Source organism: Ramlibacter tataouinensis TTB310 (genome assembly GCF_000215705.1).
In the GTDB taxonomy this organism is placed as follows: Bacteria; Pseudomonadota; Gammaproteobacteria; order Burkholderiales; family Burkholderiaceae_C; genus Ramlibacter; species Ramlibacter tataouinensis.
Window position 1 is genome coordinate 3,796,610 of the sequence record NC_015677.1, and the last position, 53,884, is coordinate 3,850,493.

Annotated in this window: 59 protein-coding genes and 6 tRNA genes (1 of these 65 only partly in view); 14 read left to right on the top strand and 51 right to left on the bottom strand. The window is 68.4% G+C overall.

Annotated features, from left to right (window positions below; all coding sequences use genetic code 11):
- Positions 1-206 precede the first annotated feature (206 nt).
- Together RTA_RS18210 and RTA_RS18215 are read right to left on the bottom strand one after the other, a co-directional pair.
- Entirely contained in the window at positions 207-896 is a 690-nt protein-coding gene (locus RTA_RS18210; protein WP_013902906.1) for a hypothetical protein, read from the bottom strand.
- A 5-nt stretch (positions 897-901) separates the two neighbouring features.
- Positions 902-1,315 (bottom strand): histidine phosphatase family protein, encoded by a 414-nt coding sequence (locus tag RTA_RS18215; protein ID WP_143763005.1) that lies wholly within the window; start codon positions 1,313-1,315, stop codon positions 902-904.
- A gap of 376 nt (positions 1,316-1,691) precedes the next feature.
- Here RTA_RS18215 and RTA_RS20855 point away from each other — a divergent pair, with 376 nt between their 5' ends.
- Positions 1,692-2,447: a hypothetical protein gene (locus RTA_RS20855; protein ID WP_143763006.1), complete on the top strand. Its 756-nt coding sequence runs from the start codon at positions 1,692-1,694 to the stop codon at positions 2,445-2,447.
- Here RTA_RS20855 and RTA_RS21480 read toward each other — a convergent pair.
- The 20 genes from RTA_RS21480 to RTA_RS18310 all read right to left on the bottom strand — a co-directional run bounded on the left by RTA_RS21480 (position 2,425) and on the right by RTA_RS18310 (position 22,343).
- Positions 2,425-2,694, bottom strand: a complete 270-nt coding sequence (locus RTA_RS21480; protein WP_013902908.1) for a DUF6538 domain-containing protein — start codon at positions 2,692-2,694, stop codon at positions 2,425-2,427. The genes RTA_RS20855 and RTA_RS21480 overlap by 23 nt on opposite strands.
- Positions 2,695-2,717: 23 nt before the next feature.
- Positions 2,718-2,793, bottom strand: a tRNA-Phe gene (locus tag RTA_RS18220).
- A 17-nt stretch (positions 2,794-2,810) separates the two neighbouring features.
- Complete coding sequence (locus tag RTA_RS18225) at positions 2,811-3,533, bottom strand: response regulator (RefSeq protein WP_013902909.1); 723 nt, start codon at positions 3,531-3,533, stop codon at positions 2,811-2,813.
- Positions 3,534-3,568: 35 nt separating this feature from the next.
- Positions 3,569-5,866 (bottom strand): sensor histidine kinase, encoded by a 2,298-nt coding sequence (locus tag RTA_RS18230; protein WP_013902910.1) that lies wholly within the window; start codon positions 5,864-5,866, stop codon positions 3,569-3,571.
- Entirely contained in the window at positions 5,863-6,390 is a 528-nt protein-coding gene (locus RTA_RS18235; protein WP_013902911.1) for a DUF4390 domain-containing protein, read from the bottom strand. Before RTA_RS18235 ends, RTA_RS18230 begins: the two co-directional genes overlap by 4 nt.
- Positions 6,391-6,442: 52 nt before the next feature.
- Positions 6,443-7,792 (bottom strand): 16S rRNA (cytosine(967)-C(5))-methyltransferase RsmB, encoded by a 1,350-nt coding sequence (rsmB, locus tag RTA_RS18240; protein WP_013902912.1) that lies wholly within the window; start codon positions 7,790-7,792, stop codon positions 6,443-6,445.
- Complete coding sequence (locus RTA_RS18245) at positions 7,789-8,349, bottom strand: LemA family protein (RefSeq protein WP_013902913.1); 561 nt, start codon at positions 8,347-8,349, stop codon at positions 7,789-7,791. The genes rsmB and RTA_RS18245 overlap by 4 nt, the downstream gene beginning before the upstream one ends.
- Before the next feature lie 78 nt (positions 8,350-8,427).
- Entirely contained in the window at positions 8,428-12,654 is a 4,227-nt protein-coding gene (gene rpoC / locus RTA_RS18250; RefSeq protein WP_013902914.1) for a DNA-directed RNA polymerase subunit beta', read from the bottom strand.
- A gap of 19 nt (positions 12,655-12,673) precedes the next feature.
- The gene (gene rpoB / locus RTA_RS18255) at positions 12,674-16,786 is read right to left on the bottom strand and encodes a DNA-directed RNA polymerase subunit beta (protein ID WP_013902915.1); all 4,113 of its coding nucleotides are present in this window, start codon (positions 16,784-16,786) and stop codon (positions 12,674-12,676) included.
- Between the two features lie 283 nt (positions 16,787-17,069).
- Entirely contained in the window at positions 17,070-17,447 is a 378-nt protein-coding gene (rplL, locus tag RTA_RS18260) for a 50S ribosomal protein L7/L12 (protein WP_013902916.1), read from the bottom strand.
- A gap of 35 nt (positions 17,448-17,482) precedes the next feature.
- Positions 17,483-17,995 (bottom strand): 50S ribosomal protein L10, encoded by a 513-nt coding sequence (gene rplJ, locus RTA_RS18265; RefSeq protein WP_013902917.1) that lies wholly within the window; start codon positions 17,993-17,995, stop codon positions 17,483-17,485.
- 261 nt (positions 17,996-18,256) lie between these two features.
- The gene (gene rplA / locus RTA_RS18270; protein WP_013902918.1) at positions 18,257-18,958 is read right to left on the bottom strand and encodes a 50S ribosomal protein L1; all 702 of its coding nucleotides are present in this window, start codon (positions 18,956-18,958) and stop codon (positions 18,257-18,259) included.
- Positions 18,959-19,390: a 50S ribosomal protein L11 gene (gene rplK / locus RTA_RS18275; RefSeq protein ID WP_013902919.1), complete on the bottom strand. Its 432-nt coding sequence runs from the start codon at positions 19,388-19,390 to the stop codon at positions 18,959-18,961.
- 165 nt (positions 19,391-19,555) lie between these two features.
- Entirely contained in the window at positions 19,556-20,155 is a 600-nt protein-coding gene (gene nusG, locus RTA_RS18280; protein ID WP_013902920.1) for a transcription termination/antitermination protein NusG, read from the bottom strand.
- 2 nt (positions 20,156-20,157) lie between these two features.
- Positions 20,158-20,538, bottom strand: coding sequence for a preprotein translocase subunit SecE (gene secE / locus RTA_RS18285; RefSeq protein WP_013902921.1), 381 nt, complete (start codon positions 20,536-20,538; stop codon positions 20,158-20,160).
- A 110-nt stretch (positions 20,539-20,648) separates the two neighbouring features.
- A tRNA-Trp gene (locus tag RTA_RS18290) sits at positions 20,649-20,724 on the bottom strand.
- Positions 20,725-20,730: 6 nt separating this feature from the next.
- Entirely contained in the window at positions 20,731-21,921 is a 1,191-nt protein-coding gene (gene tuf, locus RTA_RS18295) for an elongation factor Tu (protein WP_013899627.1), read from the bottom strand.
- Between the two features lie 45 nt (positions 21,922-21,966).
- Positions 21,967-22,041: transfer RNA gene (locus RTA_RS18300), tRNA-Thr, on the bottom strand.
- 52 nt (positions 22,042-22,093) lie between these two features.
- A tRNA-Gly gene (locus RTA_RS18305) sits at positions 22,094-22,167 on the bottom strand.
- A 90-nt stretch (positions 22,168-22,257) separates the two neighbouring features.
- Positions 22,258-22,343 (bottom strand) — tRNA-Tyr (locus RTA_RS18310).
- A gap of 118 nt (positions 22,344-22,461) precedes the next feature.
- Between RTA_RS18310 and RTA_RS18315 the strand changes: the two genes are divergently transcribed.
- A complete protein-coding gene (locus RTA_RS18315; protein WP_226986090.1) occupies positions 22,462-23,598 on the top strand; it encodes a patatin-like phospholipase family protein in 1,137 nt (378 codons plus the stop codon).
- On the opposite strand, the gene RTA_RS18320 is transcribed toward RTA_RS18315, so the two are convergent.
- The 7 genes from RTA_RS18320 to RTA_RS18350 are packed head-to-tail and all read right to left on the bottom strand — an operon-like array spanning position 23,595 to position 30,033.
- A complete protein-coding gene (locus tag RTA_RS18320; RefSeq protein WP_041675744.1) occupies positions 23,595-24,305 on the bottom strand; it encodes a uracil-DNA glycosylase in 711 nt (236 codons plus the stop codon). The two genes, RTA_RS18315 and RTA_RS18320, sit on opposite strands and share 4 nt — an antisense overlap.
- A gap of 1 nt (position 24,306) precedes the next feature.
- Positions 24,307-25,098, bottom strand: a complete 792-nt coding sequence (trpC, locus tag RTA_RS18325) for an indole-3-glycerol phosphate synthase TrpC (protein ID WP_013902924.1) — start codon at positions 25,096-25,098, stop codon at positions 24,307-24,309.
- A gap of 2 nt (positions 25,099-25,100) precedes the next feature.
- A complete protein-coding gene (trpD, locus tag RTA_RS18330; RefSeq protein WP_013902925.1) occupies positions 25,101-26,132 on the bottom strand; it encodes an anthranilate phosphoribosyltransferase in 1,032 nt (343 codons plus the stop codon).
- Positions 26,133-26,155: 23 nt separating this feature from the next.
- The gene (locus tag RTA_RS18335) at positions 26,156-26,806 is read right to left on the bottom strand and encodes a LysE family translocator (protein ID WP_013902926.1); all 651 of its coding nucleotides are present in this window, start codon (positions 26,804-26,806) and stop codon (positions 26,156-26,158) included.
- Positions 26,807-26,816: 10 nt separating this feature from the next.
- Positions 26,817-27,938: a GntG family PLP-dependent aldolase gene (locus RTA_RS18340; protein WP_013902927.1), complete on the bottom strand. Its 1,122-nt coding sequence runs from the start codon at positions 27,936-27,938 to the stop codon at positions 26,817-26,819.
- Positions 27,935-28,507 (bottom strand): anthranilate synthase component II, encoded by a 573-nt coding sequence (locus tag RTA_RS18345; RefSeq protein ID WP_013902928.1) that lies wholly within the window; start codon positions 28,505-28,507, stop codon positions 27,935-27,937. The genes RTA_RS18340 and RTA_RS18345 overlap by 4 nt, the downstream gene beginning before the upstream one ends.
- Before the next feature lie 5 nt (positions 28,508-28,512).
- Positions 28,513-30,033, bottom strand: coding sequence for an anthranilate synthase component I family protein (locus RTA_RS18350; RefSeq protein WP_013902929.1), 1,521 nt, complete (start codon positions 30,031-30,033; stop codon positions 28,513-28,515).
- 291 nt (positions 30,034-30,324) lie between these two features.
- On the opposite strand from RTA_RS18350, the gene RTA_RS18355 reads away from it, so the two are divergent.
- The gene (locus RTA_RS18355) at positions 30,325-30,939 is read left to right on the top strand and encodes a chalcone isomerase family protein (protein WP_013902930.1); all 615 of its coding nucleotides are present in this window, start codon (positions 30,325-30,327) and stop codon (positions 30,937-30,939) included.
- Here RTA_RS18355 and gph read toward each other — a convergent pair.
- The 4 genes from gph to RTA_RS21385 form a co-directional block, all read right to left on the bottom strand.
- On the bottom strand, positions 30,878-31,573 hold the full coding sequence (gene gph, locus RTA_RS18360; RefSeq protein WP_041675745.1) for a phosphoglycolate phosphatase: 696 nt from the start codon (positions 31,571-31,573) through the stop codon (positions 30,878-30,880). The two genes, RTA_RS18355 and gph, sit on opposite strands and share 62 nt — an antisense overlap.
- A 63-nt stretch (positions 31,574-31,636) precedes the next feature.
- The gene (locus RTA_RS18365) at positions 31,637-31,960 is read right to left on the bottom strand and encodes a KGG domain-containing protein (protein WP_013902932.1); all 324 of its coding nucleotides are present in this window, start codon (positions 31,958-31,960) and stop codon (positions 31,637-31,639) included.
- Between the two features lie 141 nt (positions 31,961-32,101).
- Positions 32,102-34,258, bottom strand: coding sequence for a catalase (locus RTA_RS18370; protein WP_013902933.1), 2,157 nt, complete (start codon positions 34,256-34,258; stop codon positions 32,102-32,104).
- Between the two features lie 58 nt (positions 34,259-34,316).
- The gene (locus tag RTA_RS21385) at positions 34,317-34,439 is read right to left on the bottom strand and encodes a hypothetical protein (protein ID WP_013902934.1); all 123 of its coding nucleotides are present in this window, start codon (positions 34,437-34,439) and stop codon (positions 34,317-34,319) included.
- Between the two features lie 231 nt (positions 34,440-34,670).
- Between RTA_RS21385 and RTA_RS18375 the strand changes: the two genes are divergently transcribed.
- Positions 34,671-34,955: a hypothetical protein gene (locus tag RTA_RS18375; protein ID WP_013902935.1), complete on the top strand. Its 285-nt coding sequence runs from the start codon at positions 34,671-34,673 to the stop codon at positions 34,953-34,955.
- Between the two features lie 9 nt (positions 34,956-34,964).
- Here the strand turns inward: RTA_RS18375 and rpe are convergent, their stop codons facing one another.
- The gene (gene rpe, locus RTA_RS18380; protein WP_013902936.1) at positions 34,965-35,648 is read right to left on the bottom strand and encodes a ribulose-phosphate 3-epimerase; all 684 of its coding nucleotides are present in this window, start codon (positions 35,646-35,648) and stop codon (positions 34,965-34,967) included.
- A gap of 55 nt (positions 35,649-35,703) precedes the next feature.
- On the opposite strand from rpe, the gene apaG reads away from it, so the two are divergent.
- From apaG to RTA_RS18410, 6 genes are all read left to right on the top strand, one after another.
- Positions 35,704-36,084: a Co2+/Mg2+ efflux facilitator ApaG/CorD gene (gene apaG, locus RTA_RS18385; RefSeq protein ID WP_013902937.1), complete on the top strand. Its 381-nt coding sequence runs from the start codon at positions 35,704-35,706 to the stop codon at positions 36,082-36,084.
- A gap of 31 nt (positions 36,085-36,115) precedes the next feature.
- Positions 36,116-38,080, top strand: coding sequence for a transporter-like protein TlpB (gene tlpB / locus RTA_RS18390; RefSeq protein WP_013902938.1), 1,965 nt, complete (start codon positions 36,116-36,118; stop codon positions 38,078-38,080).
- Between the two features lie 126 nt (positions 38,081-38,206).
- Positions 38,207-39,508 carry a cation:proton antiporter gene (locus RTA_RS18395; protein WP_013902939.1) on the top strand — a complete coding sequence of 434 codons (1,302 nt, stop codon included), beginning with the start codon at positions 38,207-38,209 and terminating at the stop codon, positions 39,506-39,508.
- Positions 39,501-40,649: a YbdK family carboxylate-amine ligase gene (locus RTA_RS18400; RefSeq protein WP_013902940.1), complete on the top strand. Its 1,149-nt coding sequence runs from the start codon at positions 39,501-39,503 to the stop codon at positions 40,647-40,649. Before RTA_RS18395 ends, RTA_RS18400 begins: the two co-directional genes overlap by 8 nt.
- A gap of 144 nt (positions 40,650-40,793) precedes the next feature.
- The gene (locus tag RTA_RS18405) at positions 40,794-41,594 is read left to right on the top strand and encodes a DUF6502 family protein (RefSeq protein WP_041675746.1); all 801 of its coding nucleotides are present in this window, start codon (positions 40,794-40,796) and stop codon (positions 41,592-41,594) included.
- Positions 41,591-42,838, top strand: a complete 1,248-nt coding sequence (locus RTA_RS18410) for a DUF5666 domain-containing protein (RefSeq protein WP_013902942.1) — start codon at positions 41,591-41,593, stop codon at positions 42,836-42,838. The genes RTA_RS18405 and RTA_RS18410 overlap by 4 nt, the downstream gene beginning before the upstream one ends.
- On the opposite strand, the gene RTA_RS18415 is transcribed toward RTA_RS18410, so the two are convergent.
- Positions 42,779-43,219: a hypothetical protein gene (locus tag RTA_RS18415; protein ID WP_041675748.1), complete on the bottom strand. Its 441-nt coding sequence runs from the start codon at positions 43,217-43,219 to the stop codon at positions 42,779-42,781. The genes RTA_RS18410 and RTA_RS18415 overlap by 60 nt on opposite strands.
- A 131-nt stretch (positions 43,220-43,350) precedes the next feature.
- On the opposite strand from RTA_RS18415, the gene thiL reads away from it, so the two are divergent.
- The 4 genes from thiL to RTA_RS18435 all read left to right on the top strand — a co-directional run bounded on the left by thiL (position 43,351) and on the right by RTA_RS18435 (position 46,038).
- Positions 43,351-44,325, top strand: a complete 975-nt coding sequence (thiL, locus tag RTA_RS18420) for a thiamine-phosphate kinase (protein ID WP_013902943.1) — start codon at positions 43,351-43,353, stop codon at positions 44,323-44,325.
- A gap of 7 nt (positions 44,326-44,332) precedes the next feature.
- Entirely contained in the window at positions 44,333-44,854 is a 522-nt protein-coding gene (locus tag RTA_RS18425; protein WP_013902944.1) for a thermonuclease family protein, read from the top strand.
- Positions 44,855-44,980: 126 nt separating this feature from the next.
- Positions 44,981-45,520 carry a phosphatidylglycerophosphatase A family protein gene (locus RTA_RS18430; RefSeq protein WP_013902945.1) on the top strand — a complete coding sequence of 180 codons (540 nt, stop codon included), beginning with the start codon at positions 44,981-44,983 and terminating at the stop codon, positions 45,518-45,520.
- 83 nt (positions 45,521-45,603) lie between these two features.
- Positions 45,604-46,038 carry a CinA family protein gene (locus RTA_RS18435; protein WP_049871401.1) on the top strand — a complete coding sequence of 145 codons (435 nt, stop codon included), beginning with the start codon at positions 45,604-45,606 and terminating at the stop codon, positions 46,036-46,038.
- Positions 46,039-46,044: 6 nt separating this feature from the next.
- Here the strand turns inward: RTA_RS18435 and RTA_RS18440 are convergent, their stop codons facing one another.
- The 16 genes from RTA_RS18440 to rplF all read right to left on the bottom strand — a co-directional run.
- A complete protein-coding gene (locus tag RTA_RS18440; RefSeq protein WP_013902947.1) occupies positions 46,045-46,395 on the bottom strand; it encodes a hypothetical protein in 351 nt (116 codons plus the stop codon).
- A 33-nt stretch (positions 46,396-46,428) separates the two neighbouring features.
- A complete protein-coding gene (locus tag RTA_RS18445) occupies positions 46,429-46,893 on the bottom strand; it encodes a GNAT family N-acetyltransferase (protein WP_041675749.1) in 465 nt (154 codons plus the stop codon).
- Positions 46,894-46,937: 44 nt separating this feature from the next.
- Positions 46,938-47,014: transfer RNA gene (locus RTA_RS18450), tRNA-Met, on the bottom strand.
- 19 nt (positions 47,015-47,033) lie between these two features.
- Positions 47,034-47,438, bottom strand: coding sequence for a 50S ribosomal protein L17 (gene rplQ, locus RTA_RS18455; protein WP_013902949.1), 405 nt, complete (start codon positions 47,436-47,438; stop codon positions 47,034-47,036).
- A gap of 98 nt (positions 47,439-47,536) precedes the next feature.
- Complete coding sequence (locus tag RTA_RS18460) at positions 47,537-48,526, bottom strand: DNA-directed RNA polymerase subunit alpha (RefSeq protein WP_013902950.1); 990 nt, start codon at positions 48,524-48,526, stop codon at positions 47,537-47,539.
- Between the two features lie 135 nt (positions 48,527-48,661).
- A complete protein-coding gene (gene rpsD, locus RTA_RS18465; protein ID WP_013902951.1) occupies positions 48,662-49,285 on the bottom strand; it encodes a 30S ribosomal protein S4 in 624 nt (207 codons plus the stop codon).
- Between the two features lie 118 nt (positions 49,286-49,403).
- A complete protein-coding gene (gene rpsK / locus RTA_RS18470; RefSeq protein WP_013902952.1) occupies positions 49,404-49,808 on the bottom strand; it encodes a 30S ribosomal protein S11 in 405 nt (134 codons plus the stop codon).
- Positions 49,809-49,826: 18 nt separating this feature from the next.
- Positions 49,827-50,192 carry a 30S ribosomal protein S13 gene (gene rpsM, locus RTA_RS18475; protein WP_013902953.1) on the bottom strand — a complete coding sequence of 122 codons (366 nt, stop codon included), beginning with the start codon at positions 50,190-50,192 and terminating at the stop codon, positions 49,827-49,829.
- 30 nt (positions 50,193-50,222) lie between these two features.
- Positions 50,223-50,336: a 50S ribosomal protein L36 gene (gene rpmJ / locus RTA_RS18480; RefSeq protein ID WP_011481465.1), complete on the bottom strand. Its 114-nt coding sequence runs from the start codon at positions 50,334-50,336 to the stop codon at positions 50,223-50,225.
- A 28-nt stretch (positions 50,337-50,364) separates the two neighbouring features.
- Positions 50,365-50,583, bottom strand: coding sequence for a translation initiation factor IF-1 (gene infA, locus RTA_RS18485; RefSeq protein ID WP_012734373.1), 219 nt, complete (start codon positions 50,581-50,583; stop codon positions 50,365-50,367).
- A 7-nt stretch (positions 50,584-50,590) separates the two neighbouring features.
- Positions 50,591-51,910 (bottom strand): preprotein translocase subunit SecY, encoded by a 1,320-nt coding sequence (gene secY, locus RTA_RS18490; RefSeq protein ID WP_013902954.1) that lies wholly within the window; start codon positions 51,908-51,910, stop codon positions 50,591-50,593.
- A 25-nt stretch (positions 51,911-51,935) separates the two neighbouring features.
- Positions 51,936-52,367, bottom strand: coding sequence for a 50S ribosomal protein L15 (rplO, locus tag RTA_RS18495; protein WP_013902955.1), 432 nt, complete (start codon positions 52,365-52,367; stop codon positions 51,936-51,938).
- Between the two features lies 1 nt (position 52,368).
- Positions 52,369-52,551: a 50S ribosomal protein L30 gene (rpmD, locus tag RTA_RS18500; RefSeq protein ID WP_013902956.1), complete on the bottom strand. Its 183-nt coding sequence runs from the start codon at positions 52,549-52,551 to the stop codon at positions 52,369-52,371.
- A 14-nt stretch (positions 52,552-52,565) separates the two neighbouring features.
- Positions 52,566-53,087: a 30S ribosomal protein S5 gene (rpsE, locus tag RTA_RS18505; RefSeq protein ID WP_013902957.1), complete on the bottom strand. Its 522-nt coding sequence runs from the start codon at positions 53,085-53,087 to the stop codon at positions 52,566-52,568.
- An 18-nt stretch (positions 53,088-53,105) separates the two neighbouring features.
- A complete protein-coding gene (gene rplR, locus RTA_RS18510; RefSeq protein WP_041676592.1) occupies positions 53,106-53,471 on the bottom strand; it encodes a 50S ribosomal protein L18 in 366 nt (121 codons plus the stop codon).
- Positions 53,472-53,483: 12 nt separating this feature from the next.
- Positions 53,484-53,884 carry the 3' portion of a 50S ribosomal protein L6 gene (gene rplF / locus RTA_RS18515; protein ID WP_041675751.1) on the bottom strand. The gene runs 133 nt beyond the window's last position, so 401 of the gene's 534 nt are visible here — the last part of the coding sequence; the start codon falls outside the window, past its right edge — the gene reads right to left on this strand; its stop codon occupies positions 53,484-53,486.

Sequence of the window (53,884 nt, forward strand, 5' to 3'; positions counted from 1 at the left end):
GACGAGACCGCCTGAGCCGCCTTTTCAGGCTAGGTCCTTGATTTTCAAGGACCTTGAGCTTCAGTGGAACCGCTTGAGCAGGAAAGATGGTGGCCTGGGGCGGAATCGAACCACCGACACGCGCCAGACCCCCGCCAACCCTCTGTTCTCAAAGGGAAATTCCCTCTTGGTTCGCGGTCCAGCGTACCAATGTTGCGTACCTGCGCTCAGATGCCTGCCACGGATCGAAGGCGCTGAACCACGATTTGCACTCTCGCTTGGCTGGCGAGGTCTGCTTGGAAGTGGCCCGGTAGCTGCTCCAAGAACATTGGGTCAGCTAGCAGGCTCTCCACTTCGTCCTCGATGAAGCCTCTGACGAGTTGGTCGGACGCTTTCACTTCCGCAACGAGCTCGACTCGCCCGTCAATCACGTTGATGATGTCTTCCATGTCGTGGTGAAGGTAGTCCCCTTTGCCTCTGCTGCCGAACGATTCCAACTTGGTTGCGATGAACAGCGGGGCCGAGATGACGCGAATTTCCTGCTTCGTACTGAGAGTCACCGTGTTGGCCTGATGAATGACTTGCTCGTACCAGATGTTCGTGGAGTGCCCGAAGATGTCCTTGCTCGGTATGACATCGACGATGAGTTTGCCCTTTGCCCATCGGCAGATGTGGTCAGCGTCGGCGCACTCAGCGAATCCACGCTCCTTGAGTTTCGGGTGAAGCCCCGCGTAGTAGTCCCCTATCGATGCCACTTGCGCGACGAGGTCAACGTCTATCGTTTGGCGAACAGGAGGACGCGCTGCATCCGTGATCAGAAGCCCGACGGAACAGCCGCCGATCAGAACGAGCTCGGCGCACAACGGGCCGAGTGCTGCTGCGACCAATTCGACGGCTGCTAGGTTAGGGTCGTCCATTGCTCTCATCCAAACCTAAGTTCCAGTTCTCTTAGCGCGATCTCCCGCTCACGCGCAGCGCCAACACGCAACGCGTCAAGCAACGAGAGCGCGTCGTACAGGGGGTTGTCCTGTTCGATGGCGCTCAGCACGGCCGAATGAAGAGGCGGCACTGAGACACCCCAGTGCGTGCCCATTGGCGAGGGCCAAACAGGGGGCACCTCCACCTTCTCAAAGTGGCTGGCGAGCACTGGGGCGCCTATTGCCGTGGGCACGCCGCGCGTAGAGCTGCCAAGTTGGGCGGGGAAGGCGTATTTGGCTCCATGGATCACGAACTCCTTGACGGCAGGTCGCAGTGGCCGGATCGACCCGGAGGCTCTGCTTACGAGCTTTGCGAGTTCAGCTCTCTGTATGCACCCGTGAACGACAGAGAGCGGCATGCTCAATTCTCTCGATAGCTCAACCAAGAGGTAGTCGCGGGTGGGGTTCACTGCGAGCTTTAGTGCGACGAGCAGGTCCTGCGGTTTCAGGGTGGTTTGCCTGATAGTAATCATTAAGCACCAATATTAATGTGGAAACGGTTTCTCGTTTCATGAATGCCGAAAACAGTGTAATTCTGGCCGATTCTGCATTTGTTTCTTGTTTCATGAAACATGAAATGCGCTGTGATTTTTCAATATTTTTCTTAAAAATCAATGGTCTGCTGTCTCCACGGCAAAATTTCGTTTCAGAGAGACGTTAGACGTATAACGCATTCGCCTTGTCGGAGCGTATAACAACCCTTATGCTCCAAGGATTGCCGCTCAGGAGGCCCTTATGGCAGTTGAACAACCCCGCAAGAAAAGTCCACGCGCTCCTTCAATTGCCCTTGATGAGGCGCTTGATAGAGCCTTCCGGGTCTACGAGAAAGAGCGACTGCACCCAGCCCCGTCGGATGTCGTAGCCCAGCACATGGGATACAAGAATGCGAACAACGGGAACGCGCTGTCAGCACTCGCTTCGCTGAGGTACTACGGGCTGCTTGACCGGCCGAAGGAGGGCCTCTTCGCGGTTACGAAGGAGGTTGAAGCGTACAGATTCGCCCCCAACGAAGAGCTAAAACGCTCATTCTTGGTGCGATTTCTGGCCACCCCACCTCTTTTTGCCGAGCTACTCGATCGCTATCAGAGCGGACTTCCCTCGGATGGGAACATGCGTTATGAGCTCATTCAGCGCGGATTCCTGCCAGGGAGCGCGGAGAGCGTCGTTGGTGTCTTCAAGAGATCGGTCGCCTTTGCGGGCGTGTTTGACGCGCCCGCTGACGCCGCGCCTGCGCCTGTCGAGGACGAACCCGCAGAGGTCATCAGCGCCGGAACGCCTCCGATAGCCCCTCCTTCGCCAGTGACCCAAGCCGCGCCTAGCTCTCTGCCGCTGCATGTGCCCGCGGAGGATGCCGGTCACGATCGCATTCCGGTGCGCTTGACTGGCGGCAGGCGTGCGTGGCTAGTCATCCCTTCTGTTCTCTACGAGGCAGACAAGCAGCGGATGAAGGCTCAAATTGACCTAATCCTCACGCAAGAGGACGAGCTTTAGGCAGCGCGAAACCGACGGATTGGGCGCGTGCCCGAGCAAAGAGGGCCTCGCACTTGAGCCACTCCTCAGCGTGCAGGCGCGTGGCTTCGGCCGGATCACGGGTGCCAAGAGACTTCTTGTACTCGTACCCGAGGGCGGGCCGTAGCTCCCGAGGCACCCTGCGTCGGGTGTAGTAGACCCCCGACATGGGGTGCTGGAACCAGCGGATAAACGAAGTACGCCTTGAAGCAAAAAGCCCCTGATCCATTACAGATCAAGGGCTTGGCGTTCTGGTGGCCTGGGGCGGAATCGAACCACCGACACGCGGATTTTCAATCCGCTGCTCTACCAACTGAGCTACCGGGCCGTGAGCCGGAAATTATATCAGCCGGCAGCGGCAGCGCGCTTGCCCCGCGACAGGTCCACGCCCAGCTGCTTGAGCTTGCGGTACAGGTGGGTGCGCTCCAGCCCGGTCTTCTCGGCCACGCGGGTCATGGAGCCGCCTTCCTTGGCCAGGTGGAACTCGAAGTACGACTTCTCGAACTCGTCGCGCGCCTCGCGCAGCGGCTTGTCGAGCTCGAACAGCTGGCGCGCCTGCGGCCCCATCTCCACCACCGGCGGCAGGGTCTGGCCCCCCATCATCGCGGCCTCGACGGTGAGCTCGGCCGCCGGCGCCGCGGCGGCGACGGCCATGGACGTGGTGCCCACCGGACCCGGCTTGCGCAAGCCCACGGGCGCCGGCGGGGTGCGCGACAGGCCCTGCTCCACCGCCTTGAGCAGCTTCTGCATGGTGATGGGCTTTTCGAGGAAGGACTGCGCGCCGATCTTGGTGGCCTCGACGGCCGTCTCGATGGTGGCGTGGCCGCTCATCATGATGACCGGCATGGACAGCAGCCCGGTGGTGGACCACTCCTTGAGCAGCGTCACGCCGTCGGTGTCGGGCATCCAGATGTCCAGCAGCACCAGGTCGGGCCGTAGGCGCTGGCGCACGGCGCGGGCCTGGGCCGCGTTCTCGGCCAGCTCGACGTGGTGGCCCTCGTCGTTGAGGATTTCGGACAGCAGGTCCCGAATGCCCAGTTCATCGTCGACCACCAAGATGTTTGCCATGTTTGACTGCGAGCTCCCGCGCGTGAAGCTTGTTGTTACGCCGCAACTGCAAATGATAACGACACTTGGGCCCCCGCAGGAACCCCGTCCAGCACGCGGTTCTTCAGATCGATGCGCGCGCCGTGCTCGTCCGCGATCTTCTTCACGACCGCCAGGCCCAGCCCCGTGCCCTTGGACTTGGTCGTGACATAGGGCTCGAAGGCCCGCTTGAGGATGTTCTCCGGGAAGCCCGGCCCCGAATCCTGCACGATCAGGCGCACGCGCCGCGCCGCTTCGTTCCACTGCGTGCGGATGACGACTTCGCGCCGCGCGGCGCCCTCGGTCGCGTCCTGCGCGTTCTGCAGCAGGTTGTGGATCACCTGGCGCAGCTGCATGGCATCGCCCAGGACGCGCGGGGCCTGCGGGTCCAGCTGCATCTGCACCGGCACGTGGTGGGCCGCGCCGGATTCGCCGGCGGCGGCCTCGCGCCCGTACAGGTGCAGCACGTCGGCCACCAGCGCGTTCAGGTCCAGCGGCTTGAGTTCGGCCGCGGGCAGCCGGGCATAGTCGCGGAACTCGTTGACCAGCCGCTTCATCGCGTCGACCTGGTCGACGATGGTGTGCACCGCCTTGGCCAGCAGGGCGCGCTCGGGCTCGGCCACCTTGGACGACAGCTTCATCTCCAGCCGCTCGGCCGACAGCTGGATGGGCGTCAGCGGGTTCTTGATCTCGTGCGCCAGCCGGCGCGCCACCTCGCCCCAGGCCTGGGCGCGCTGGGCCGAGACGATCTCGGAGATGTCGTCGAACACCAGCAGGTGCGCCTGCCGGCCCGGCACGTCCGACGGCATCTCGGCGCCGCGCGCCACCAGGGTGATGGCGTTGCTGCTGGGGGTAGGCGAGCCGGGCTGCGGCGGGTTCAGCTCGAACGACTGCTGCCAGTGGTCCAGGCCGTGCTGCAGCCGCTCGTCCATGTACTCGTCGAAGCGCGCCATCACGGCCGCGCCGAAGGCCTCCAGCCCCTCGACCTCGGCCAGCGGCCGCCCCTGCTGGGCGGCCAGCGGCACGCGCAGGATGCGTGTCGCGCCTGGGTTGGCCGACTGGATGCGCCCCTGCGTGTCCAGCACGATGACGCCGGCGGTCAGGTTGTCCAGGATGGTCTGCAGGTGCAGCCGCGAGGCATTCACCTGGCCCATGCTCTTCTCGACGGCGCGGCGGGCGTCGGCCAGCTGCTGCGTCATGTCGGCGAAGGAGCGGGTCAGGCCTTCCAGCTCGTCGCGGCCCTGCAGCGCCGGCTTGGGCGAGAGGTCGCCCTCGGCCACCTCGCGCACGCCTTCGGCCAGCAGCAGCAGTGGCCGCGCCAGCGAGTTGCCCAGGATGACGGCCAGCAGGATGGCGCCGAACACCGCCAGGAACAGGCTGAGCGTGAGGGTGCCGATGTACATGCGGCGCAGGCCCTCGCGGCCCAGCGCGCGCTCCTGGTACTCGCGGTTGGCCTCCTGCACCGCCAGGGCGTTGGCCACCAGCGTGGGCGGCAGCACCTGGGTGGCCTGCAGCACCCGTGGCTCGCCCAGCAGCCCCAGGCCGGATGCCGACACCACCGCGATGGCCTTGATGCGGGCGTTGGGGGTGTTGGGCGTCGTCGTTTCGTCCAGCCCCTCGATCACGGCCAGGCTGCGCTGGCTGCGCACCGTGCGCAGCTGGTACGCGCTCGGCCGCTCGGGATTGAGCTGGAAGCGCGACTGGCCGGCGCTGGCGATGAGCTGGCCGGTGGCGCTCCACAGGATCACGTCGTTGGCCGACAGCTGCTCGCGCAGCCGCTCCAGCACCAGCGGCGCCGTGGCATTGGGCGTGTCCGCCAGCTGCGTGGCGGCGTTGCGCGTCTTGGCCGCGAAGTCGTTGGCCAGCACGTCCAGCGTCGAGCGGCCCAGGCTGAGGCCGGCGTCCAGCGCGCCCTCCACCTTGACGTCGAACCAGCTCTCGATGGAGCGCGAGACGAACTGGTAGGACACCACGTAGATCAGCAGGCCCGGCGCGAAGCCCACCAGGGTGAAGATGGCCGCCAGCTTGATCAGCAGCCGGCTGCCGAACTTGCCCTGGCGCAGGCGCGAGAGCAGCCGCACGAACACCCAGCCGATGACGCTGAGCAGCACGCCGGCCACCACCATGTTGATGACGAACAGCCGGCCGTAGTTGCGCTCGTACAGCTCGCGGTTGTTGGTGGACTGGGCCAGCAGGAACAGCACCACGATGGCGATGCCCACCATGGCGGCCACCCCCACCGCCAGCGCCCAGCGCACCGCGCGCGAGTTGCGCAGCAGGCCGCGCGGGCGCGCCGTGACCGAACCGGTGCTCATCGGCCGCCCCTGGCCGGCAGCTGCAGGCTGCGCGCCGCCGACAGGTTCCACTCGGGCTGGCCGGCGATGCCGATCTGGAACGGCCGCGGCAGCTGCGACACGTCCAGCCGGAAGCTGAAGTTGACGGTGTACGCCCGGTCGGGCTGGGCTTCGCCCGGTTCGGCGATCTTCCAGCCCGAGATGCGCTGCACCGCGGCCAGCGCCTCCTCGCGCGTGTCGAAGGTCTGGCCCAGCGCCAGGCCGGGGTTGCCGATCGGCCCGTTGGACGCCACCAGGCGCCAGCGCCGAGTCAGCGGCTGGTAGGACAGGCGCAGGTGCCGCTCGGCCGAGGCGATCTCCTGGTCGTACCAGTACCAGCGCTCGCGCAGCAGCACGGTGTCGGCGACGAAGAACAGCGGGATGCCCTTGGACAGGGCCTCATCGGCGGCCGGCGGCAGCTCCAGGCGCAGGCTGGCCGACAGCAGCAGCCCCTCTTCGGTGCGCGCCAGCTCGACCTGGTCGATCTCCAGGGGTTCGGCCCGCAACGCCGGCGGCCACCCCAGGCACAGGACGGCCAGGACGAGTTGGAGTACCCGCTCAGCCCAGGCGGCCGCCCGGCTGCCGTCTTTTCTCCAGCAGCGCGTAGAAAAACCCGTCATGGTCACCCGGAAGATTGTCCCGGAGGGGGTCCGGGTTTGCCCCGGTTTGGGGAATTAAATGCCCGGGCGCGGGCCGCAAAGCAGCGTCGGTGTTGTGCGCAACAAACGACTGGATTTGGGCTTCGCCCTCGGCGCGGAACACCGAGCAGGTGCAGTAGAGCAGCCGCCCGCCGGGCCGCAGCAGCGGCCACAGCGCGTCCAGCAGGCGCGCCTGCAGGGCGGCCAGGCGGGCGACGTCGGCTTCCCGGCGCAGCCAGCGCACGTCCGGGTGGCGCCGCACGATGCCCGAGGCGGTGCAGGGCGCATCCAGCAGGATGCCGTCGAAGGGCTGGCCGTCCCACCAGGCGGACGGCTCGGCCGCATCCGCCGCCACCACCTGCGCCGCCAGCCCCAGCCGGGCCAGGGTCTCGCGGATGCGTTCGCAGCGCGCCGGGTCCACGTCCAGCGCGATCAGTTCCGCCTCGTCGCCGGCCAGCTCCCGCAGATGGGCCGTCTTGCCACCCGGCGCGGCACAAGCGTCCAGCAAGCGCAGCGGCCGCATGCCATCGAGTTCGCGCAGCAGCAGCGGCGCGGCCAGCTGGGCCGCCGCGTCCTGCACCGAGACCTGGCCCTGGTCGAAGCCCGGGACCTCGTGCACCGGCCGCGGCCGGGTCAGCACCAGCCCGTGCTCGCCGACCGGCCGTGCCTCCACCTGCATCGCGGCCCAGGCCTGCAGCAGCAGCGCTGGCGTGGACTTCCTCGCGTTGACCCGCAGCGTCATCGGCGGCTGGGTATTGGCCGCCTGCAGGATGGCCTGCCAGTGGCGCGGATGGTCGTGACGAAGCCGCTCGATCCACCAGCGCGGGTGGTTCCAGTGCGCCACCGGCTCGCTGTCGGTCGCTGCCACCAGCGCCGGCTGCTCGCGCAGGAAGCGGCGCAGGCAGGCATTGATGAAGCCCGTCTGCCCCCGCGTGGCGGGATGGCGCTTGGCCGCCTCCACGGCCTGGTCCACCAGCGTGAAGGCCTCGTAGGGCGCATCCTCCGCCCGCCAGCACAGGGCCAGCGCGGTGCACAGCAGGGCATCGGCCGGCGGCGGCGGCGTGCGGGGGGCCAGGCGCCGGCGCAAGGCCTCGGCGCGGCCCAGCTGGCGCATGGTCTGGAAGGCCAGGGCCTGCACGCCGGCACGCAGCGCGGGCTCCACCGCGGCCAGGGCCGGGGTGGCCGAGGTGCCGGCACGCACCTGTTCGATCACGGAAGCGGTGGCCTGCAGCTGCCGCCACAGCGGCACCGCCGTGCCCGGGGTGTTCATAGGCCGCGCGCCGGCTTGAAACCGAACAGCCAGGCCAGCAGCAGCGCCGGGAACTGGCCGATGGCCGCGTTGTAGCGGGCCACGGCCTGGTTGAAGTGGTCGGCCGCGGCGGCGGACTGCGCCACCAGCTGGGCCCGGGTGGAGGTCAGCGTCTCGGGCAGGCTCGGGCCCGCCAGGTCGTGCGCGTCGTCGCGCTCGGCCCGTTCCCAGGCCGTGGCCAGCACGTCGCCGGCCGCCACCAGGGCGGCGATGCGGTCGGGATCCAGCGGGCGCTGGCGCGCGGCGGCCAACGAGGCCAGCAGCTGCCCGGCGGCGCCGCGCAGGCCGGCCCAGAACGAAGGCTGGTTCTCGCCCTCGAACAGCGAGGCCGGCTGGGTCTCGCCTTCGGGCAGGCAGGCCTCGACCAGCCGCACATGGCGCAGCAGCTCGTCGTCCAGCGTCGTGAAGGCCTGCTTGGCCTCGGAGCGCAGCCGCACCAGCCGGTTGTAAGCACCCACAGACCAGAACAGCAGCAGCGCCGCCGCGGCCCACCACAGCAGGGGGGAAGAAGAGGTCATCAGCGCCGATTATGAATAAAAAAGCGCCCTGGCCCGCTTGCGGCGGACACAGGGCGCTATGGATTCAGGAGCGTCCGATTACTCGGCGGCGGCACCCTCGCTGGCTTCGGAAGCACCGGCAGCCTCGCCCACCGCGGCCAGCTCGGCGGCCTCGGCATCGGCGATGGCGCGGCGCTCGGCCTCGTCCATCGCGTCCTTGGCCTTGCGGGCCTGGTGGTAGGCCATGCCGGTGCCCGCGGGGATCAGGCGGCCGACGATGACGTTCTCCTTCAGCCCGCGCAGCTCGTCGCGCTTGCCCATGATCGCCGCCTCGGTCAGCACGCGGGTGGTCTCCTGGAAGGAGGCCGCGGAGATGAACGAGTCGGTCGACAGCGAAGCCTTGGTGATGCCCAGCAGCAGGTTGCTGTAGGTCGCCGGGATCTTGTCCTCGGAGCGCAGCCGGTCGTTGGTGTCCAGCATCTCCGAGCGCTCGACCTGCTCGCCGGCGATGTAGCCCGACTCGCCCGGGTTCTCGACCACGACGCGGCGCAGCATCTGGCGCACGATCACCTCGATGTGCTTGTCGTTGATCTTCACGCCCTGCAGGCGGTAGACGTCCTGCACCTCGTCGACGATGTAGCGCGCCAGCTCCTCCATGCCCAGCAGGCGCAGGATGTCCTGCGGGTCCGCCGGGCCATCGACCACCGACTCGCCCTTGTTGACCACCTGGCCTTCGTGCACCAGGATGTTCTTCTCCTTGGGCACCAGCTCCTCGTGCACGCCGCCTTCCGGGTCGGTGATCTGCAGGCGGATCTTGCCCTTGGTCTCCTTGCCGAACGACACGGTGCCGGTCATCTCGGCCAGCACGCCCTTGTCCTTGGGCGAGCGGGCTTCGAACAGCTCGGCCACGCGCGGCAGGCCGCCCGTGATGTCGCGGGTCTTCTGGCCCTCGATCGGGATGCGGGCCAGCACCTCGCCGCCGCCCACGTCCTGGCCGTCGCGCACCTGGATCAGGGCGCCGACCTGGAAGCCGATGGTCACCGAGTGGTCGGTGCCGGGGATCTTCACCTCGTTGCCGGAGGCATCCACCAGCTTCACCTGCGGACGCACGACCTTGGCCGAGCCGCGGCGCTTGGGGTCGATCACCACCAGCGTGGACAGGCCGGTGACCTCGTCCACCTGCTTGGCGACCGTCAGGCCCTCCTCCACGTTCTCGAACTTCACCTTGCCGGCGAATTCCGTGATGATGGGTCGGGTCAGCGGGTCCCAGTTGGCCAGGATGGTGCCGGCCTTGACCTGCTGGTCGGCCTTCACCGTCAGCGTCGCGCCGTACGGCACCTTGTGCCGTTCACGCTCGCGGCCGTGCTCGTCGTGGATCACGACCTCGCCGGAACGGGCGATCACCACCAGCTCGCCCTTGGAGTTGGTCACGTAGCGCATCGTGCTGTTGAAGCCGATCACGCCGTTGGACTTGGCTTCCACGCTCGAGGCGATGGCGGCGCGCGAGGCGGCGCCACCGATGTGGAAGGTGCGCATGGTCAGCTGCGTGCCGGGCTCGCCGATGGACTGTGCGGCGATCACGCCCACCGCCTCGCCCACGTTCACCAGGCCGCCGCGGCCGAGGTCGCGGCCGTAGCAGCGGGCGCACAGGCCGAAGCGGGTGGCGCAGGTCAGCGCGGTGCGGACCTTCACCTCGTCCACGCCGGCCGCCTCGAGCTCCTCGATGGCGTCCTCGTCCAGCATGTTGCCGGCCGGCACGAGGGTGGCGCGGGTCTCGGGGTGCAGCACGTCCTCGGCGGCGGTGCGGCCCAGGATCCGGTCGCGCAGCGATTCGATGACCTCGCCGCCCTCGACGATGGCGCGCATCAGCGAGCCTTCCTGGGTGGTGCAGTCCTCTTCCGTCACGACCAGGTCCTGCGTCACGTCGACCAGGCGGCGCGTCAGGTAGCCGGAGTTCGCGGTCTTCAGCGCCGTGTCGGCCAGGCCCTTGCGGGCGCCGTGCGTGGAGATGAAGTACTGCAGCACGTTCAGGCCTTCGCGGAAGTTGGCCGTGATCGGCGTCTCGATGATCGAGCCGTCCGGCTTGGCCATCAGGCCGCGCATGCCCGCCAGCTGGCGGATCTGGGCGGCCGAGCCGCGGGCGCCGGAGTCGGCCATCATGTAGATGGAGTTGAACGACTCCTGGTCCACGTCCTTGCCGTTGCGGTCGGTGGTCTTCTCCTTGGCCAGCTGGGCCATCATGACCTTGGACACCTCGTCACCGGCCTTGCCCCAGATGTCCACCACCTTGTTGTAGCGCTCGCCGGCCGTCACCAGGCCCGAGGCGTACTGCTGGGCGATCTCCTTCACCTCGGCCTCGGCGCGCTCGATGATGCTGGCCTTCTGCGGCGGCACCAGCATGTCGTCGATGGCGATCGAGATGCCGGCCTGGGTGGCCAGGCGGAAGCCGTTCTGCAGCAGCTTGTCGGCGAAGACCACGGTCTCCTTCAGGCCGCAGCGGCGGAAGCTGACGTTGATCAGCTTGCTGATCTCCTTCTTCTTCAGCGCCTTGTTGATGTTGGAGAAGGGCAGGCCCCTGGGCAGGATCTCCGACAGCAGGGCGCGGCCCACGGTGGTGTCCACCAGAGAGGTGGACGAGGTGAACTCGCCGCTGGCCTTGTCCTTGTTCCACTCGGTCAGGCGCACGGCGATGCGGGTGGTCAGCTCCACCTCGCGCGCATCCAGCGCGCGCTGCACCTCACCGACATCGGCGAAGATCATGCCCTCGCCCTTGCCGTTGATCTTCTCGCGGGTGGTGTAGTACAGGCCCAGCACCACGTCCTGCGACGGCACGATGGACGGCTCGCCCGAGGCCGGGAACAGCACGTTGTTGGAGGCCAGCATCAGCGTGCGGGCTTCCATCTGCGCTTCCACCGACAGCGGCACGTGCACGGCCATCTGGTCGCCGTCGAAGTCGGCGTTGAAGGCCGCGCACACCAGCGGATGCAGCTGGATCGCCTTGCCTTCGATCAGGATGGGCTCGAACGCCTGGATGCCCAGGCGGTGCAGCGTGGGCGCCCGGTTCAGCATGACCGGGTGCTCCTTGATGACCTCTTCCAGGATGTCCCACACCACCGGGGTGCCGGATTCGACTTCCTTCTTCGCCGCCTTGATGGTCGTGGCGATGCCCATGGCCTCCAGGCGACTGAAGATGAAGGGCTTGAACAATTCGAGTGCCATCAGCTTGGGCAGGCCGCACTGGTGCAGCTTGAGGGTCGGGCCCACGGTGATGACGGAACGGCCGGAGTAGTCGACGCGCTTGCCCAGCAGGTTCTGGCGGAAGCGGCCGCTCTTGCCCTTGATCATGTCGGCCAGCGACTTCAGAGCGCGCTTGTTGGCGCCCGTCATCGCCTTGCCGCGGCGGCCGTTGTCCAGCAGGCTGTCCACGGCTTCCTGCAGCATGCGCTTCTCGTTGCGCGCGATGATCTCGGGAGCCTTGAGCTCCAGCAGCCGGCGCAGCCGCGAGTTGCGGTTGATCACGCGTCTGTACAGGTCATTCAGGTCGGAGGTCGCGAAGCGGCCGCCGTCCAGCGGCACCAGCGGACGCAGGTCCGGCGGCAGCACGGGCAGCACGTCCATCACCATCCACTCGGGCTTGATGCCGGACTTCTTGAAGGCCTCCAGCACCTTCAGGCGCTTGGCGTTCTTCTTGACCTTCACTTCCGAGCCGGTCAGGTCGCCGCGCAGCTTCTCGATCTCGATGTCGAGGTCGATGCCCATCAGCAGGTCCTTGATGCCCTCGGCGCCCATCTTGGCGACGAACTCGTCACCGTATTCCTTGCGCTTGGCCTCGAAGTCGTCCTCGGACATGATGCCGAACTTCTTCAGCGGGGTCATGCCGGGGTCGGTGATGACATAGGCCTCGAAGTACAGCACGCGCTCGATGTCGCGCAGCGTCATGTCCAGCACCAGGCCCAGGCGCGAAGGCAGGGACTTCAGGAACCAGATGTGGGCGCAGGGCGCGGCCAGGTCGATGTGGCCCATGCGCTCGCGGCGCACCTTGGTCTGCGTGACTTCGACGCCGCACTTCTCGCAGATCACGCCGCGGTGCTTCAGGCGCTTGTACTTGCCGCACAGGCACTCGTAGTCCTTGATGGGCCCGAAGATCTTGGCGCAGAACAGGCCGTCGCGCTCGGGCTTGAAGGTGCGGTAGTTGATGGTCTCGGGCTTCTTCACCTCGCCGAAAGACCACGAGCGGATCTTCTCGGGCGAGGCCATGCCGATGCGGATGGCATCGAAATGCTCGTCCGGCGTGAATTGCTTGAACAGGTCGAGTAGCGATTTCATTGACTCAATCCCTTCTGATTTAAGAACGCTCGAGTTCCATGTCCAGGCCCAGGGAGCGGATCTCCTTGACCAGGACGTTGAACGACTCCGGCATGCCGGCGTCGATGGCGTGCTCGCCCTTGACGATGGACTCGTACACCTTGGTGCGGCCCTGCACGTCGTCGGACTTGACGGTGAGCATCTCCTGCAGCGTGTAGGCGGCGCCATAGGCCTCCAGCGCCCACACCTCCATCTCGCCGAAGCGCTGGCCGCCGAATTGCGCCTTGCCGCCCAGCGGCTGCTGCGTGACCAGCGAGTACGGGCCGGTCGAGCGCGCGTGCATCTTGTCGTCCACCAGGTGGTGCAGCTTGAGCACGTGCATGTAGCCCACGGTGACCGGGCGCTCGAACTGGTCGCCGGTGCGGCCGTCGTACAGATGCGCCTGGGTCCGCGTCGCGGTCAGGCCCTTGGCCTTGGCCACGTCCTCCGGGAAGGCCAGCTGCAGCATGCGGCGGATCTCTTCTTCCGAAGCACCGTCGAACACCGGGGTCGCGAACGGGATGCCCTTGGCCAGCTCGCCGGCCATCTCCAGCACGTCGGCGTCCGCCAGCTTGGCCAGGTCTTCCTTGCGGCCCGACTTGTTGTACAGCTCGTCCATGAACCTGCGCAGTTCGGCCGCGCGGGCCTGCTGCTGCAGCATGTCGCCGATGCGCTGGCCGATGCCCTTGGCGGCCCAGCCCAGGTGCACTTCCAGCACCTGGCCCACGTTCATGCGCGAAGGCACGCCCAGCGGGTTGAGCACGATGTCGCACGGCGTGCCGTCGGCCATGTAGGGCATGTCCTCGACCGGGACGATCTTGGACACCACGCCCTTGTTGCCGTGGCGGCCGGCCATCTTGTCGCCGGGCTGCAGGCGGCGCTTGACGGCCAGGTAGACCTTGACCATCTTCAGCACGCCGGCCGGCAGCTCGTCGCCCTGGGTCAGCTTCTTGCGCTTCTCCTCGAAGGCCAGGTCGAAGCTGTGGCGCTGCTGCTCGATCGAGTTCTTGATCGATTCCAGCTGGGAAGCCACCTCGTCGTCTGCGGGCCGGATGTCGAACCAGTGGTACTTCTCGATCGACGCCATGTAGGCCTTGTCGATCTTGGTGCCCTTGGCCAGCTTCTGCGGGCCGCCGTTGGCGACCTTGCCGGTCAGCAGCTTCTCGATGCGGTCGAACGCGTCGGCCTCGACGATGCGCAGCTGGTCGTTCAGGTCCAGGCGGAAGCGCTTGAGTTCGTCGTCGATGATCTGCTGGGCGCGCTTGTCGCGCTGGATGCCCTCGCGGGTGAACACCTGCACGTCGATGACCGTGCCCTGCGAGCCCTGGTCCACGCGCAGCGAGGTGTCCTTCACGTCGGAGGCCTTCTCGCCGAAGATGGCGCGCAGCAGCTTTTCTTCCGGCGTCAGCGTGGTCTCGCCCTTGGGCGTGACCTTGCCCACCAGCGTGTCGCCCGGCATGACCTCGGCGCCCACGTAGATGATGCCGCTCTCGTCCAGGCGGTTGAGCTGCTGCTCGGACAGGTTGGGGATGTCGCGGGTGATCTCCTCGGCGCCCAGCTTGGTGTCGCGCGCCATCACCACCAGCTCCTCGATGTGGATGGAGGTGTAGCGGTCATCGGCCACCACGCGCTCGCTGATCAGGATCGAGTCCTCGAAGTTGTAGCCGTTCCAGGGCATGAACGCCACCAGCATGTTCTGGCCCAGCGCGAGCTCGCCCAGGTCGGTCGAGGCGCCGTCGGCCACCACGTCGCCCTTGGCGATCTTGTCGCCGCGCTTGACGATGGGACGCTGGTGGATGTTGGTGTTCTGGTTGGAACGCTGGTACTTGATCAGGTTGTAGATGTCCACGCCGACCTCGCCGGCCGCGGCTTCCTCGTCGTTCACGCGCACCACGATGCGGGTGGCGTCGACGTAGTCGACCACGCCGCCGCGGGTGGCGGTGACCACGGTGCCGGAGTCGACCGCGGAGACGCGCTCGATGCCGGTGCCCACGAAGGCCTTCTCGGGACGCAGCACCGGCACGGCCTGGCGCTGCATGTTGGCGCCCATCAGCGCGCGGTTGGCGTCGTCGTGCTCCAGGAAGGGCACCAGCGAGGCGGCCACCGACACGATCTGCGCCGGCGACACGTCCATGTACTGGATGGTGTCGGCCGTCACCAGCACCGATTCGCCGCGCTCGCGGGCGGACACCAGGTCGCCGGTCAGGCGGCCTTCCTTGTCCAGCGCCGCGTTGGCCTGGGCGATGACGTACTTGCCCTCCTCGATGGCCGACAGATAGTCGATCTCGTTGGTGACCTTGCCGTCCGCCACCCGGCGGTACGGCGTCTCGATGAAGCCGTACTCGTTCAGGCGGGCGTACAGGGCCAGCGAGTTGATCAGGCCGATGTTGGGGCCTTCCGGCGTCTCGATCGGGCAGACGCGGCCGTAGTGCGTGACGTGCACGTCGCGCACCTCGAAGCCCGCGCGCTCGCGCGTCAGGCCGCCCGGGCCCAGGGCCGAGACGCGGCGCTTGTGCGTGATCTCGGACAGCGGGTTGGTCTGGTCCATGAACTGCGACAGCTGCGAGGCGCCGAAGAACTCCTTGAGCGCCGCGGAGATCGGCTTGGAGTTGATCAGGTCGTGCGGCATCAGCGGTTCCTGCTCGGCCTGGCCGAGGCGCTCCTTGACGGCCTTCTCGATGCGGGCCAGGCCGGTGCGGTACTGGTTCTCGGCCAGCTCGCCGACGCAGCGCACGCGGCGGTTGCCCAGGTGGTCGATGTCGTCCACTTCGCCGCGGCCGTTGCGCAGGTCCACCAGGATCTTGACCACGGCGAGGATGTCCTCGTTGGTCAGGACCATGGGGCCGGTGCTCTCGTCGCGCCCGACCTTGGCGTTGAACTTCATGCGGCCCACGCGCGACAGGTCGTAGGTGTCCGGGTTGTAGAACAGGCGCTGGAACAGGGCCTGCACCGCGTCCTCGGTCGGCGGCTCGCCGGGGCGCATCATGCGGTAGATGGCGACGCGGGCGGCGAACTCGTCCACCGTTTCGTCGATGCGCAGCGTCTGGCTGATGTACGGGCCCTGGTCGAGCTCGTTGGTGTAGATGACCTGCAGGTCCTGCACGCCGGCGGCGCGCAGCTTCTTCAGCAGTGCCTCGGTCAGCTCGTCGTTGGCCTTGGCGATGATCTCGCCGGTGTCCTGGTCGACGATGGCGCGCGCCACCACGCGGCCGACGAGGTAGTCCTCGGGCACGCTGATGTGCGTGGTGCCGCTCTGCTCCAGCTCGCGGGTGTGGCGGGCGGTGACGCGCTTGTCCTTGGCCACGACGACCTTGCCGGACTTGTCGGTGATGTCGAAGCGGGCCACCTCGCCGCGCAGGCGCTCGGGCACGAACTCCATCTGCGCGCCGCTGTCCATCAGGCGGAAGTTGTCGTTGACGAAGAAGTTCGCCAGGATGGACTCGGGCGTCAGGCCGATGGCCTTGAGCAGGATGGTGACCGGCATCTTGCGGCGACGGTCGACGCGGAAGTACAGCACGTCCTTGGGGTCGAACTCGAAGTCCAGCCAGGAGCCGCGGTACGGGATGATGCGGGCGCTGAACAGCAGCTTGCCCGAGCTGTGCGTTTTGCCTTTGTCGTGCTCGAAGAACACGCCGGGCGAGCGGTGCAGCTGCGAGACGATCACGCGCTCGGTGCCGTTGATGATGAACGAGCCCTTGTCCGTCATGAGCGGCACTTCGCCCATGTAGACTTCCTGCTCCTTCACTTCCTTGACCACCTTGGACTGGGGCGTGGAGGACTCGCGGTCGTAGATGATCAGCTGGACCTTGGCGCGCACGGCCGAGGCATAGGTCAGGCCGCGGGTCTGGCACTCGCGCACGTCGAACGCGGGCTTGGCCAGGTTGTATTCGATGAACTTCATCTCGACAAAGCCGTTGTGCGAGACGATGGGGAAGGCGGCATCGAAGGCGGCCTGGAGGCCTTCGATGGTGCGTTTCTGGGGTGCCATGTCGGCCTGCAGGAAGGCGGTGTAAGCGTCCTTCTGCATCTGGAGCAGGTAGGGGACTTCCAGCACGCTGTCGCGGCTGCCGAAGCTTTTGCGGATGCGCTTGCGTTCGGTATAGGAATAGGCCATGAGATCTCCGGGCTAATGAGCTCTTGCGCAACTGTCGCGCCGGCCCCTGGCGAAGGCTCGGCGTTGCTTGGTGGGTTGGCCACTACCAACCATGGCGGACGGCCGTGCATTGCACACGGCCCGAACCAAGGCGTCTTCTGCAGTCGGGTCAGAAGACACTCGAAAAAACTGGGGGGAACCGCGTATTGGACCAGTTTTTTCGGGTGCGTTCAGGCCACGCCTCAATAAGCACCAAAGGCTGGAGGCCCTTTGCAGGACGCTCCAGCCTTGGGCCAGGGACGAGTTACTTGAGCTCGACCTTGGCGCCGGCGTCTTCCAGCTTCTTCTTGGCAGCCTCGGCGTCGGCCTTGGCGATGCCTTCCTTGACGGCCTTGGGCGCGCCGTCCACCAGGTCCTTGGCTTCCTTGAGGCCCAGGCCGGTGATCTCGCGCACGGCCTTGATGACGGACACCTTGTTGGCGCCGGCTTCCATCAGCTGCACGGTGAACTCGGTCTTCTCTTCGGCGGCCGGAGCGGCGGCGCCGCCACCGCCGGCGGCGGGCGCGGCCATGGCGGCAGCGCTCACGCCGAACTTCTCCTCGATCGCCTTGACCAGGTCGTTGAGTTCCATGACCGACATGCTGTCCAGCGCGGTCAGGAATGCGTCTTTGTCGAATGCCATTTCAGTTTTCCTTCAGTTGGGTTCAATGCCGCCGCTCAGGCAGCGGCTGCTTCGGTGGTCGCTTTGCCTTTTTTCGCCGCCAGCGCACCCAGCACCACGGCGGTGCGGGAGATCGGCGACTTCAACAGCCCGCACAGCTGGGCCAGCAGCACTTCCTTGCTGGGAATGCTGGCCAGCTGCTTCACGCCGTTGACGTCCAGGGCCTTGCCTCCGTAAGCGCCGCCGCGGATGACCAGCTTGTCGTTGGTCTTCGCGAAATCGGCCACCACCTTGGCGGCGGCCACGGCATCCACGGAGAAGCCATAGATCAGCGGGCCGGTCATCTGCTCGCTGACGATGTCGAAACTGCTGCCGGCCACAGCACGGCGGGCCAGGGTGTTCTTCAGAACACTCAGGTTCACGCCCTTGCTGCGCGCGTCGTTGCGCAGTTTCGTCATGTCGGCGACCGTGATGCCGCGGTATTCCGCCATCACCAGCGTTTGAGCTTTGGCGGCGAGCCCGGTCACCTCATCGATGACCGCTTGCTTCTCACTGCGATTCAGACTCAAGGTCTACTCCTTCCAATGCGCCGCTTCGGTTTGCACCTCCACGGCACGCCTTTCTTGCAGCGACCAACTGTTCAGAAACTTTTCAATTCCGTCTCAGCGGGATCGCCATCTGCGTTGGCTCGGAGCCGGAGGCGACCTCCTGACTCCTCGATTAAGCGGGTCGCCCCGCGCCAACGGTCCTGGATGGCCTGCCGGTTCCCTTGCGGGCACCGGCAGCCCACCACGCCGGCCGGCCTTGCGGGCCGGCCGGAATTCCTTGGCTTACGCCTGGGCCGCCAGGGTCTGGGTGTCCACGCGGACACCCACGCCCATGGTCGAGGACACCGCCAGCTTGCGCAGGTAGATGCCCTTGCTGGTGGCCGGCTTGGCCTTGTTCAGCGCGTCCACCAGCGCCGCCAGGTTGCCCCGCAGCTTGTCGGCGTCGAACGAGCGACGGCCGATGGTGGCGTGCACGATGCCCGCCTTGTCCACGCGGAACTGCACCTGGCCGGCCTTGGCGTTCTTCACCGCCGTGGCGACGTCGGGCGTCACGGTGCCCACCTTGGGGTTGGGCATCAGGCCGCGCGGGCCCAGGATCTGGCCCAGCGTGCCGACCACGCGCATCGCGTCGGGGGCGGCGATCACCACGTCGAACGGCATGTCGCCGGCCTTGACCTTGGCGGCCAGGTCGTCCATGCCGACGATGTCGGCGCCGGCGGCCCTGGCTTCCTCGGCCTTGGCACCCTGGGCGAACACGGCCACGCGCTTGGTCTTGCCGGTGCCGTTGGGCATCACGACCGCGCCGCGCACGACTTGGTCGGACTTCTTGGCGTCAATGCCCAGCTGCACGGCGACGTCGATGGATTCATCGAACTTGGCCGTCGCGGCTTCTTTCACCATGGTCAGCGCGTCGGAGAGCGGGTACAGCTTGTTGCTGTCGACCTTGCCCTGCAGGGCTTTTTGCTTCTTGGTCAGCTTGGCCATTTACACGCCCTCCACGTTCACGCCCATGGACCGGGCCGAACCGGCCAGGGTGCGCACGGCGGCGTCCAGGCTGGCGGCGTTCATGTCCTTCATCTTGGTCTTGGCGATCTCCTCGAGCTGGGCCCGGGTGATCTTGCCGACCTTGTCGCTGTGGGCCTTGGACGAACCCTTGTCGAGCTTGATCGCCTTCTTGATCAAGGTGGTCGCCGGCGGCGTCTTGATGATGAAGGTGAAGCTCTTGTCCGCGTAGGCGGTGATCACCACCGGCAGCGGCAGGCCCGGCTCGACGCCCTGGGTCTGCGCGTTGAACGCCTTGCAGAACTCCATGATGTTCAGGCCGCGCTGGCCCAGCGCAGGGCCGATCGGGGGCGACGGGTTGGCCTTGCCAGCCGGCACTTGCAGCTTGACAAAACCGACGATCTTCTTCGCCATGTTTTTTACTCCTTGCGGGTGATAGCGCCAGGCTTTCTGCCTGGCTCCCCGGGGGTTGACAGCTCTGGGCTTCCTTCGCTCCGGCGCCGAGCTGGCGGGCACCGGTGAAGTCCGGCCGGCGGAAGGAGGCAGCGTGCCGCCTCTCCTGCCGAACCGGTATTTCGGTTAGGTCTTCTCGACCTGGGAGAACTCCAGCTCGACCGGCGTGGCGCGACCGAAGATGGTCACCGACACGCGGACCTTGCTTTTTTCGTAGTTGACTTCCTCGACCGTGCCGTTGAAGTCGGTGAACGGACCCTCTTTGACGCGCACATACTCGCCCACCACGAACTCGACCTTGTGGCGCGGCTTCTCCACGCCCTCTTCCATCTGGCCCAGGATCTTGGCGACCTCGTCCTCGGAGATCGGGGCCGGGCGGTTCTTGGCGCCGCCGACGAAGCCGGTCACCTTGTTGGTGTGCTTGACCAGGTGCCAGGTGTCGTCGTTCATCACCATCTGCACCAGCACGTAGCCGGGGTAGAAGCGGCGCTCCGACGTGCGCTTCTGGCCGTTCTTGATCTCGACCACCTCCTCGGTGGGCACCAGGATCTCGCCGAACATGTCCTGCATGCCGGCGCGGTTGATGCGTTCGCGGATGTTGCGCTCCACGGCCTTTTCCATGCCCGAGTAGGCATGGACCACGTACCAGCGCAGGTCCGGGTTGACCGGCTTGGCCGGTACGGACGGCTCGGCGGGTACGGCCTGGGCCGGATCGGTATCGCTCATGATTACCTCCACCCCAGGATCAGGTCGTAGAACGCCCACTCCAGGGTCTTGTCGGTCAGCCACAGGAACAGCGCCATCACCACCACGAAGGCGAACACGTAGGCCGTCATCTGGCCGGCCTCCTTGCGGGTGGGCCACACCACCTTCTTGACCTCGCGCCAGGCGTCGCGGCCGAAGGCCACGAATTCCTTGCCCGGCTCGGAGGTCAGGAACACCACGACGGCGGCGGCCAGCCCGACCAGCAGCGCGCCCCACTGGGCGATCTGCCCCTGGCGCGCCAGCAGGTAAAAGCCGACCACGGCCGCCACCACGAGGGCGACGGCGGCAGCCAGCTTGGCCTTGTCGGCGCCGGTGCTGACGGTTTCAACTTGAGAACTGGCCATGGACGGCTGTTTCCTGCTTCAAATTCACTGCGTCTTTTCAGACGCCAAACCCGCCGGGGCTCGGCGGGTTGGTGAGGCCCGCCTCACGGCGGGAAGTGGCGCCACCTAGGTGGCAGGGGCAGTAGGAATCGAACCTACAACCTTCGGTTTTGGAGACCGACGCTCTGCCAATTGAGCTATACCCCTGTGGCCTTATTCCATGATCTTGGCGACGACGCCCGAGCCGACGGTCTTGCCGCCCTCGCGGATGGCAAAGCGCAGGCCCTCTTCCATGGCGATGGGGGCGATCAGCTTGACGGTGATGGACACGTTGTCCCCGGGCATCACCATCTCCTTGTCCTTGGGCAGCTCGATGGCGCCCGTCACGTCCGTGGTGCGGAAGTAGAACTGCGGGCGGTAGTTGTTGAAGAACGGCGTGTGGCGCCCGCCCTCGTCCTTGGAGAGCACGTAGATCTCGGCGGTGAAGTGCGTGTGCGGCTTGACGCTGCCAGGCTTGCACAGCACCTGGCCGCGCTCGACGTCCTCGCGCTTGGTGCCGCGCAAGAGGATGCCCACGTTGTCGCCGGCCTGGCCCTGGTCCAGCAGCTTGCGAAACATCTCCACGCCCGTGCAGGTGGTCTTCTGGGTGGCCTTGATGCCCACGATCTCGATTTCCTCGCCCACCTTGATCACCCCGCGCTCGACGCGCCCGGTCACCACCGTGCCGCGCCCGGAGATGGAGAACACGTCCTCCACCGGCATCAGGAACGCGCCGTCCACCGCGCGCTGGGGCGTCGGGAAGTACGTGTCCATCGCCTCGGCCAGCTTCATGATGGCCTTCTCGCCCAGGTCGCCCTTGTCGCCTTCCAGCGCCAGCTTGGCCGAGCCGTGGATGATCGGGGTGTCGTCGCCGGGGAATTCGTACTTGGTCAGCAGCTCGCGCACTTCCATCTCGACCAGCTCCAAGAGCTCGGCGTCGTCCACCATGTCGCACTTGTTCAGGAACACGATGATGTGCGGCACGCCCACCTGGCGCGCCAAGAGGATGTGCTCGCGCGTCTGGGGCATCGGGCCGTCGGCAGCGGAACACACCAGGATGGCGCCGTCCATCTGGGCGGCACCGGTGATCATGTTCTTGACGTAGTCGGCGTGGCCCGGGCAGTCCACGTGCGCGTAGTGGCGGTTGGCCGTCTCGTACTCCACGTGCGCGGTGTTGATCGTGATGCCGCGCGCCTTCTCCTCCGGCGCCGCGTCGATCTGGTCGTACGCCTTGGCTTCGCCGCCGAACTTGCTCGACAGCACCGTCGTGATCGCCGCCGTCAGCGTCGTCTTGCCATGGTCCACGTGCCCGATCGTGCCCACGTTCACGTGCGGCTTGGTGCGCTCGAATTTTCCTTTTGCCATTTTTTTCGCCTTCCGAAAAAAGTAACTAGACGGTCTTCATCAATCTGGTGCCCTTGGCGGGAATCGGACCCGCGACCTCTCCCTTACCAAGGGAGTGCTCTACCACTGAGCCACAAGGGCGAAATTCTTCGGTTCGCCAAGCAAACACATCATTGCCGTGCCGTGCGATCCGTGGAGCGGGAGACGGGAATCGAACCCGCGTCATTAGCTTGGAAGGCTAAGGTTCTGCCATTGAACTACTCCCGCGTTCGGGCTTTGCTCGACAGCCCCGGCAAACTTCCTTCGGCTACCACTCGATCGCTTCAACACATGTCGCCCAGCCTCTTCAACAAGGCTTGGTGGAGGAGGCTGGATTCGAACCAGCGTAGGCGTAAGCCAACAGATTTACAGTCTGCCCCCTTTAGCCACTCGGGCACCCCTCCGGCGAACCTCGAAATATAGCACGATTTCGTGCCGAAAAGCGCTGCCGTCCGGCACCGCAGCCAGGGCGCCTGCGCCTGTCACCGTCAGCGCATGGATGTTGCTTCCGCTTCCCCCAGCATGAAAAAAACCATCAACCTGGCCCTGCAGGGAGGCGGCTCGCACGGCGCCTTCACCTGGGGCGTCCTGGATACCTTGCTGGCCGACGGGCGCATCGCCGTGGAGGGCGTGAGCGGCACCAGCGCCGGCGCCGTGAACGCCGTTGCCCTGGCCAGCGGCCATGGCGCCGCCGAGGCAGCCGGGCGGGACGCCCATGCCGGCGCCCGGCAGGCGCTGGCCCGGCTGTGGGGCGAGATCGGCCACTGGGGCGCCCTGGGCAGCCTGCAAGCGCGCCTGGGCCGCACGCTCTGGGGCGGTCTGGGAGCGGAGTTCGCGCACACCAACCCCTGGCTGCAGGCGGTTCGCGACTACTGGTCGCCCTACCAGACCAACCCCATGGACCTCAACCCGCTGCGCGACCTGCTGCAGCGGCAGATCGACTTCGGCGCCATCGCCCGGCCGGGCGGGCCCAAGGTGTTCGTCTCCGCCACCCACGTCACCACCGGCAAGGCCGTGATCTTCTCCGGCAGCCAGCTCAGCGTGCACTCGGTCATGGCGTCCGCCTGCCTGCCCATGCTGTTCCGCGCCGTGGAGATCGATGGCCAGGCCTATTGGGATGGCGGCTACTCGGTCAACCCGGCCCTGACGCCGTTGATCACCACCTGCGACAGCGCCGACATCCTGGTGGTGCAGATCAACCCGCTGCGGCGCGAGCGCCAGCCGCGCACCGCCGCCGAGATCGCCGGCCGTGTCAACGAACTGACCTTCAACGCCAGCCTGCTGACACAAATGCGCAACATCGACCTGATCAACCGCCTGCTGGCCGAAGGCCAGCTCGCACCCGGCCTTTGCAAGCCGGTGCGCCTGCACCGCATCGACGGCGGCGCCGAGATGCTGCACTACACCGCCGCCAGCAAGACCCAGGCGGACCCGGTGCTGATCCGCGAACTGTTCGAGATCGGCCAGCAGGCGGCCAAGCGCTGGCTGGACCAGCACTTCGAGGCGCTGGGCCGGCACGGCACGGTGGACGTGCGGCGCGACTACCTGGACGACACCAGCCTGTCCTGGCCGGAGGCCCCGGCCGGCGAGCCGCGGCCGAGCCCGGGCTTCCGGCCCTGGCTGGCCCGGCTGTTCCGCCGGCTGCGGCCGCCGCGCTAGAAAACGCCCGGCTGGCCGCGTTCGGCCAGCCAGTCGCGCGCGTGGCGGAAGTGGCCGCAGCCCAGAAAAGGCACCGGCGGCCGGCGCGCCGACAGCGGCGAGGGGTGGTTGGCCTGCAGCACCAGTGCCTGTCGCCCATGCGCGGCCGCCTGCGCCTGGATCAGCCCCGCCTTGGCCTGGGCATGTGCGCCCCACAGCAGGTAGGCGCAGGGCGAAGCCGTGGCGGCGACCCGGGCCAGCAGCGCGTCGGTCAGCAGCTCCCAGCCCTTCCTGGCATGGCTGCCGGGCTGGCCGTCCTCCACCGTGAGGCTGGCATTGAGCAGCAGCACGCCGCTGCGCGCCCATTCCACCAGCGAGCCGTGCGGCGGCACGATGCCCAGTTCGGCAAAGATGTTGCGCAGCGAAGGCGGCAGCCTGACGCCGGGCGCCACCGAGAAGGCCAGCCCTTCGGCCTGGCCGGGGCCGTGGTAGGGGTCCTGGCCCAGGATGACGGCGCGCACCGAGGCCAGCGGCGTCAGTTCCAGGGCGCGCAGGGGCTGGGGCGGATAGATCACGGCGCCGGCCGCCAGCCGCTGCCGCATGAACTCGCCCAGGCGCTGGCCGGCCGGGCTGGCGAAGAAGGCGTCGACCACGGGACGCCAATCCGGCGCCATCGGCCAGCGCTCGGGGGCCCACTCGCGCAGGCGCGGCACATCGTGGTCTTGCATCTCAATCGTTGAACAGTTCGGCCAGGGCCTCGCCGGGCTCGGGTGCGCGCATGAAAGCCTCCCCGACCAGGAAGGCATGCACGCCGGCAGCGCGCATCCTGCGCACGTCGGCCTGGGCCAGGATGCCCGACTCGGTCACCAGCAGCCGGTCGGCCGGCACCTGCGGCAGCAGGTCCAGCGTGGTCTCCAGGCTGACCTCGAAGCTGCGCAGGTTGCGGTTGTTGATGCCGACCAGGGGCGTCTTCAGGCGCAGCGCCCGCTCCAGCTCGGCGCCGTCGTGCACCTCGACCAGCACGGCCATGTCCAGGCCGCGGGCGAGGGCCTCCAGCTCGGCCATCTGCGCGTCCTGCAGGCAGGCGGCGATCAGCAGGATGCAGTCGGCGCCCATGGCGCGCGACTCGTACACCTGGTAGGGATCGACCATGAAGTCCTTGCGCAGCACCGGCAGGTCGCAGGAGGCGCGCGCCTGCTTCAGGTAGTCCGGCCGCCCCTGGAAGAACTGGCGGTCGGTCAGCACCGACAGGCAGGCCGCCCCATGCTCGGCATAGCTCTGCGCGATGTCGGCGGGGATGAAGTCGGCGCGCAGCACGCCCTTGCTGGGGCTGGCCTTCTTGACCTCGGCGATCACGGCGCTGCGGCCGGCCGCGATGCGCCGGCGCAGCGCGCCTTCGAAGTCGCGCGTGAGCACGCGGCTCTCGGCGTCGGCGCGCATGGCCTCGAACGAGACCTTCTTCTTCGCCTGCGCGATCTCCTCGTGCTTGACCGCGACGATTTTCGTGAGGATGTCAGGCATGGTCAGCCAGCGAGGCGGTTGGACACCTGGATCAGGTGCGCCAGCTTGGCCTTGGCCGCGCCCGATTCGAGCGCGGCGCGGGCCTGGTCCACGCCGGCCCTCATCGAATCCACCACGTTGGCGGCGTACAGCGCCACCCCGGCGTTGAGGATCACGATGTCGCGCGCCGGGCCGGCCTGGTTGTCCAGCACGCCCACCAGCATCTGGCGCGACTGCTCGGCCGTCTCCACCTTGATGGCACGGTTGCTGGCCATGGCCAGGCCGAAGTCCTCGGGGTGGATCTCGTACTCGGTCACCTGCCCGTTCTTCAGCTCGCCCACCATGGTGGCGGCGCCCAGGCTGACCTCGTCCATCCCGTCGCGGCCGTACACCACCACCGCGTGCTCGGCGCCCAGGCGCTGCAGCGCCCGCACCTGGATGCCCACCAGGTCGGGGTGGAACACGCCCATCAGGATGTTGGGCGCACCGGCCGGGTTCGTGAGCGGGCCCAGGATGTTGAAGATGGTGCGCACGCCCAGCTCCTTGCGCACCGGCGCCACGTTCTTCATGGCCGGGTGGTGGTTGGGCGCGAACATGAAGCCTATGCCCACCTCGGCCACGCAGCGGGCGATGTATTCCGGCTGGAGATTGATGTTCAGGCCCAGGCTTTCAAGCACGTCCGCGCTCCCGCTCTTGCTGCTGACGCTGCGTCCGCCATGCTTGCTGACCCTGGCGCCGGCGGCCGCCGCCACGAACATGGCGCAGGTCGAGATGTTGAAGGTGTGCGAGCCGTCGCCGCCGGTGCCCACGATGTCCACCAGGTGGGTCTTGTCGGCGATGTGCACCTTGGTGGAGAACTCGCGCATCACCTCGGCCGCCGCCGTGATCTCGCCGATCGTCTCCTTCTTGACGCGCAGGCCGGTGATCAGCGCCGCCGTCATCACCGGCGAGAGCTCGCCGCTCATGATCAGCCGTACCACCTTGAGCATCTCGTCGTGGAAGATCTCGCGGTGCTCGATGGTGCGCTGCAGCGCTTCCTGGGGCGTGATGGGCATGGCTTGCTCCTCGGGGAGATGCGTTATCGGGACGGATTGTCGGCCAGGGCCAGGCGCGCCCCGAAGACTATGAACATGGCGCCGGCAATCCGGTCCAACCCCTGCATGCCGCGCTGCACGGCATCGTGCCGGGCCATCCAGGCGGCGGCCAGCGCCCAGCCCACGTTGACGGCCACGCTGTTGACATTGAACAGTGCTCCCAGCAGCAGGAATGCGCGCGCGGGATGCGCGGCCTCGGGCGCGATGAACTGCGGCACGAAGGCCAGGAAGAACACGGCCACCTTGGGATTGAGCACGTTGGTCAGGAACCCGCCGCGGAACACCGCCCACAGGTCGGCGCGCGGCTGGGCGCCGGCCAGCGCCCGCAGGTCCGCCACCTGCCGCGGCGCCCTCGCCAGCAACAGCCGTACGCCCATCCACAGCAGATAGGCGGCGCCCGCCCATTTCAGCAGCGTGAAGGCGGTGGCCGAGGCGGCGAGCAGCGCGCCCACGCCCAGCGCCGCCGCGACGATGTGCACCAGGCAGCCGGCGTTGATGCCCAGCGCCGCGACCATCCCTGCGCGCGCGCCCGAGCGCAGGGACTGGGTGACGATGTACAGAACGTCGGGGCCGGGCGTGAGGTTCAGGAGCAGTCCGGCCGCCATGAAGAGGAGCAGCTGCTGTGCATCGGGCATGGCGGGCTCCTCAGGCGCCGAAGAAGGACCGGATCACGGCCGCGGCCCTGTCCACCCCCCGCGCATCCACGTCCAGATGGGTGACGAAGCGCAGCCGGTACAGGCCGGTCGCCAGCACGCCGTTGCGGGCCAGGTGTTCCAGCAGCGCCGCGGACCGCTCGCGCGCCGGCCCCACCAGGTCGACGAACAGGATGTTGGTCTGCGGCGCTTCCACCTGCAGTCCTGTTATGCCTTGCAGCGCGTCGGCCAGCCGCCCGGCCAGCGCGTGGTCCTGCGCCAGCCGCTCCACCTGGTGGTCCAGCGCATGGTGGGCCGCCGCGGCCAGCATGCCGGACTGCCGCATCCCGCCGCCCGCCATCTTGCGGATGCGGCGCGCGCGGGCGATCAGCTCCTTGGAGCCGCACAGCGCCGAGCCCACAGGCGCGCCCAGCCCCTTGCTGAAGCAGACGGAAACGCTGTCGAAGTGGCGGGCGATGCGCCATGCCTCGAGGTATGCGCCCCCACGCTCCCCCACTGCGTGTGGGTCGCTGCCCCCCGAAGGGGCTGTCCCGCCTTGGGGCGGCCCGGCGGCGGGACGCGCGTCTTTCGCGGCCGCCTGCGCGACCGCGGCATTGAACAGGCGGGCGCCGTCCAGGTGGGTGGCCAGCCCACGCGAGCGGGCCAGCGCGGTCGCCTGCTCCAAATAGGCCAGCGGCAGCACCTTGCCGCCCAGCGTGTTCTCCAGCGCCAGCAGGCGCGTGCGGGCGAAGTGCGGGTCGTCCGGCTTGATGGCGGCCTCGATGTCCGCCAGTGCCAGGCTGCCATCGGGCTGGTGGTCCAGCGGCTGCGGCTGCACGCTGCCGAACACCGCCGCGCCGCCACCCTCCCACCGGTAGCAGTGCTGCATCTGGCCCACGATGTACTCGTCGCCGCGCTGGCAATGCGCCAGGATGGCGCACAGGTTGCCTTGCGTGCCGGTCGGCACGAACAGCGCGGCCTTGAAGCCGAGCAGGCCGGCGACCTTCTCCTGCAGCGCGTTGATGCTGGGGTCGTCGCCGAACACATCGTCGCCCAGGGGCGCGGCCGCCATCGCGGCTCGCATGGCTGCCGTCGGCTGCGTGACGGTGTCGCTGCGCAGGTCGATCGGCTTCATGCCTTCTGCTCCAGGAAGTTCCTCAGCATGGCATGGCCATGCTCGGTGAGGATGGACTCGGGGTGGAACTGCACGCCCTCGATGGGCAGCTCGCGGTGGCGCACGCCCATGATCTCGCCGTCGTCGGTCCAGGCCGTGGCGGCAAGCGCGGCCGGGCAGCCGTCCTTCGCGATGGCCAGCGAGTGGTAGCGGTTGACCGTGAAGCGCCCGGGCAGGCCGCTGAACACGCCCTGGCGCGTGGTCGTGATCTCGCTGGTCTTGCCATGCATCAGCTGCTGCGCGCGCACGATGCTGCCGCCGAAGGCCGCGCCTATGCTCTGGTGGCCCAGGCACACGCCCAGAATGGGCAACTGGCCCGCGAAGTGGCGGATGGCTTCGACCGATATCCCGGCCTCGGCCGGCGAGCAGGGTCCGGGCGAGACCACCAGCCGGTCGGGCCGGCGCGCGGCGATGCCCCCCAGCGTGATCTCGTCGTTGCGGAACACCTCCACCTGCGCGCCCAGCTCGCCGAAGTACTGCACCAGGTTGTAGGTGAAGCTGTCGTAGTTGTCGATCATCAGCAGCTTCATGGTGCTCACTCCAGGCCTTCTTCCACGAGTTCGGACGCGCGCAGCAGCGCCCGCGCCTTGGCCTCGGTTTCCTTCCACTCCAGCTCCGGCACCGAGTCGGCCACCACGCCGGCGGCGGCCTGCACGTACAGCGTCTGGTCCTTGACGATGCCGGTGCGGATGGCGATGGCCACGTCCATGTCGCCGGCATAGCTGAGGTAGCCGCAGGCGCCGCCGTACAGGCCGCGCTTGCTGGGCTCGAGCCGGTCGATCAGCTCCATCGCATGCACCTTGGGCGCGCCGGTCAGGGTGCCGGCGGGGAAGGTGGCCCTGAGCACGTCCATGTTGCTCATGCCTTCGTCCAGCATGCCTTCCACGTTGCTGACGATGTGCATCACGTGGCTGTAGCGCTCCACGGCGAAGGCCTCGGTCACCTTGACGCTGCCGGTCCTGGCGATGCGGCCGATGTCGTTGCGCGCCAGGTCGATCAGCATCACGTGCTCGGCGCGCTCCTTGGGATCGTTCACCAGTTCCTGCTCCACCGCCTTGTCCTGCTCGGGCGTGGCGCCGCGCGGCCGCGTGCCGGCCAAGGGGCGGATGGTGATCTTCTGCCCTTGCGCGGTCTGCTCCTGCCGCACCAGGATCTCCGGCGAGGCGCCCACCACGTGGAAGTCCCCGCCCTGGCCGTCGTACCCGGTGAAGTTGTAGTAGTACATGTAGGGGCTGGGGTTGAGCGAGCGCAGCGCGCGGTACAGCGACAGCGGCGACTCGGTGTAGCGCTTCTTGATGCGCTGGCCCACCTGCACCTGCATGAAGTCGCCGGCGGCGATCAGCTCCTTGGCCCGGCCCACGGCCTTCAGGTAGTCGGCCTTGGCGAACTCGCGTTCGGCGGCAAAGGTCTGGGTCTGCGCCAGCTTGGGCGCGCTGACCGAGTACTTGAGCTGGTCCTTGAGCTCGCGCAGGCGGCGCTTGCCGTTGGCGTAGGCCTCGGGCTGGCCCGGGTCGGCGTAGACGATGAGGTACAGCTTGCCCGACAGGTTGTCGATGACGGCCAGCTCCTCGCACTGCAGCAGCAGGATGTCGGGGCAGCCCAGCGTGTCCGGCGGGCAGCTTGTCTCCAGCTTCTTCTCGATGTGGCGCACCGTGTCGTAGCCGAAGTACCCGGCCAGGCCCCCGCAGAATCGCGGCAGGCCGGGGCGCAGCGCCACCTTGAAGCGTTTCTGGTAGGCCTCGATGAAGTCCAGCGGGTTGCCGCGCGCGGTCTCCACCACCTGGCCGCCCTGCACGACCTCGGTGCGGGCGTCCGCGCCGAAGCCGCTGGCACGCAGCAGCGTGCGTGCCGGCAGGCCGATGAAGCTGTAGCGGCCGAAGCGCTCGCCGCCCACCACCGACTCCAGCAGGAAACTCAGGCGGCCGTCACCCCGGGCATGGGCGAGCTTGAGGTACAGCGACAGCGGCGTTTCCAGGTCGGCGAACGCCTCGGCGATCAGGGGGATGCGGTTGTAGCCCTGCAGCGCAAGGCTCTTGAATTCGAGTTCGGTGAGCAAGGTGAGCCTCCACAAGCTCGGCGGCATCAGGCCGCGGGGGGATCGATTGGCCCCGGGGGCCGGGGCGACGGGGCACGGGCTGCCCCGTGCAATCAATGGCGCACGATGTCAGGCTTGCGCCAGGGCCAGGCTCCCCGGTCCGAGCAACCTGTGATCATGGTGCGGTGGATGAACATGCGGGCCAGTGTAGCAAAGCGGTACGGCAGCGACCCGCGCCCTCGTGACATTGAGGGATGCGGCCGGCGGGACAATCTGATACAAAACGCGCCCACAGCATCCGAGGAGACAGCCATGAGGGGACTTCGACAACTGGTAGGAGTGGCCGGGCTGGGCCTGGCTCTGGGAGCGGCGGGCCAGCCGGTCACGGTCTCGGGCGTCAAGTACGACGAGAGCCTGGAGCTGCGCGGCAACAAGCTGCAGCTCAATGGCGCAGGCACGCGCTACCGCGCCATCATCCAGGTCTACGCCGCCGGCCTGTACCTGCCGCGCAAGACCACCGCCGCCGAGGAGGCCCTGGCCATGCCGGGAGCCAAGCGCATCACGGTCACCATGCTGCGCGACATCGATTCCGGCGAGCTCGGCCGGCTGTTCACACGCAGTGTGGAGGACAACATGGACAAGGCCGCGTTTTCCAAGCTGATCCCGGGCCTGATGCGCATGAGCCAGCTCTTCACCGACATCAAGAAACTCAGCGCCGGCCAGAGCTTCAGCATCGACTGGGTGCCCGGCACCGGCACCATCATCAACGTGCGCGGCGTGCCCCAGGGCGAACCGTTCAGGGAGCCCGAGTTCTTCAACGCCATGCTGCGCATCTGGCTGGGCCCCAAGCCGGCCGACCACAGCCTCAAGGAAGCCTTGCTGGGAAAAGCCGGCCCAGCGTCGAATCCAGCTCAGACCATGAATTGAGGTAGGCATCGGCATCCACGGCCTGCACCGGCTCGCCGTGGTTGTAACCGAAGGTCACCAGCAGCACGGGGCAGCCGGCGGCGCGCCCGGCCTGGGCATCGTTGCTGGAATCGCCCACCACGAGGGTTCGCGCGGGCTGCGCGCCCAGGGCCCGGGCCGCCATCAGCAGCGGCAGCGGATCCGGCTTCTTGCGGGCAAAGGCGTCACCGCCGAACACGGCATCGAAGCAGCGGTCCAGGCCCTTGGCCCGCAGCAGCGGATCGGTGAAGGCCTGCGGCTTGTTGGTCACGCATGCCAGCTTCAGCCCGCGTCCGCGCAGCGAGCGCAAGGCCTGCGGCGCACCGGGAAACACCGTCGAGTGCCGGCCGTTGATGGCGAGGTAGTGGCGCTGGTAGGCCTCCCAGGCCGCCGGGTACAGCGCGGGGTCGCCCTCCACCTGCGCCAGCACCGAGCGGATCAGGTGCTCCGAGCCCTTGCCCACCAGGCGGGCGACCGCGTCGGCCCCGATGGCGGGCAGGGACAGTTCGTCCAGCATGCCGGCCAGCGCGGCGCCGAAGTCGCCCAGCGTGTCGATCAGGGTGCCATCGAGGTCGATGATGGCGGCGTGCAGCGGCTGGGCGGAAGCGATCGGCATGCGGCGAGTGTGCAGCAAACAGGAAGGGCGCCGCAGCGCCCTTCCTGGGACGGCGGCGGTGTCCTAGCGGCTGCCGCCCTGGGGGTTGCCCTGGTTGCCTTGGGTGTTGCCGCCGCGGTTGCCGCCGCCGGAGGCCTCGCCGCCTTTGCGACCGGCTTCGCGCGCCTCTTCCGAGGTGAACTCGTGGGCGGTGCCTTTCTCGTGGGCGGCCTTGCCGCCCTTGCTGCCGGCCACGCGGGCTTCCTCGGGGGTGAACTCGTGCGCGTTGCCGCTCTCATGCGCGGCCTTGCCGCCTTGGCTGGCGATCTCGCGCTGGCGCTCCGGGTCCATCGACGCGAAGCCCCGGTTGGACTTTCCGCCTTGATTGCCCTGGTTGCTCGATGCCATGGATGAACTCCTTGGGATGTGAGCAGCCGGCACCGCGCCGGCCGCGTCCGCCCATTGACGCGCAGAACGGCCCGGCCCCAGGTCAGTACCGGCGTGAAGCAGCCGTAGGAAAGGCCTGCTGCCGCGCAGCGGTGCCGAGACTCAGGCGGGCGTGGCGTCGGCCGCGAGCCGCGACCAGTGGCGATGGCGCGCGATGGCGGCGATGAATTCCTGTGCCATCTGCAGCCGGGTCGCCGGGTCGTTGCTCCCCGTCACCACGCCGGCGCCTCGCCCGCCATCGGGTGCGCCCGGCACGACGCCTTGCAGCAGGTCCACCGCCTCGCCGATCAGGCACAGCGCCTTGCCGTGCCGCCAGGCCTCGTGCACGAACTGCAACGCTGGCGCATGGCGGGCCAGCGCCTGCGTGCTGGCACTGCCGCCGGGCACCAGCACGGCGTCGAACAGCACCGACGAGGTGCTGGCAAAGGTATGGTCCACCGCCAGCTGCTGACCCGAGGAGGTGGACACCACCCCCAGCTGGGCCGAGACCACGCGCGTCAGCGCGCCCTGGTCCTGCAAGGCCTGCTGCAGCACCTTGTACGCGCCCACCTCCACGCCCGGGGCCACCAGGACGGCGACCTTGCGCGTGACGATGCCGGAGCCGCCGCCGTCCTGGCCCAGCGCCGGCGAGGACTCGATGGGCAGCCGGGCGCGGTGCGCCCGGAACCCGGCCCGCCCGGCGGCCGCCCTGCCGTCCGGCGGCGCGATGCCCAGGGGCTCGGCGACCTTGCGCGCCAGCTTGGGATCCACGTGCGCCAGGTTGTCCACCACCCGCTGGCGGATGGCCGCCGTCTCCAGCTTGGCCAGCTCGAACTGGAAGGCGGCGATGATGTGCTCCTTCTCCGCGGCCGGCTGGCTGTTCCAGAACAGCGTGGCCTGGCTGAAGTGGTCGTCGAAGGCCGGCCCGCGCCGCCGCAGCTTGGGCGAGTCGATGGCTTCGGCCACGCTCTGGAAGCCCTGCTGCCCGCCGTCCATGCGGAACTCGGCGCCGCTGGCCAGCGAGTTGGGCTCGTAGCTCACCGAGCCCTTGCTCACCAGCATGCGGTGCTGCCCGTCGCGCTGGAAGTTGTGGAACGGGCAGACGCCGCGGTTGATCGGCAGCTCGTGCCCATTGGGCCCGCCCAGGCGCGACAGCTGGCTGTCGGAGTAGGCCAGCAGGCGGCCCTGCAGCAGCGGGTCGTGGCTGAAGTCGATGCCCGGCACCACATGGCCGGGGTTGAATGCCACCTGCTCGGTCTCGGCGAAGAAGTTGTCGGGGTTGCGATTGAGCACCAGCCGGCCCACCGGCAGCACCGGCACCATCTCCTCGGGAATGAGCTTGGTCGGGTCCAGCAGGTCGAAGCCCAGGCCCTCGGCCTTGTCCTCGTGCACCAGCTGCACGCCCAGCTCCCACTCCGGAGGGTGGCCGCGGTCGATCGCCTCCCACAGGTCGCGCCGGTGGAAATCGGGGTCGCTGCCGGCGATCTTCTGCGCCTCCTCCCAGGCCAGGGCATGGCGCCCCAGCCGCGGCTTCCAGTGGAACTTGACGAAGTGCGAGACGCCATGCGCGTTGACCAGGCGCCAGGTGTGCACGCCGAAGCCTTCCATCATGCGCAGGCTGCGCGGCAGGGCCCGGCCGGACATCAGCCACATCAGCATGTGCGTGGTCTCGGGCACCAGGGAGGCGAAATCCCAGAAGGTGTCGTGCGCGCTGGAGGCCTGCGGCATGCCGTGGTGCGGCTCGGGCTTGAGGGCATGCATCAGGTCGGGGAACTTCATCGCGTCCTGGATGAAGAAGACCGGCATGCTCGCGCCCACCAGGTCGTACACGCCTTCACGGGTGTAGAACTTGACGGCGAAGCCGCGCACGTCGCGCACCGTGTCGGCGCAGCCGCGCTCGCCGGTGAGGTTGGAAAACCGCACGAACACCGGCGTGCGGCTGCCGGCCTCCTGCAGGAAATCGGCGCGGGTGTACTGCGACAGCGTCTTGTACAGCTCGAAGTAGCCGTGCGCGCCGCAGCCGCGCGCGCCCACCACGCGCTCGGGGATGCGCTCGTGCGCGAAATGCGTCAGCTTCTCGCGCAGGATGAAGTCTTCCAGCAGGGTCGGCCCGCGCGCGCCCGCGCGCAGCGAGTTGTGGTTGTCGGGGATGACCACGCCCTGGTTGGTGGTCAGGATGCTCTCGGGCGCCTGGCTGAAGGCTTCCAGCTGCTTGTTCTTGGCGGCGACTCCCTCGCCGGCCTTGGACTTGCGCTGGGCATCCAGCTTGGATTGGGCCATGGGGGCTCCTGGTGGCGGCGGAGGAACTACAAGGTGCGGGGCCCGGCCCCGCCGGCGGTCAGCGGGCTTCGAGGTCGAGCGCCGCCTCGATGACGTTGGCCACCATGGCCACCGCGAGCACGCCGCCCGAGCCGGCAGCACACCAGACCAGCCATTCGGGGATGCCGGCGAGCAGTTCCATGGGTCTTTCTCCTGAGCGACGTGTAAGGACGATAGCCAAGCCTCAGCGTAACAAGCTCATGGGCAAAGCCCGTAGTTGGCTGGCGGGCGCGTTCGTCGGTGCGCACCATCAATCGCGGTAGGACGGCGCCGACACGGCAGAGCTACGGAGTACGCCGACAGCGCTCCCGCGCACCGTCCTACCCGGCCGGCGTCGGCCGCGGCGCAGCATGAAAAGACAGGAGCCGCCACCATGCCCGAGAAGAACTTCCCGCTGCCCTCCGACCGGCCGCAGTCCGAGACCTTGCCGGCCCAGGGCGAAACCCAGGAGGCCGTGCCGCGCATGCCGCACGAGCGCGACGAATCCGCCGGCAGCACGCAGCCGCGCGCCGAGCCGTCGGCCGAACGCGTCGGCCGCATCGCGCAGCAGGATGCCGAGCGCGGGGTGGCCGACACCAGCAAGGGCGCCGAGCTGGACGCGACCTACGACCGCCTGCGCGAGGACCTGCCGGACGGCGAGAAGAAGCACCGTCCGTGACGCGCTCCCTCAGCGCGCCAGCGCCGAGCGCATCGCGTCGATGACGGCGCGGTAGTCCGGCTTGCCGAAGATGGCGCTGCCGGCCACGAAGGTGTCGGCGCCGGCGGCTGCCACCCTGCCGATGTTGTCGGCCTTGATGCCGCCGTCGACCTCCAGGCGGATGTCGCGTCCGCTGGCTTCGATGCGCCGGCGCGCCTGCTCGATCTTGCGCAGGGCCGAGTCGATGAAGCCCTGGCCGCCGAACCCCGGGTTGACGCTCATGATCAGGATCAGGTCGATCTCGTCGATGGTCCAGTCCAGCACGTCCAGCGGCGTGGCCGGGTTGAACACCAAGCCCGCCTTGCAGCCGCGCGCCTTGATCGCCTGCACGCTACGGTGCACGTGGGTGGACGCGTCGGGGTGGAAGCTGATGAAGTCGGCGCCGGCGTCGGCGAAGGCCTGGGCCAGCGCGTCCACCGGCTGCACCATGAGGTGCACGTCGACGGGCACCGCCGTGCCGTCGGCGCGCCGGGCGTGCGGCTTGAGCGCCGAGCAGATCATGGGGCCGAAGGTCAGGTTGGGCACGTAATGGTTGTCCATCACGTCGAAGTGGATCCAGTCGGCGCCGGCGGCGATGACGTTCCTCACTTCCTCGCCCAGGCGGGCGAAATCGGCGGACAGGATGGACGGCGCGATGCGGTGCGTGGGGCTCATGGCGCGATTGTCCCAAAACCCCTGGCCGAGCCGGCCCTGCAGTTACCATCGCCGCATGGCCAAGTACCAGTTCCGCGTGGAGGTCACGCCCCAGTACCTGCCCGAGCAGTCCGCGCCCAGCCAGGGCATCCACAGCTTCGCCTACACCATCACCATCACCAATGCGGGCGAAGTGGCGGCGCAGCTGATCTCGCGCCACTGGATCATCACCAACGCCGTCGGCCAGACCGAGGAGGTGCGCGGCCTGGGCGTGGTGGGGCACCAGCCGCTGCTCAAGCCGGGCGAGGCATTCCAGTACACCAGCGGCTGCCGCCTGGCCACGCCCACCGGCAGCATGCGCGGAAGCTACTTCTGCGTGGCCGAGGACGGCACGCGCTTCGAGGCGGACATTCCCGAGTTCATCCTGCACGACGGCGCCCAGCGGGTGCTGCACTGACCCGCGTGGCGGGCATCACCGAGGCCGGCCCGTGACCGACCTGAACCGGCTGCTGGACACGCTGGACGCCGACGCACCCCTGGCTCGGCGCCACTTGTGGCTGATCGGCCTGCTGCGCTGGCTGCGCGGACGCCGCCGCTCGCTTCCCGAGGCCGCCGCCGGCCGCGTGCGCCTGCTGCTGGACGCGCTCGAAGCGCGGCCCCGGCACCGCGAGGAGCTGCAGCGCTGGTGGCGCGTCCTGACCGGCACGGTGGACACCACCGCCCTGCTGGCCGACTTCGGGCTGGCGGCGCGGCTGGCCTTTCGAAGCGAGCTGAACGAGCGGCTGCGCCAGAAGCTGCTGCCGGCGACACCCGAAACCACGGACGCGGCCGAGCTGTTCTCGCTGGCCATGCCGCGCGGCGAGGATGCCGCCTGGGTGGCGGCTCTGGACGCCGCCACGCTGCAGCGCCTGGCCGCGCTGCTGTCGCTGCCTTCGGCCCGGCCGGCCTTGACGCTGTGGCAGCACGAGGTGCTGCAGGCCATCGATTTCTGCGCCAGCCAGGTGCGCGCCGCCGGCCTGTCGGCCGAGCTGCGCCAGCGCATGAGCACGCCCGAGCGCCGCGCCCAGCCTTTCCATGCGCTGGCCCTGGCCTCCGACGATTTCCGCGCCGCCTACCTGGAGACGCCGCGCGAGGCGCAGCGGTTGGAGGCCGCCGCCGAGCGGCTGCGCGAGGCGCTGGACGCCTGCCGCACCGCGGCGGCCAGCGTGTACCCGCATCTGAACGAGCATGGCATCTCCATCGGCCTGGTGTTCCAGCTGCGCCAGTTGCGCGAACGCGTGCTGCGCATCCGCGAGCTGATGGACTGCCTGCTGGCAGCCGAGCCGCAGGCCGCGACCGCGCGCCTGATCGGCCGGCTGGCCACGCTGGGCCAGGAACGGCGTAGCCTGCGCGCCCTGGTCGCCGCCAACTCCTCGATGCTGGCGGCGCGCGTGACCGAGCGCAGCGCCGAAACAGGGGAGCACTACATCACGCGCACGCCGGCCGAGTACCGGGGCATGCTGGGCAAGGCCGCCGGCGGCGGCATCGTGACGGCCGGCACGGTGGTGCTGAAGTTCATGCTGAACAAGCTGGGCCTGGCGGCGTTCTGGGGCGGCGTGTGGGCGGGGGTCCTGTACTCCGCCAGCTTCATGCTGATCCAGCTGATGCACTGGACGCTGGCGACCAAGCAGCCCGCCATGACCGCGCCGGCGATGGCCGCCCGGCTGCGCGACCTGAGCAGCCAGGCACGGGTCGAGGAGTTCGTCGACCAGGTCGCCAACCTGGTGCGCTCCCAGGTGGCAGCAGTGGTGGGCAACGTGGGACTGGTGGTGCCCACGGTGATCCTGCTGTGCCTGGCTTTCCAGCAGGCCACCGGACAGCCGGTGATCGCCCACGCCGAGGCCGACTACGTGCTGCGCAGCCTGAACCTGCTGTCGCCCGGCACGCTGCTGTTCGCCGCCTTCACCGGCACCTTGCTGTTCGCCTCCAGCCTGATCGCGGGCTGGGCCGAGAACTGGTTCGTGCTGCACCGGCTGGACTCGGCGCTGCGCTACAACCCGCGCATCACCGCCGTGCTCGGGCCGGTGCGCGCCGACCGCTGGGCCCGCTTCATGCGCGAGCACATCTCCGGCTTCGCCTCCAACATCTCCCTGGGCTTCATGCTGGGCCTGGTGCCGCCGGTGCTGGGCTTCCTGGGCGTGGGGCTGGAGGCACGCCACGTGACGCTGTCGGCCGGCCAGCTCACGGCGGCCGCCATGGCCTATGGGCCGCAGGCCTGGCAGCTGCCGCAGCTGGCCTGGTGCGTGGCCGCCATCCCGCTGATCGCCATGCTCAACCTGGGGGTGAGCTTCTACCTCGCGTTCCGGCTGGCGCTGCGTGCGCACAGCGTCAGCGGCGTGGACCGGCGCCGCATCCGCGGGGCCATCTGGTCGCGCTGCCAGCGGCGGCTGGGCAGCTTCCTGCTGCCGGTCTGACGCCTGGCCCGGATGGCCGCGTCCGTGCTGGGATTTTTGCTATCAACTTAAGAGCAACGCAGGGGCTCTTGTCCTACAAGCTCTGCCATTGCAGGCGGTTACAGTCCAGCCCCGGGGGTCTGTCGCATGAATGAAATCACGGCCATCTGGGCCCAGTGGCTGCGGCCGTCGGCGGGCTTGCCCACGGTGCAGTGGTCCATCCTGCTGGCCGTCGCGGCCGCGGCGGGCCACCTGCTGCAACGCCACACCGGCCTGCCCAAGGTGGTGGGCTATTCGCTGGTGGGCACGCTGGCCGGCCTGGCCGGCTTTTCCGGGGCCGCCTGGCCGCTGCAGGGCATCGGCCTGTTCCTGCTGGAACTCGGCGTGGCCGTGGTGCTGTTCGAGGCCGGCGGCCGGGTGCCGCTGCGCTGGTTCCGGCACAACCCCATGGTGCTGCTGCAGAGCCTGCTGGAGGCCCTCCTCACCTGGATCCTGGTGTACTACACCATGCGCTGGCTGGGCGTGCGCCCCAGCGTGTCCGAGGCGCTGGCGCTGATCGCCATGGCGGCCTCGCCGGCGGTGCTCAGCCGGGTGGTGATGGACACGCGCGCCGCCGGGCCCGTGACCGAGCGGGCCATGGTGCTCAGCACCCTGAGTACGCTGTACGCCCTGACGCTGGTCAGCGCCCGCACCGGCACCATGCACCGCGCCGACGGGCTGGGCCTGGCCGACACGCTCTACCCCATCGCCGTGGTGCTGGGCATCTCCGTGGTGGTCGGCGCCGCCCTGGCGCTGACGCTGCGCGCGGCCCTGCGGGTGATGAGCCCGACCAGCGAGAACACGGCTTTCCTGCTGCTGAGCCTGATCGCCGCCGCGTCCACGCTGGCGGCGCACTTCGGCGGTTCGGCGCCGCTGGCGGCGCTGCTGGGCGGCATCCTGCTCAAGCAGCTCAACCCCCGCCCCTGGGCCTGGCCGCGGCAGCTGGGCACGGCCGCCTCCCTGCTGCTGATGCTGACCTTCGTGCTGGTGTCCGTGGTGGCCGCGCAGGCGCCCTGGAACCCGGCCGTGGCCGGGCTGGTTCTGGCCCTGGTGGCGGCCCGGGCCGTGGCCAAGGTGCTGGGCGTGGGCGCCGCGAACTGGGGCAGCGGGCTGGCCTGGCGCCAGGCTTTCTGGACCGCCTGCGCCATGTCGCCCATGTCGTCGGTCGCGCTGCTGCTGGTGTCGCAGTTCGTGGCTTCCTCGCTGGAGCTCGGCCCGCGCATCGCCAGCATCGCGCTGCCGTCCATCCTGCTGATGGAGGTGCTGGGCGCCATCATCACCACCTTCGCCATCTACCGCGCGGGGGAAAGCCTGCGGCCGCTGTCGGCCCATGCCGCAGGCGGGCAGATCGCCGGCGCGCCGCCGGGTGCCCCGGCCGACAGCACCTACCCGGGAGGCGCCCGTGGATAGGCCGGCCAGCGATCTCGCGCCGGCGCTCGAGCCCTTCAGCCAGTCCGCGGCCCTGTCGCTCGGGGTCGAGCTCGAGCTGCAGCTGGTCAACACCCACCACTACGACCTGGCGCCCTATTCGGACGAGATGCTGCGCCTGATGGCGCGCCACCAGCTGCCCGGCAGCGTGGTGCCGGAGATGACCTCGAGCATGATCGAGATCTCCACCGGCGTGTGCCACTCCGCGTCCGAGGTGCTGGGCGAGCTGTCGCAAATCCGCGATGCGCTGGTGCAGTGCGCCGACAAGCTCAACATCGCCGTGGTGGGCGGCGGCACCCACCCGTTCCAGCAGTGGCACGAGCAGCGCATCTACGACAAGCCGCGCTTTCGCCAGCTGTCGGACCTGTACGGCTACCTGTCCAAGCAGTTCACCATCTTCGGCCAGCACGTGCACATCGGCTGCCCGACCGCGGACGAGGCGCTGCTGATGCTGCACCGCATGTCGCGCTACATCCCGCACTTCATCGCGCTGTCGGCCTCCAGCCCCTACGTGCAGGCGCAGGACACGCAGTTCGACTCGGCACGGCTGAACTCGGTGTTCGCCTTCCCCATGTCCGGCCGCGCCCCGTTCACCCTCAGCTGGGACCACTTCGGCGAGTTCTTCAGCAAGACCACGCGCACCGGCGTGGTCAAGAGCATGAAGGACTTCTACTGGGACATCCGGCCCAAGCCCGAGTACGGCACCATCGAGATCCGCGTGTTCGACACGCCCTTGACCGTGGAGCGCGCCGCCGCGCTGGCCGGCTTCGTCCAGGCCCTGGCTTCCTGGTTCCTGCACGAGCAGCCGTTCATGCCGCAGGAGGACGATTACATGGTCTACACCTACAACCGTTTCCAGGCCTGCCGCTTCGGCCTGGACGCGGTGTACGTGGAGCCCTCCACCGGCGCCCACATGCCGCTGCGCGAGCACATCCTGCAGACCTTCCGGCAGATCGGCGAGCATGCGCGCCGCCTGGGCGCCGGCCCCGGCGTGCAGATGCTGGGCGAGGACGTGGAACTCGGCAGCAACGATGCGCGGTGGCTGCGGCTGAAGCAGCGGCGCGAGCGCCTGCTGGCCGAGGTGGTGCGCCAGGGTGCGTTGCGATTCCGCGGACAAAGCTAAGCAGCGATTTGTTACCTGGCGCGAGAGAGCTATTCCCGCACTGCCGCGGAATGTAAGAAGGTATAAATGTGAAGACCTCCCATTTATCTCTTACACCGTGCGGCCCACTCCTCTTTGTCCCTGCCCCCGCCGTGCGGCCACGTGATGGAACCCGACCGCCTGTCCCTGGTGCGCTCCGCCTGCGCCCGCGCGATGCGACCCATCGTGCGGCTGGGGCTGGGCATGGGCCTGAAGCTGCCGCACCTGGAGGAGATGCTCAAGGAGCTGCTGCTGGACGAGGGCGAGCGCCTGCTCAGGAGCCAGGGCGTGAAGCCCAACATCAGCCAGCTGGCCGTCACCACCGGCCTGAACCGCAAGCAGGTGACGGCCCGCGTGCGCGCGCTGATCGATCCGCTGCCGGCGACCGGGCTGTCGGCGGCCGCCCGCACCTTCACCTCCTGGCTGCAGCTGTCCGCGGACCGGCCTGAGCGGGCCCGCCTGCCCATCGCCTCGACCGGCGGCGGCGACTCGTTCCAGGAACTGGCCCGACAAGCCAGCCGTTCGGACGTGCACCACCGCGCGGTGCTGGACGAGCTGGTGCGGCTGGGCCTGTGCCGCGAGGCCGACGGCTTCGTGGAACTGGCCGCCGACGGTTTCGTGCCGACCGCCGACCTCAAGACCACGCTGGCCTTCCTGGGCGACAACCTGCGCGACCACGCCTCTGCGGCCGTCACCAATGCCCTGGCCGGGCAGGCGCTGTTCCTGGAGCGCGCCGTGTTCGCCGATGGACTGGAGGCCGCCGATTGCGAGGCCACGCACCAGCTGGTGCGCCAGCGCTGGAACGGCCTGCACCACGAACTGGTGCAGTCGCTGACCCGGGCGGTGGACCGCAATGACGGCCAGGGCCCGCAGCGCATCCGCATCGGCATCTATCTGTACGCCGCCCCCAAGGACGAAACACCGTGATCGCGCGACCGCCTTTCCGTATCGGCTTGATGGCCGCCGTGCTGCTGCTGGCAAGTTGCGGCGGCGGCGGCACCGGGGTGGCTGGCGGGGGCGGCGGCGTCGGCTCTGGCGGCACCGGCGCCATGGCCTCCAACGTCACCGTGGGATCGGTCGAAGGGTTCGCCAGCATCATCGTCAACGGGATCCGATACAACGTCGATGCGGCCGACACCCGCCAGGTCGAGGACCCGGAGGGCCTGAAGTTCGGCATGACGGTGCGGGTCCAGGGGATGGTCGACGCCGGCGCAGCCACCGGCACCGCCAGCAGCCTCGCCTCCACGCCCCAGGTGCGCGGCGCCGTGACCTCCGTCGACGCCGCCGGGGCCAGCTTCGTGGTGCTCGGCCTGCAGGTGCGGGTCAACGCCGCCACCGTCTACGAGGGCCTGGGCGGCCTGGGCGAGCTGGTGCCGCCGGCCACGGTGCAGGTCTACGGGCTGCCGGGCGAGGCCGGCCGGCTGCTGGCCACGCGGGTGGAGCGGGTGGCGCCGGGGGCCACGCGCGTGCTCACCGGCGCGGTGCAGGACCTGGACCGCCCGGCCCGCCGCTTCCGCCTGGGCGGCCGGTTGGTGGACTACCGGACCGCTACCTTCGACGCCGACCTGACGCCGGCCTCCCTGGACAACGGCACGCTGGTGCGTGTCGAGCTGCCGTCCAACGACGGCGTCGGCGTGCTCGCGGCGCTGCGCGTGAGGCCATGGTATGCCGTGCCGCTGGCGGATGGCACCGCTCTCAGCCTGTCGGGTCCGGTCACCGACTATGCCGGCCCCGGTGCGTTCAAGGTGCAGGGTGTGCGGGTGGACGCGAGCCAGGCGCGCATCAACGGCGGGCCGGCGTCTGCGCTGCGCGAAGGCGCCTACGTCGACGCGAGCGGGGTGTCGCGCAGTGGGGTGCTGGTGCCCGAGCGGTTGCGCATCCGCAGCGGCGACGACGAAGACGAGGACGACGATGAGGAGAACCGCGGCCGCGGGGAGGACGACGAGCAGGACCGCACCCGCTTCTCGGCCGAGGGGCGCATCAGCCAGTTCGAGGGGCTGCAGCGCTTCCGGGTCCAGGGCCAGTGGGTGGATGCCAGCGGCGCGTCGGTGCGTTTCCAGGGCGGCAGCGCTGCCGACCTGGCGCGTGGCCGCCGGGTCAGCGTGCGCGGGTCAGCGGTGCGGCAGGGGACGTTGCTGGCCGACAGCGTCCGCTTTGGCGGCGACGACTAGCTCCTGCGGCACGGCAACGCGGCTGCGCTGGCGGCACAGCTGCAGCAGAGCCTGTATGGCTGCTTCGTGCTTGCCGCGCAGTTTCTCCAGCTGGGCGTCGTCGCCCGGACGCGTCGGATCGCCGGCCTGCACGGCCAGGTGGCGGCGCAGCACCAGGATCTTGATGTCCAGGTGGTAGAGCGACAGCTCGCTCATCTCGCCCCGGCCGGTGGAGAAGGTCTGCTCCACCAGCAGCTGCACCAGCTGGAGCTGGGCATCGGCGCGCTGATACTTGGCGATGTCGGAGGGACTCTGGCACCAGTGGCGGAAGCTCTCCCCGTACGCCTCCAGGGCGTCGGTGAGCTGGTAGGCCAGCGAACGGACTCGGTGTTCTGCCAACATGGGCACCTCCTGACGGCTAAGTCGTTCCAGTCTGCCAAAGCGAGCTCAACGAATGGGAACTTTTCCCAGCCTAATTTGCGACCGGTTGTTTCAAAGGGGTAGCGCGCAACGGCTATCCTTGGCGCCCTCCCATGGGTGAATTCCAGCTCATCGATCGCTATTTCAAACGCCGTGCGCTTCGCAGCCCGCTCGGGGTGGGCGACGATTGTGCGTTGCTGGCGCCGGCACCCGGAATGCAACTGGCTGTATCCAGCGACATGCTGTTGGAAGGCCACCACTTCCTGGCCACGGTGGACCCCGTACGGCTGGGCCACAAGGCGCTGGCGGTCAATCTCAGCGACTTGGCTGCCTGTGGCGCCCAGCCGCTGGCCTTCACCCTGGCACTGGCGCTGCCCCAGGCGGACGAGCGCTGGCTGGAGCCGTTTTCGCGCGGCCTGTTCGCCCTGGCGGACGCGCAGGGCTGCGAGTTGGTCGGCGGCGACACCACCCGCGGGCCGCTGAACATCTGCATCACCGTGTTCGGCGAGGTGCCGGCCGGTCAGGCCCTGCTGCGCTCGGGTGCGCGGGCCGGCGACGACCTGTGGGTCAGCGGCACGCTGGGCGATGCCCGGCTGGCGCTGGAGGTCTTCCGCGGGACGCTGTCGCTGCCGGAGCCGGTGTTCCAGTCGGCGCGGCTGCGGATGGAGCAGCCCGTGCCGCGCGTGGCGCTGGGCCAGGCACTGCGCGGGGTGGCCAGCGCCGCCATCGACGTCAGCGACGGACTGCTGGGCGACCTCGGGCACATCCTGCGCCAGTCGGGGGTGGGGGCCACGATCGACGCCACCGCCGCCATGGATCTCCTGGCCGCCGGACCGGCTCTGCAGCAGTCCGGCGGGGGGCTGGACCAGGAGCTGCACCTCGGGTGCGTGCTGGCCGGCGGCGACGACTACGAGCTTGCATTCACCGCCCCCGCGGCCCGGCGCGACGCCGTGCAGGCCGCCGCGGCCCAGGCCGCCACGCCGGTCACGCGCATAGGCCGCATCGAGGCCGAGCCCGGCCTGCGGCTGGTGGACGGCCGCGGCCGCCCCATCGAGCGGCGCTACGGCTCCTTCGATCACTTCGCCTGAGCTGTACATGCGCGGCATCCTCCGGCTGGCCGGCCTGTGGGCCGCCCTCGCGCTGGCGCCCGCCCTGGGGGCCGACTTCTCCGGCGTGGTCACGCGGGTAACGGACGGCGACACCCTGTGGGTGCGGCCGGCCGCGGGCGGCAGGCCGCGCGAGGTGCGGCTGCAGGGGCTGGACGCGCCGGAGATCTGCCAGGCCCACGGCCCGCGGGCCCGCGCGGCGCTGGCGGCACGGCTGCAGGGCCGGCGCGTGCAGGTGCGCATCCGGGCGCGGGATGACTATGGTCGCTGGCTGTCCCGCGTGGCCACCCCCGACGATCCGGACGTGGGCGCGTGGATGGTGGTGCAAGGCCATGCCTGGTCCTACCGCTTCCGGGACAGCCGCGGCCCTTACGCAGCCCTGGAAGACCGGGCCCGCCAGGCGCGCCGCGGCCTGTGGGCGCAGGCGGCACCGCTGGAGCCGCGGGAGTTCCGTCGGCGGCACGGCAGCTGCGGCGGCGCCGGCCAGCCCGGCACGCGCCCGAACCGCTAAGCGCTCCCGGTCTCGCATGCGCGGCATGCCTGGCGACCCGATGGCGCGCATCGCGGCTGGTTACCATCGACCCATGCGCGATCCAGCCTTCGATCCCCTGCACCTGTCGGCCCGGGTGGCGGCCGCATGAGCGTCGCTGCGCCGTCCGAGGCGCCCGCGGCCAAGCGGCCCACCGTGCGCTTCGCGTTCTCGCATCCGGCGCATGCCATTGCCCTGGGCTTCGGCATCGGCCTGTCGCCCTGGGCACCCGGCACCGCGGGCACGCTGTGGGCCTGGCTCAGTTTTGCGGCCCTGCAGGCCTGGCTGCCGGTGGCCGCCATCGGCTGGCTGCTGCTGGCCTCGCTGGTGGTGGGCTGGTGGGCCTGCTCGGTCACGGCCCGGCACATGAACCTGGCGGACCCGGGCAATATCGTGTGGGACGAGATCGTCTCGTTCTGGCTGGTGCTGTGGCTGCTCATGCCGGCAGGGCTGGGCACCCAGGTCGCGGCCTTCGTGCTGTTCCGTTTCTTCGACGCCGCCAAGCCCGGACCGGTGGGCTGGGCCGACCGCCTGTTCCACGGCCATGGCTGGCGCGGCGGCCTGGGCGTGCTGCTGGACGATCTGGTGGCGGCGCTTTGCACCTTGCTGGCGATCGCCGCCTGGCGGTTTGCCTGGAGATTCATTTGAGCGATCCGGTCCCACCCCGACCCGAACTGGAGACCGCCGTCGCCTGCGGGCTGCTGGCCGATCTGCTGGCGCGCAGGCGCTGGATGCTGGCCACCGCCGAGAGCTGCACCGGCGGCCTGATCGCCGCGGCCTGCACCGACCGTGCCGGCTCCAGCGAGTGGTTCGAGCGGGGCTTCGTCACCTACTCCAATGCCGCCAAGACCGAACTGCTGGGGGTGCATGCCGGCCTGATCGAGGCCCATGGCGCCGTCAGCGAAGTGGTGGCGCGCGCCATGGCCGCCGGCGCGGCACGCCGCTCGCGCGCGCTGGTGAGCGTGGCGGTCACCGGCGTGGCCGGACCCGGCGGCGGCAGCGCGGACAAGCCGGTGGGCACGGTATGGTTCGCCTTCATGGTGGATGGCCAGCTCACCAGCGAGGTGCTGCGCTTCGACGGCGACCGCGCCGCGGTACGCGCCGCCGCCGTGCGGCACGCGCTGAACCGGCTGCTGGCCCTGCTCAGCCCCGCGCCAGCCGCCTGAACCGCCTTACATCGACATACCCAGCCGCGACAGCACGGCCAGCAGCGCGGCATAGGCCAGCACCGTCGCCGCGCAGGCGGCCGCCAGGCCGGGCCAGAAGCCCCAGCCGGCGCGCAGCAGCAGGGGCAGCACCACGAACAGCACCAGCGAGGGCAGCACCAGCCAGCCGATGCCCGCGGCCAGCTGCGCCACCTGCTCGCCGCTGCCGCCTTCCAGGTGCAGCCAGACCAGGGCCAGCAGCGAGGTCAGCGGCAGCGATGCCAGCGCCGCGGCCAGCAGCGAGCTGCGCCGCGCGAGCTCGCTCACGGCCACGATCACCGCGGCGGAAAGCGCGACCTTGAAAACGTACTGCCACATGGGCCCGAGTCTCGCAGCAAAGGCGCCGCGCCCTCAGGCCGCGGGCAGCCGCAAGGTCATGAACACGCTGTTGGGGTCTTCGACGTAGTCGCCGAAGGGCGCGCAGCCCAGGAAGCCGAAGCGCTGGTACAGGCGCCGCGCCGGCGCGAAGGCCGGCTGCGACCCCGTCTCCAGGCTCAGGCGCTCGTACGAGCGGCGACGAGCCTTGGTGATCAGGTGCTCCAGCAGGGCGGCCGCCACGCCGCGCCCGCGGTGCGCCGCCACGGTGCGCATGGACTTCACCTCGCCATGCCGCGGCGACAGTTCGCGCAGCGCGCCGCAGCCCAGGAGTTCGCCCGGGGACCAGGCGGTCCAGAAGGTGACGTCGGGGCGGCGCAGCTTGGCGATGTCCAGCGCGTGCACGCTCTGCGGCGGCGAGACCTCGTGCATGTGGCGCAGGTGCTCCTCGAGCAGCGCCCGGATCTCGGGGCCGGCAAGGTCATCGACACGGATTTGCATGGCGGTCCAAACAAAAACGCCCACGGATGTGGGCGTCTCGATGTTGGTTGCGCGGGCAAGATTTGAACTTGCGACCTTTGGGTTATGAGCCCAACGAGCTACCAGGCTGCTCCACCGCGCGTCAGAAGAGAAATTATAGGTTATTCGGCAGCCGTTTGCTCGGTGTCGGCGGTGGTTTCCGTCGGCTCGGGACGGTCCACCAGTTCCACCAGGGCCATGGGCGCGTTGTCGCCCACGCGGAAGCCCATCTTCAGGATGCGCGTGTAGCCGCCCGGGCGCGCCTTGTAGCGCGGGCCGAGCTCGGTGAACAGCTTGGCGACGATGTCGCGGTCGCGCAGGCGGTCGAACGCCAGGCGCTTGTTGGCCAGCGTCGGCTCCTTGGCCAGGGTGATCATGGGCTCGACCACGCGGCGCAGTTCCTTCGCCTTGGGGACGGTGGTCTTGATGGCCTCGTGCTGGAGCAGCGAGTTCATCATGTTGCGCAGCATCGCGAGGCGGTGCTCGCTGGTGCGGTTCAGTTTACGAAGGCCGTGGCCGTGACGCATGGTGCTTTCCTTTCCTTATCGATCACCCGGCCGGATCAGGTACCGGGCGTTGCACGTTCTGTTGACGGATTCAACAAGGCTGCTGTGCAGCCTTGTCCTTAACGCTTATCGAGGCCGGCCGGGGGCCAGCTCTCGAGTTTCATGCCCAGCGTGAGGCCACGCGAGGCGAGGACTTCCTTGATCTCGTTGAGCGACTTGCGGCCCAGGTTGGGGGTCTTGAGCAGCTCGTTCTCGGTGCGCTGGATCAGGTCGCCGATGTAGTAGATGTTCTCGGCCTTCAGGCAGTTGGCCGAGCGCACCGTCAGCTCGAGCTCGTCGACCGGGCGCAGCAGGATCGGGTCGAACTGCTGCGAGCTGCGCTGCACCGGCGCGTCGAAGGCCGCCAGCTCGCTGCCCTCCAGCTGCGCGAACACCGCCAGCTGCTCGACCAGGATCTTGGCGGAGGCGCGCACCGCGTCCTCGGCGGTGATGGCGCCGTTGGTCTCGATCTCCACCACCAGCTTGTCCAGGTCGGTGCGCTGCTCGACGCGGGCGCTCTCGACCGTATAGCTCACCCGCTTGACCGGCGAGAACGAAGCGTCCAGCACGATGCGGCCGATCGACTTGGTCGGCTCGTCGGCGTAACGGCGCATGGTGCCGGGCACGTAGCCGCGGCCCTTCTCGACCTTGATCTGCATGTCGATCTTGCCGCCTTGCGACAGGTGGGCGATCACATGGTCGGGGTTGATGATCTCGACGTCGTGCGGCGTCTGGATGTCGGCGGCCGTGACCACGCCTTCGCCGTCCTTGCGCAGCGACAGGGTGACCTCGTCGCGGTTGTGCAGCTTGAAGACCACGCCCTTTAGGTTCAGCAGGATGCTGACCACGTCTTCCTGGACGCCGTCGATGGACGAGTACTCGTGAAGCACACCGGCGATGGTGACTTCGGTTGCCGCATACCCGACCATCGAGGACAGCAGCACGCGGCGCAGGGCGTTGCCCAGCGTGTGGCCGTAGCCGCGCTCAAACGGCTCCAGCGTCACCTTGGCGCGGTTCGTGCCAAGCTGTTCCACGTTGATGGCTTTGGGTTTCAGCAGGTTGGTTTGCATGCAGGACTTCCTCTCAATACCCCCGGCTCGTTACACCGGTAAGGCTGGGGCCCGCTCGGGATGCCTCCCGGCGGGAACTAAAAAAAACCGGCGGACGAGGCTGCGACAGCAGCCTCGTTATCCTCCGTAACTCGTTTAACGCGAGTACAGTTCCACGATCAGCGCTTCCTTGATGTCGGCGCCGAATTCATCGCGGTCGGGGACCTTCTTGAAGGTGCCCTCGGCCTTGTCGGCATTGACCTCCACCCACGCGGGCAGGCCGACCTGCTGGGCCAGCTGCAGCGCCTCGACCACGCGGTTCTGCTTCTTGGACTTGTCGCGCACCGCGATCACGTCGCCGGTCTTGACCATGTAGGACGGGATGTTCACCGCCTGGCCGTTGACCGTGATGGCCTTGTGCGAGACCAGCTGGCGCGCCTCGGCGCGGGTCGAGCCGAAGCCCATGCGGTAGACCACGTTGTCCAGGCGGGACTCGAGCAGCAACAGCAGGTTGGCGCCGGAGTTGCCCTTGCGGCGGGCGGCTTCCTCGAAGTAGCGGCGGAACTGCTTCTCCAGCACGCCGTACATGCGCTTGACCTTCTGCTTCTCGCGCAGCTGCAGGCCGAAGTCGGAGGTGCGCTGGCCCGACGTGCGGCCATGCTGGCCGGGCTTGGAGTCGAACTTGGCCTTGTCGCTGATGGAGCGGCGTGCGCTCTTGAGGAACAGGTCCGTGCCTTCGCGGCGGGAGAGTTTGGCCTTGGGGCCGAGGTAACGTGCCACTTGTCTTTCCTTGGTTCATCTGCCGCGGCCATTCACCGCGGGAGCCATCGGCGAGCAGCCGATGGCGGTGGGCTTACTGAAGGACAAGGCGTGCCGAAGGCATGCCTTGTTTTCACCTTTAGATCCTCCGGCGCTTCTGCGGACGGCAGCCGTTGTGCGGCACCGGCGTCACGTCGGCGATCGAAGTGATGCGGATGCCCAGCGCGGCCAGCGCGCGCACCGAGGACTCGCGACCCGGGCCGGGACCCTTGATCTCGACGTCCAGGTTCTTGATGCCCTGCTCGATCGCGGCACGGCCGGCCACTTCCGATGCGACCTGGGCGGCGAACGGCGTGGACTTGCGCGAGCCCTTGAAGCCCTGGCCACCCGAGGACGCCCAGCTCAGGGCGTTGCCCTGGCGGTCGGTGATGGTGATGATGGTGTTGTTGAAGGACGCGTGCACGTGGCAGACGCCGTCCGACACGTTCTTGCGAACCTTCTTGCGCACGCGCTGCGCGGCGTTGTTGGCGGGAGCTTTAGCCATGTCGAATCCTTTTCCCGTTTATTTCTTGAGCGCCTGGGCGGCCTTGCGCGGGCCCTTGCGGGTGCGCGCGTTGGTGCGGGTGCGCTGGCCGCGCATGGGCAGGCCGCGGCGGTGGCGGAAGCCCCGGTAGCAGCCGATGTCCATCAGGCGCTTGATGTTCATCGTGGTCTCGCGGCGCAGGTCGCCCTCGATCGTGAACTGCGCGATCTGGTCGCGGATCTTCTCGAGGTCGGCGTCGGACAAGTCCTTGACCTTCTTGGAGTAGGCGATGCCGCAGGCCTCGCAGATCTTGCGGGCGCGCGTGCGGCCGATGCCGAAGATGGCCGTCAGGCCGATCTCGGCGTGCTGATGCGGCGGAATGTTGATGCCAGCGATACGTGCCATGTGCGTCTTTCCTGTATCTGTGCCTGTGCCTTAGCCCTGGCGCTGCTTGTGGCGCGGATCGGTGCAGATCACGCGGACAACGCCCTTGCGGCGGATGATCTTGCAGTTGCGGCAGATCTTCTTGACGGAAGCCGAAACTCTCATTTGCTTTTCTCCTAAATCTTTCTCGCGCTCACTTGGCGCGGAACACGATACGTGCCCGCGACAAGTCGTAGGGCGTCAATTCAACGGTGACCTTGTCACCCGGCAGGATGCGGATGTAGTGCATCCGCATCTTTCCCGAAATATGTCCGAGCACCACGTGCCCGTTCTCCAGCTTCACGCGGAATGTCGCGTTGGGCAGGTTTTCCACGACCTCGCCCTGCATCTGGATGACATCGTCCTTCGCCATCTCTTTCTCAGCCGCCGAGCGAGGTCTTGAAGTTGGCCTTCTTGAGCAGCGACTCGTACTGCTGGCTCATCAGGTAGTTCTGCACCTGGGCCATGAAGTCCATGGTCACGACCACGATGATCAGCAGCGAGGTGCCGCCGAAGTAGAACGGCACGTTGTACTTCAGGATCAGGAACTCCGGCAGCAGGCAGACGAAGGTGATGTACACCGCGCCGGCCAGCGTCAGCCGCACCAGGATCTTGTCGATGTAGCGCGCCGTCTGGTCGCCCGGGCGGATGCCCGGGATGAAGGCGCCGCTCTTCTTCAGGTTGTCGGCCGTCTCCCGGCTGTTGAACACCAGGGCCGTGTAGAAGAAGCAGAAGAACACGATGGCCGCGGCGTACAGCAGCACGTAGATAGGCTGGCCGGGCGACAGCGTGGCCGCGATGTCGCGCAGCCAGCGCATCGACTCGCCGGTCGAGAACCAGCCCACCACCGTGGCCGGCAGCAGGATGATGGACGAGGCGAAGATCGGCGGGATCACGCCGGCCATGTTCAGCTTCAGCGGCAGGTGCGACGACTGGCCGCCGTACACCTTGTTGCCCACCTGCCGGCGCGCGTAGTTCACCAGGATCTTGCGCTGGCCGCGCTCGACGAACACCACGAAGTAGGTGACCAGGGCCACCAGCGCCACGATGAAGATGGCCACCAGGACGCTCATCGCGCCGGTGCGCACCAGCTCCAGCAGCCCGCCGATCGCGCTGGGCAGCCCTGCGGCGATGCCGGCGAAGATCAGGATGGAGATGCCGTTGCCCAGGCCGCGCTCGGTGATCTGCTCGCCCAGCCACATCAGGAACATGGTGCCGGCCGTCAGGCTCACCACCGCCGTCATGCGGAAGCCGAAGCCCGGGTTGATCACCAGGCCGGCCGAGCCTTCCAGCGCCAGCGCGATGGACAGCGACTGGAAGAGAGCCAGGCCCAGGGTGCCGTAGCGGGTGTACTGCGTGATCCTGCGGCGGCCGGCCTCGCCCTCCTTCTTCATCTGCTCGAACGTCGGCACGACGTAGGTGAGCAGCTGCATGATGATGGAGGCCGAGATGTACGGCATGATGCCCAACGCGAACACGGTGAAGCGCGACAGCGCCCCGCCCGAGAACATGTTGAACAGGCTCAGGATGCCGCCCTGCTGGCCCTTGAACAGGGCCTGCAGCTGGGTCGGGTCGATGCCGGGCACGGGGATGTGCGCGCCGATGCGGTAGACCACCAGCGCGAGCAGCAAGAAGACCAGCCGGCGACGCAGGTCGCCGAACTTGCCGGTCTTCGCGATCTGGGCAGCGCTAGTGGCCACGCGGTCCGTCCTTGACTGCCGTCATTCAGGCCAGGCTGCCGCCGGCCGCCTCGATGGCGGCCTTGGCGCCGGCGGTCGCGGCGATGCCGGTCAGCTTCACGGCGCGCTTGATCTCGCCGGACTTGATGACCTTCACGTTCTGGACGATCTGGCCCACCAGCTTGGCGCTCTTGAGCGCCAGCAGGTCGACTTCGGCCAGGCCCAGCTGGTCGAGATCGCCCAGGGTGACCTCGCCGTTGAACTTCAGGTTCTGCGACTTGAAGCCGCGCTTGGGCAGGCGGCGCTGCAGCGGCATCTGGCCGCCTTCGAAGCCGACCTTGTGGTAGCCGCCGGAGCGGGACTTCTGGCCCTTGTGGCCGCGGCCGGCGGTCTTGCCCAGGCCGGAGCCGATGCCACGGCCGACGCGGCGGCGCGCCTTGCGCGAACCGTCGGCGGGCTTGAGGTTGTTCAGTTCCATGTCAGAGCACCTTCACCAGGTAGTCGACCTTGTTGATCATGCCGCGGACGGCGGGCGTGTCCTGCAGTTCGCTGACGCTGTTGAGCTTGCGCAGGCCCAGGCCGCGCACGGTGTCGCGGTGCGACTGCTTGGTGCCGATCGGGCTGCGCACCAGCTGGACCTTGATGGTTTGTTGGGTTGCCATGTCGATGACTCCGGTCAGGCGGCGAAGAGGTCCTCGACCGACTTGCCGCGCTTGGCCGCCACTTCCGAGGGCGTCGTCGAGTTCTTCAGCGCGTCGAACGTCGCGCGGACCATGTTGTAGGGGTTGGTCGAACCGTGGCTCTTGGCCACGATGTCGGTGATGCCCATGACTTCGAACACGGCGCGCATCGGGCCGCCGGCGATGATGCCGGTGCCCTTGGGCGCCGGCGACATCATCACGCGGGCTGCGCCGTGCTGGCCGTACACCGTGTGGTGGAGGGTGCCGTTCTTCAGCGAGACCTTGGTCATGTTGCGGCGCGACTCTTCCATCGCCTTCTGCACGGCCGCAGGCACTTCCTTGGACTTGCCCTTGCCCATGCCGACGCGGCCGTCGCCGTCGCCGACCACGGTGAGCGCGGCGAAGCCGAGGATACGGCCGCCCTTCACCACCTTGGTGACGCGGTTGACCGCGATCATCTTCTCTTTGAGGCCGTCTTCCGGACCGTCACCCTGACGGTTAGCTTGAATCTTTGCCATATCGATATTCCGTGTCCGTTAGAACTGCAGGCCGGCTTCGCGCGCGGCGTCGGCCAGCGCCTTGACGCGGCCGTGGTAGGCAAAACCGGCGCGGTCGAACGCGACCTTCTCGACGCCGGCGGCCTTGGCCTTCTCGGCGATCAGCTTGCCCACCTGCTGCGCGGCGGCGGTGTTGCCGCCCTTGCCCGCGCCGCCGAGCTGCTTGCGCAGGTCGGCCTGGGCGGTGGACGCCGTGGCCAGCACCTTGCTGCCGTCCTCGGAGATCACCGTGGCGTAGATGTGCAGGTTGGTGCGGTTCACCGTCAGGCGTGCCACGCCCTGCTGGGCGATGCGTACGCGGGTCTGCCGGGCCCGGCGAAGACGCTGCTCTTTCTTGGTCAACATCATCTGGGCTCCTTACTTCTTCTTGGTCTCTTTGATCGTGATCTTCTCGTCCGCATAGCGGATGCCCTTGCCCTTGTAGGGCTCGGGCGGGCGGATCGCGCGGATCTCGGCGGCCACCTGGCCGACGCGCTGGCGGTCGGCGCCCTTGACCACGATCTCGGTGGGCGCCGGCGTCGCCACCGTGATGCCCGCCGGCATGTCCTTGTTGACCGGGTGCGAGAAGCCGACCGACAGGTTCAGCTTGGCGCCCTGGGCCTGGGCCTTGTAGCCCACGCCGACCAGCGACAGCTTCTTCTCGAACCCCTTGGTCACGCCCAGCACCATGTTGTTGACCAGCTGGCGCATGGTGCCGCTCATGGCGTTGGCCTCGCGCGACTCGTCCACCGGCGCGAAGCTCAGCTTGCCGCCTTCGC

Excerpts from the sequence above, each read along its gene's own strand:
- RTA_RS18210 (WP_013902906.1), bottom strand. The coding sequence starts at position 896 with ATGGACGACCCTAACCTAGCAGCCGTCGAATTGGTCGCAGCAGCACTC.
- RTA_RS18215 (WP_143763005.1), bottom strand. The coding sequence starts at position 1,315 with ATGCCGCTCTCTGTCGTTCACGGGTGCATACAGAGAGCTGAACTCGCA.
- RTA_RS20855 (WP_143763006.1), top strand. The coding sequence starts at position 1,692 with ATGGCAGTTGAACAACCCCGCAAGAAAAGTCCACGCGCTCCTTCAATT.
- RTA_RS21480 (WP_013902908.1), bottom strand. The coding sequence starts at position 2,694 with ATGGATCAGGGGCTTTTTGCTTCAAGGCGTACTTCGTTTATCCGCTGG.
- RTA_RS18225 (WP_013902909.1), bottom strand. The coding sequence starts at position 3,533 with ATGGCAAACATCTTGGTGGTCGACGATGAACTGGGCATTCGGGACCTG.
- RTA_RS18230 (WP_013902910.1), bottom strand. The coding sequence starts at position 5,866 with ATGAGCACCGGTTCGGTCACGGCGCGCCCGCGCGGCCTGCTGCGCAAC.
- rsmB (WP_013902912.1), bottom strand. The coding sequence starts at position 7,792 with ATGAACACCCCGGGCACGGCGGTGCCGCTGTGGCGGCAGCTGCAGGCC.
- RTA_RS18245 (WP_013902913.1), bottom strand. The coding sequence starts at position 8,349 with ATGACCTCTTCTTCCCCCCTGCTGTGGTGGGCCGCGGCGGCGCTGCTG.
- rpoC (WP_013902914.1), bottom strand. The coding sequence starts at position 12,654 with ATGAAATCGCTACTCGACCTGTTCAAGCAATTCACGCCGGACGAGCAT.
- rpoB (WP_013902915.1), bottom strand. The coding sequence starts at position 16,786 with ATGGCCTATTCCTATACCGAACGCAAGCGCATCCGCAAAAGCTTCGGC.
- rplL (WP_013902916.1), bottom strand. The coding sequence starts at position 17,447 with ATGGCATTCGACAAAGACGCATTCCTGACCGCGCTGGACAGCATGTCG.
- rplA (WP_013902918.1), bottom strand. The coding sequence starts at position 18,958 with ATGGCCAAGCTGACCAAGAAGCAAAAAGCCCTGCAGGGCAAGGTCGAC.
- rplK (WP_013902919.1), bottom strand. The coding sequence starts at position 19,390 with ATGGCGAAGAAGATCGTCGGTTTTGTCAAGCTGCAAGTGCCGGCTGGC.
- nusG (WP_013902920.1), bottom strand. The coding sequence starts at position 20,155 with ATGAGCGATACCGATCCGGCCCAGGCCGTACCCGCCGAGCCGTCCGTA.
- secE (WP_013902921.1), bottom strand. The coding sequence starts at position 20,538 with ATGGCCAGTTCTCAAGTTGAAACCGTCAGCACCGGCGCCGACAAGGCC.
- tuf (WP_013899627.1), bottom strand. The coding sequence starts at position 21,921 with ATGGCAAAAGGAAAATTCGAGCGCACCAAGCCGCACGTGAACGTGGGC.
- RTA_RS18315 (WP_226986090.1), top strand. The coding sequence starts at position 22,462 with ATGAAAAAAACCATCAACCTGGCCCTGCAGGGAGGCGGCTCGCACGGC.
- RTA_RS18320 (WP_041675744.1), bottom strand. The coding sequence starts at position 24,305 with ATGCAAGACCACGATGTGCCGCGCCTGCGCGAGTGGGCCCCCGAGCGC.
- trpC (WP_013902924.1), bottom strand. The coding sequence starts at position 25,098 with ATGCCTGACATCCTCACGAAAATCGTCGCGGTCAAGCACGAGGAGATC.
- trpD (WP_013902925.1), bottom strand. The coding sequence starts at position 26,132 with ATGCCCATCACGCCCCAGGAAGCGCTGCAGCGCACCATCGAGCACCGC.
- RTA_RS18335 (WP_013902926.1), bottom strand. The coding sequence starts at position 26,806 with ATGCCCGATGCACAGCAGCTGCTCCTCTTCATGGCGGCCGGACTGCTC.
- RTA_RS18340 (WP_013902927.1), bottom strand. The coding sequence starts at position 27,938 with ATGAAGCCGATCGACCTGCGCAGCGACACCGTCACGCAGCCGACGGCA.
- RTA_RS18345 (WP_013902928.1), bottom strand. The coding sequence starts at position 28,507 with ATGAAGCTGCTGATGATCGACAACTACGACAGCTTCACCTACAACCTG.
- RTA_RS18355 (WP_013902930.1), top strand. The coding sequence starts at position 30,325 with ATGAGGGGACTTCGACAACTGGTAGGAGTGGCCGGGCTGGGCCTGGCT.
- gph (WP_041675745.1), bottom strand. The coding sequence starts at position 31,573 with ATGCCGATCGCTTCCGCCCAGCCGCTGCACGCCGCCATCATCGACCTC.
- RTA_RS18365 (WP_013902932.1), bottom strand. The coding sequence starts at position 31,960 with ATGGCATCGAGCAACCAGGGCAATCAAGGCGGAAAGTCCAACCGGGGC.
- RTA_RS18370 (WP_013902933.1), bottom strand. The coding sequence starts at position 34,258 with ATGGCCCAATCCAAGCTGGATGCCCAGCGCAAGTCCAAGGCCGGCGAG.
- RTA_RS21385 (WP_013902934.1), bottom strand. The coding sequence starts at position 34,439 with ATGGAACTGCTCGCCGGCATCCCCGAATGGCTGGTCTGGTGTGCTGCC.
- RTA_RS18375 (WP_013902935.1), top strand. The coding sequence starts at position 34,671 with ATGCCCGAGAAGAACTTCCCGCTGCCCTCCGACCGGCCGCAGTCCGAG.
- rpe (WP_013902936.1), bottom strand. The coding sequence starts at position 35,648 with ATGAGCCCCACGCACCGCATCGCGCCGTCCATCCTGTCCGCCGATTTC.
- apaG (WP_013902937.1), top strand. The coding sequence starts at position 35,704 with ATGGCCAAGTACCAGTTCCGCGTGGAGGTCACGCCCCAGTACCTGCCC.
- RTA_RS18395 (WP_013902939.1), top strand. The coding sequence starts at position 38,207 with ATGAATGAAATCACGGCCATCTGGGCCCAGTGGCTGCGGCCGTCGGCG.
- RTA_RS18405 (WP_041675746.1), top strand. The coding sequence starts at position 40,794 with ATGGAACCCGACCGCCTGTCCCTGGTGCGCTCCGCCTGCGCCCGCGCG.
- RTA_RS18415 (WP_041675748.1), bottom strand. The coding sequence starts at position 43,219 with ATGTTGGCAGAACACCGAGTCCGTTCGCTGGCCTACCAGCTCACCGAC.
- thiL (WP_013902943.1), top strand. The coding sequence starts at position 43,351 with ATGGGTGAATTCCAGCTCATCGATCGCTATTTCAAACGCCGTGCGCTT.
- RTA_RS18425 (WP_013902944.1), top strand. The coding sequence starts at position 44,333 with ATGCGCGGCATCCTCCGGCTGGCCGGCCTGTGGGCCGCCCTCGCGCTG.
- RTA_RS18430 (WP_013902945.1), top strand. The coding sequence starts at position 44,981 with ATGAGCGTCGCTGCGCCGTCCGAGGCGCCCGCGGCCAAGCGGCCCACC.
- RTA_RS18435 (WP_049871401.1), top strand. The coding sequence starts at position 45,604 with ATGCTGGCCACCGCCGAGAGCTGCACCGGCGGCCTGATCGCCGCGGCC.
- RTA_RS18440 (WP_013902947.1), bottom strand. The coding sequence starts at position 46,395 with ATGTGGCAGTACGTTTTCAAGGTCGCGCTTTCCGCCGCGGTGATCGTG.
- RTA_RS18445 (WP_041675749.1), bottom strand. The coding sequence starts at position 46,893 with ATGCAAATCCGTGTCGATGACCTTGCCGGCCCCGAGATCCGGGCGCTG.
- rplQ (WP_013902949.1), bottom strand. The coding sequence starts at position 47,438 with ATGCGTCACGGCCACGGCCTTCGTAAACTGAACCGCACCAGCGAGCAC.
- RTA_RS18460 (WP_013902950.1), bottom strand. The coding sequence starts at position 48,526 with ATGCAAACCAACCTGCTGAAACCCAAAGCCATCAACGTGGAACAGCTT.
- rpsK (WP_013902952.1), bottom strand. The coding sequence starts at position 49,808 with ATGGCTAAAGCTCCCGCCAACAACGCCGCGCAGCGCGTGCGCAAGAAG.
- rpsM (WP_013902953.1), bottom strand. The coding sequence starts at position 50,192 with ATGGCACGTATCGCTGGCATCAACATTCCGCCGCATCAGCACGCCGAG.
- rpmJ (WP_011481465.1), bottom strand. The coding sequence starts at position 50,336 with ATGAGAGTTTCGGCTTCCGTCAAGAAGATCTGCCGCAACTGCAAGATC.
- infA (WP_012734373.1), bottom strand. The coding sequence starts at position 50,583 with ATGGCGAAGGACGATGTCATCCAGATGCAGGGCGAGGTCGTGGAAAAC.
- rplO (WP_013902955.1), bottom strand. The coding sequence starts at position 52,367 with ATGGAACTGAACAACCTCAAGCCCGCCGACGGTTCGCGCAAGGCGCGC.
- rpmD (WP_013902956.1), bottom strand. The coding sequence starts at position 52,551 with ATGGCAACCCAACAAACCATCAAGGTCCAGCTGGTGCGCAGCCCGATC.
- rpsE (WP_013902957.1), bottom strand. The coding sequence starts at position 53,087 with ATGGCAAAGATTCAAGCTAACCGTCAGGGTGACGGTCCGGAAGACGGC.
- rplR (WP_041676592.1), bottom strand. The coding sequence starts at position 53,471 with ATGTTGACCAAGAAAGAGCAGCGTCTTCGCCGGGCCCGGCAGACCCGC.